Origin of the sequence: Streptomyces sp. NPDC002564, from assembly GCF_042889645.1 — a bacterium.
GTDB lineage: Bacteria > Actinomycetota > Actinomycetes > Streptomycetales > Streptomycetaceae > Streptomyces.
The window spans coordinates 1-57,671 of record NZ_JBIARE010000007.1; the positions used below are offsets into that span (position 1 = coordinate 1).

Consider the following 57,671-nt stretch of genomic DNA (forward strand, 5'->3'; position numbering starts at 1 on the left):
ACATTGCTGATCACGACATCACACGTCTCACGCACCGCCGCCGCCTTCAGATGCAGCCCGTCCCGCGCCGTCTTCCCGAACCCGGCCAAGAACTCATCCCCGAACCGCTGCGCATCCGACTCCACCCGAACCGTCAGACCCGAATCACCGAGCCGGACATGGTCACCGGCGCGGGGGCCGTGCACGGCGGCGTACTCGTGGCCGTCGATGTGCCGACTGGCGGGAGCGCAGTGGTCGCTGTGTCTGGTCGGCCTGCTCATGCGTCGACTCCTTCGGGAACAACTTCGGCGTCGTCGGGAACGGCTTCCGCGTCTTCGGAAATGGCGTCCGCTTCCTCTGAGTTGGCGTCCGGTGTTACGGGGGACGCGCCCAAGTAGCCGCAGGCCGCCGCCTTGCGCAGCGCGGCCCGGCGCGCGCCCGGCGCGTCCAGCGGGCCGTCCACCAGGCCCGCGAAGCCGATCGCGACGCGGGCGCCGCCGATCGGCACGAGCCCGACCTCGACGGCCGCCCCCGGGTCGAAGCGGGTGGACGAACCGGCGGGCGCCGCGAGCCGCATGCCGTAGGCGGCGGCGCGGTCGAAGTCGAGCCGCGGGTTGGCCTCGAAGAAATGGAAGTGGGACGTGACGCTGACCGGCACGGCCGCGGTGTTGCGCACCGTCAGCGTCACGACCGGCTCGGGGCCGTCGGCGACCGGCGAGGCCGGGAGCACGGCGCCGGGGGCGGCCGGGTCGCGGGGCCACGCGCCGAACGGGTCGCTCACGACGGCCAGCCGCGTGCCGTCGTCGAAGACGGCCTCGACCTGGATCTCGGTGATCACGTCGCCGACGCCGGACAGGAGGTCGTCGGACCGCAGGACGGTACGGCCCCGCTCGACGGCCTCGGCGAGCCGGGCGCCGTCCCGGGCCGCCTCGCAGACCGTGTCCGCGATCAGCGCGGTCGCCTCCGGGACATTGAGCTTCAGCCCGCGCGCACGCCGGGACCGTGCGAGCTCGGCGGCGGTGAACAGCAGCAGCCGGTCACGTTCGGTGGGGGTCAGCGGCATGGGACAGTCCTCGCTCCGGGAAGTGCGGCGGGGCCCGGCGCACTCGGCGGCGGGCAGCGGCATCACTGTGGCACTGACTGAATTTTCAGTCAATGGTTGAGGCGTCAAGAGAGCAAGAGACGGGAGATACGGGGTGCCTGGCGGCCCTGGGCGGACGGGGTGCCCGGCGGCCCTGGGCGGACGGGGAGGTGGGCCGACGCTTCCAGGGCCGGGAAGGGCGGGGAGGCGGCGGGGAGGCGGGGCGGACGCTTTTCGGGCCGGGAAAGGGCGGGGGCGCGCGCCGGACCCCGGGCCCCCGGGGATACGGGCCCTACTCCCCCCGCTGCTCCCGCAGCAACGCCAGCTCCGCGTCGATCGCGCCGCGTACCAGGTCACGGGCGTGGTCGAGCTGCAGCCCGCCGCTGAGCCAGCGCATGCTGAGCCCCTCCAGGAGGGCGGTGAGCCGCTCCCCCGCCGCGGCGAGGGCGGGCGCCGGCGTCATCGGCAGCACCTGGCCGAGCAGGGCCGCCACCTCCTGCACCCAGATCAGCGTGGCCCGCGCCAAATCCTCCCGCAGCACCTCGTCGAAGACGGCGCTCGCCCGCAGCTCGCCCCAGGCGGAGCTGTTCTCGCGGACCTCCGGGGTGTCCTGCAGCTCCAGGAGGAGGATCTCCTCCAGCTCAGCGCGCGGCGGAAGCGGCTCGGCGTCCTCGTCACGGCTGGTGGTGTACCGCTCCGCGCGGTTGTTGATGAACTCCAGCGTGTGGCGCAGGATCCCGGTGCGGTCCTTGAAGTGGTAGTAGATCAGCCCGGTCGAGACACCCGCCTCGGCGGCGAGCTCTTCGACGCGCAGGCCGCGGACACCGCGTCGGGCGATGAGCCGTGCGGCCGCTTCGAGGATCTGAGTAGTGCGGGGCGCCATGGACCGGAACCCTACCGGCCCGCCCGCCGCCCGGTGATCTCGGGCGACCGCCGACAGCCCGCGGGGCCTCGGCACCCGACCCGACGACGCAAGCGACAAGGGGCGACGGCAGGCGACCACGGTCCGGGCGACCACCCCCGACAGCACCACCCCGCCCCCGCCTCGCCCCCGCTCCACCCCGTCGCACCACCCTGATTAAAGTTTCAGTCAATGTATGTCCACGAAGACCAACCCAGAAGACACCCGGCACAAGGCGACCGCCGGGCGGTGATCCTCGCGGCCGCCGCCCGTGTCATCGCCCGGCACGGCGTCCGCGGCCTGCGCGTCACGGCCGTCGCCGCCGAGGCGGACGTGTCCACGGCGCTCGTCTACTACCACTTCACGGACCGCGCGGGCGTGCTGCGGCGCACGATGGAGTTCATCAGCGACCGGGCGGAGCGCTACACCACAGGCCGCGGCACGGCCGCCGCACCGCTCCCGCCCCGCGCCGAGCTGGAGAACGCCCTCCTCCTCGAGCTGCAGGACACTCCGGAGGTCCGCGAGAACAGCACGGCCTGGGGCGAGCTGCGCGCCACCGCCGTGTTCGACCCCGGGCTGCGGGAGGCGCTGGCCGACGCCCGCCGGGTCTGGACCGGCGAACTCGTCGAGCTGCTCGGACGCGTCGACCGGACCGCGCCGGCCACCGCCCTCGCCGCCGCCGCGGAGCGCCTGACCGCCACCCTGGAGGGCCTCAGTACGCGCTGGCTCAGCGAGGTCCTGCCGCTGACCCACGCCCGTGAGCTCATGCGTGAGGCCGTCGCGGTGGAGCTGGCGCACCTGCGGCACGCCGCCCGCACCCGGGGCTCCACCCACATTTTTGACTGAATTTTCAGTCCGTGTCAGAGTCGGGGGCAGCGGGCGGGTCCGTCCGCCCCTCTCCCGCCCCCGCGCTCGCCCGCTCGTCGAGCGCCCTCCCGGGGCGCCGGATAGCTTGTCCGCATCACGATGATCGGAGTTCACCGTGTCGTACCTCCTCCCCTCCCGCCGCTCGGCGCTGCGCGCCCTCACCGGAATCGGCGCCGCCGTCCTCGGCGCCTCGGCGTGCGGGCCCGGTGGCCAGCAGACCCGGGCGGCCGGTACCGCCGGCGACCGCGACACGGCACGGGAAGGGCTGCGGATGGGAGCCGAGTGGGAGAGCCACGCGCGCACCTTCATGTCCTGGCCCGCCCTGGAGTCGGTGTGGGCGGAGGACCTCCCCTACGTACGCGAGGACATCGCCCGCATCGCCCGCGCGATCGGCGCGTACGAGTACGTGGTGATGATGGCGAGGCCCGACCAGCAGAAGGCCGCACAGAAGGCGTGCGGGCGCGACGTCGAGGTCATCCCGCTGGCCGTGGACGACCTGTGGGCCCGTGACACGGTGCCGGTGTTCGTGGAGGACGGCGGCAAGGTCACCGGCGTCGACTTCAACTTCAACGGGTGGGGCGACAAGCAGGAGCACCCCAACGACGGCCAGGTGGGCCGCAAGCTCCTGGCCGAGTACGACATCCCCCGCGAGAAGGCGCCGCTGGTCGCCGAGGGCGGCTCGTTCGAGACCGACGGCGAGGGGACGCTGCTCATCACCGAGAGCTCGATCGTCAACGACAACCGCAACCCCGGGAAGAGCCGGGACCGGATCGAGGCCGAGCTCAAGCGGACGCTCGGGATCAAGAAGGTCATCTGGCTGGCCGGGGTGCGCGGGCAGGACATCACCGACGCGCACGTCGACAGCCTCGTGCGGTTCACCGCACCCGGCGTGGTGCTCCTCGACCGGGCGCACCCCGACACGCCCGCCGACTCCTGGTCGCGCGCGGCCGACCAGGCGAAGGCCGTGCTGAGCAGGGCGACGGACGCCGAGGGCAGGCCCTTCGAGGTCATCGACCTGCCGCAGCCCGACCTGTACGAGATCACCGGCGAGGGCGACGACTTCGTGTCGACGTACGCCAACTTCTACGTCGCCAACGACTCGGTGTTCCTGCCGAAGTTCGGCGACCGCAAGGCCGACAAGCGGGCCAAGAGCATCCTGCAGGAGCACTTCCCCAAGCGGGACGTGGTGCAGATCCCGATCGACACCATCGCGTCCGGCGGCGGTGGCATCCACTGCTCCACGCACGACCAGCCGGGCAAGCCGGTCGACTGAGCCGGTCGAGGACCCGACCAGGACCCGACCCACGGAGCGGCAGTGGCCACCTCGCGACATCTCCCCCGCCCGCGCGGCAGGCTGCTGCCCGCGGGGCTCGTCCTGCTCGCCGTGGCGGCGGCCGCCGCCGTCGGGGTGTGGCTCCAGTTCGGCGAACGCCAGGACCTCGACACCCGCTACCGGGCCGGGTCGGCGGCGCCCGACCGGGTGGACATCACTGCGTCGGTCCAGCGGGTCGACGCGGCGGCCGGGGAGCTGGTCCTGCGCGTCCTGGTCACCCCGCGCGGCGGCCTTGCGGAGGCGGGCGGGGTCTCCCCCGCGCGGACGCTGACGCTGCAGACGTCGTCCTCGATCCGCCGCGACCTCACGTATCCGGCGCACGGGCGGATCGCCACCGTGGACGTGCCCGTCACCCTGACGGCGGGGTCGGTCACGGACTATCCGTTCGACGCCTACGACGCGGCCCTGGAGTTCGGTGCCGTGCAGGGGGGCGAGCCGGTGCCGGTACGGATGACGCTGTCGAACAACGACGCGCTGTTCTCGGCCGTGGTCGACGCCTCGGAGGCGGACGGCGTCGCGGTGTTCTCCGTCGACCTGGCGCGCTCGACCAGCGTGCTGATCTTCGCGGTCTTCATGATGGCCGCGATGTGGGCGCTGGCGATCGCCGTGCTCATCGGCGCCTGGTTCCTCGTCAGCCGGCGCAAGGGCCTGACCTGGCCCGCGCTCGGCTGGATGGCGGCCACGCTGTTTGCCCTGGCCGCCTTCCGCAACACCGCCCCGGGCGCGCCGCCCATCGGCTCCCTGCTCGACTACATCGCCTTCCTCTGGGCGGAGACGATCATCGCGTTCTGCCTGGTGACGGTGGCCGTCACGGGCATGCGGGCCGAGGCGCGCGCACCGGAGCCGGAGCCGGATGCGGGGCCCGGACCGGAGGCGCGCACGGTCCCCAGTCCGCCCTAGGTCGCCCGGCGGCTGCGTACCAGCAGATACAGGAAGTACGGCGTGCCGATGACGGCCGTCATGAGGCCCGCGCCGAGCTGGGCCGGGGCGATCACCGTGCGGCCGACCAGGTCGGCCGCGCACACCAGGACGGCGCCGAGGAGCACGGCGACCGGGACCACCCGGACGTGCCTGCGGCCCACCAGGGCACGGGCCGCGTGCGGGGCGACGAGCCCGACGAAGCCGATGGTGCCCGCCGCGGCCACGGCGGTCGCGCTCAGCAGGACGCCGAGGACGAGGAAGCCGAGGCGGGCGCGGCTCAGGTCGAGGCCGAGCAGGCGCGGGGTGTCCTCGTCGAGCGACACCAGGTCGAGGTCGGTGCGCCGGGCGACGGCGCAGACCAGGCCGGCCGCGAGGACGAGGGCGAGGGGGACGACGTCGGGCATCGTCCGCCCGTAGGTGGAGCCTGCGAGCCAGGTCAGCGCCTTCGTCGCGTTGAACGGGTCGGTGAGGATGATCAGCATGCTGATGACGGCCGCCGACCCGGTGGCCACGCCGAATCCGACGAGGACGAGGCGGTTCTGCCGGAAGCCGCCGCGCGCCGCGAGGCCGAAGACGAGGGCCGCGCTGATCGCGGCGCCCGCGAAGGCACCGCCCGCGATCGTCCAGGACCCGGCCGCGGGCACCGTCGTCACGAGCACGACGGCGCCCACCGCGGCACCGTTCGTCACGCCGAGGACGCCCGGTTCGGCCAGCGGGTTGCGCGTGACGGCCTGGATGAGGGTCCCGGACAGGGCGAGGGCCGCGCCCGCGAGCAGCGCGGCGAGCACCCGCGGCACCCGGGTGTCGAGGACGAAGGAGACGGCCTGGCCCGCCCGGCCCTGCGACCAGTTGACGACGTCGCCCAGGAGCAGCTTGGTGTCCCCGATGAGGACGGCGGCGATCGCGAGGCCGATCGCGACGGCCACCAGGGTGACGGTCGTGACGACGAAGACGGTCCTGCTGCGGATGCGCAGCCGGTCGGCCGGGGCGGCGCCCGCGGTGTCCCGGGCCTTGGCGGCCATGCCGATGAGGAAGACGGCGCCGACGAGGCTGGTGACGACGCCGGTCGGCACGGCGACGGCGGTGTCGTCGGGGACGACGGCGCGCAGCAGCACGTCGGAGCCGAGCACCAGGGCCGCGCCGGTGAGGCCCGCGAACGGCAGCCGCGCGCGGGATCTGGTGAACGCGCGGAACCTGCGGGCGAGGGGGCGTACGAGGGCGGGCGCGCACAGGCCGACGAAGCCGACGGGGCCGGCGAGGGTGACGGCGGCCGTGGAGAGCAGCGCCGCGAAGACGACGGCGGTCACGCGGGTGGAGCGGACGGGCACGCCGACGCCGTGCGCGGCGTCGTCGCCGAGTGCCAGGGCGTCGACCCGGCGGGCGACGAGGAGGAGGCCGACGAGGCCGGCGACGGCGATCGGCAGCATCTGCAGCACGCCGTCGAAACCGTTCTGCGCGATGCTGCCCTGGTTCCACTTGTAGAGGCCCTCGGTCTGCTGCGGGAACAGCAGGAGCAGGCCCTCGGTGACGGCGGTGAGGCCGAAGGTGAGGGCGCTGCCGGCGAGGACCAGCCGGACGGTGCCGGCGCCGAGGCCGGAGAGGCCGAGGACGACGGCCGCCGCCGCGAGGCCGCCGAGGAAGGCGATGCCGGACGAGGCGAGGAGCGGCAGCGAGATGCCGGTGGCGGCCGCGAGGCCGAGGGCGAGGTAGGAGCCGGCGTTGACGGCGAGGGTGTCGGGCGAGGCGAGGACGTTGCGGCTGACGGCCTGGAGGGCGGCGCCCGCCATGCCGAGCACCACGCCGACGAGGAGCCCGGCGGTCATGCGCGGCAGCCGGGAGGCGATGACGACGGACGCGTCGCCGGCCTCGGCCCGGCCGGTGAGCGCCTTCGCCACCTCGGCGGGGCCGACGGACGCCGTGCCCTGGGTGATGTCCACGACGGCGAGGACGGCGACGAGGAGGACCAGTGCGGCCGTCACCGCGGCCGCGCCCGTGCGGGAGGCGGCTGCCGACGGACGGGGTGCGGGGGTGGTTGCGGTGACGGCCATGGTGTTACTTCTTCAGCGCCTCGACGACGGAGTCGACGTACTGATTCATCGACTCGGTGCCGCCGAACATCCAGATGCCGTCGGGCAGCCGGTGCACGTTGCCCTTCTCGACGAACGGCAGCGACGTCCAGACCTTGTCCTTCTTCAGGACGCCGGAGAACGGGTTGCTGCCCTTGTCGCCGTCGTTGCCGATGTAGGCGAACTGCACGTCGTCGTCGAGCTCGGTGAGGCCCTCGACGTCGGTGGTGCCGAGGCCGTACGCCTTGTCGCCCTTGACCGACCAGTCGTTCTTCAGGCCGAGCTTCTCGTTGACGGCGCCGATCAGCGAGCCGTCGGTGTACGGCCGGATCGAGGTCTGGTTGCCGGTGACGTAGCCGTCGGCGAAGGCGTACTTGGCGCCGCCGTGCCCGGCGGCGGCGATCTTCTTCTTGCCGTCGGCGAGCTTCGCCTCGAAGTCCTTCTTGAGCTCGGCGGCGCGGTCCGTGGTGCCGGTGGCCTTGGCGAGGAGGTCGAGGTTCTCGGTCATCTGGCCGATGGGGTCCGACGCGTCGGCGGGGCGCAGGTTCAGGACCGGGGCGATGTCCCGCATCTGCTTGACGGCGGCGGCCGGCAGGTCGGTCGTGGCGATGATGAGGTCGGGCTTCAGGGACGCGAGGGCGTCCATGCTCGGCTCGCCGCGGGTGCCGATGTCCTTGGGGTCGTTCTTCAGCGGGGCGGCGGTGTCCCACGTCTTGTAGCCCTTGACGTCGGCGACGCCGGTCGGGTCCACGCCGAGGGATATCAGGCTCTCGACCGCGTTCCACTCGGTGCCGACGACCTTCTTGGCGGGGCCGTTCAGCTTCACCTCGGTGCCGGTGCCGTCGGTGAGGGTGAAGGACTCGGCCTTCTTCTTCGCGTCGTCGGCGGCCGGCTCGGTGGTGCCGCAGGAGGTCAGGGTGAGGGCCGCGGCGGTGGCGGCCGCCGCGGTGAACAGGAGGCGTCTCATGAGGTGGTGCTGAGCCTTTCGCTTCGCGAGTGGTGGCGGCCGATGGCGCGGGTGCGCAGGCGGCCGGTGGTGGGGTCGGAGTCGACTTCGATACGGATGCCGTACGTGTCGGTGAGCCGCTCCGGGGTCAGTACGTCGTCGGGCGCGCCGTCGGCGGCGATCCGGCCCGTGTCCAGCAGGAGGATCCGGTCGGCGACGGCCGCGGCCTGGTCGAGGTCGTGCAGGACGGCTCCGACGGCGATGCCGTGGTCGTCGGCCAGGTCCCGCATGAGGTCGAGGAGTTCGACCTGGTAGCGCAGGTCGAGGTGGTTGGTGGGTTCGTCGAGGAGGAGGACGCCCGTCTCCTGGGCGAGGCAGCCGGCCAGCCACACGCGCTGGAGCTGTCCTCCGGAGAGGTGCTCGGCGCCGCGCTCGGCGAGTTCCCCGACGCCGGTCATGGCGAGCGCGCGGTCCACCGCGGCCCGGCCGCCCGGGTCGGCCTTGCCCCAGCGGCCGCGGTGCGGGTAGCGGCCGAATTCGACCACGTCCCGCACGGTGAGCCCGCTGGGCGTGGGCCGGCCCTGGGTGAGCAGGGCGACGTGCCGGGAGAACTCCCGGGGGCCGAGGGCGAGGCCGTCGGTGTCGCCGTCGATGAGGAGGGTGGCGGTGCGGGCCCGCTGCAGGCGGGCGAGGGTGCGCAGCAGCGTCGACTTGCCGCTGCCGTTCGGACCGACGAGGACCGTCACCTCGCCCGGCTTCAGGGTCATCGAGGCGTCGTGGACGACGTCGACGCCTTCGTACGCCACGGTGACACCCGTGGCCGACAGTTCATGACCTCGGGGGCGCGTGGCCGCGGCGGTCTCTTCACCTTCATGCACGTCGCAGAGGTTAGCCTAACCTTACCGGCGGGCGAAACAGACCCCCAAGTAAGAGACACAAGGGGAATTTCGGCCAGCTTCACCGGGCGGTCGGGACGCCGTGCGCGGACTCCGTCCGGGACGCCTCACGCCAGATACGGCAGCCGGTCGCGGCGGACGGGGTGCGCGAACCCCTCGCCCGCCGCCCAGCGCCGCACCTCGCCCACCGCGCAGTCCGCGAGCCGCCGCCACTCGTTGCCCAGCGACCCCGCCACGTGCGGGGTGAGCAGGGCGCCCTCCGCGTCCCACAAGGGGTGCTCCGGCGGCAGTACGTCGGGGTCGGTGACGTCGAGCACCGCGCGCACCCGGCCCGCGGTGACCGCTTCGGTGAGCGCGGCCTGGTCGACGACGGCGCCGCGCGCGGTGTTGATGAGCACGGCGCCGGGCCGCAGCGCCGCGATCAGCTCGCGGCCGATCAGCCCGCGGGTGGCGGGCAGCAGCGGGGTGTGGACGCTCACGGTGTCGCCGCGCGCGAAGAGTTCGGGCAGCGGGACGAGCTCCGCGCCCAGCGCGGCGGCCTCCTCCGGTGACACGTACGGGTCGTGCAGCAGGACCCGCAGGTCGTAGGGGCGCAGCAGTTCCATGACGCGGCGGCCGGTCATCGACGCCGACACGATGCCCACCGTGCGCCCGTGGTTGCCCACCTCGCGCGGTGTGCGCGGCCAGTCCGCCGCCGCACGGGCGGCCCGGAAGGCACGGGCGCTCTCCAGCACGCGTTTGCCGGTGAGCAGGATCATCGCGACGGTGTACTCGGCGACGGGCAGCGCGTTGGCGGCGGCGGCCGACGAGACGTCGATGCCGCGCTCCCAGCAGGCGTCGGTGACGTGGCCGCGGACGGAGCCCGCCGTGTGGACCACGGCGCGCAGCTGCGGCGCGGCCGCGAGCACCTCGGCGGTGAGGGGCGGGCAGTCCCAGCCCGTGACCAGGAGTTCGGTGTCGGCGAGGACCGCCCGCGCGCGGTCGGTGGTCAGGTCGTCGAGCACGGGCGGCGGCCGGAGCGTCGTCACCTCGGCGAGGGCGGCGAGCGTCTCCGGATCGATGACGGCTTCGGCCGCGCGCCGCGACATGGCGAGTGCGGCCCGGGGCCTGCGGGACGGTGACATCTTCCTCCTCCTGGAGCGGGCGGCGTGCTGGCGTGGTGCTTCCCCGCCGCGGCCGGGCGGAAGCCCGGGGAAGGGGGCGCGGTACGGAACTCGCCCGCCCCAGGGGGATACCGGTCGGCCGGTCAGGGGAGCCGGGCCACTCCCCCGGGCTCCGCGGGCTCCTCACCGACGGCCAGGTCGTCCCAGGTCCAGGGAGCGGCGGGGACGCCGTCGAGCGTCACCCCGTACGGCGGGCGGGGTTCGACGGGCAGCCGCCCGGAGGCCCTTGCCCGCCGGGCGAACTCGTCGACACCCGGGTCCCCGGCCGCGCGCAGGGCGGCGACCAGCGCGGCGTGGCAGGTGTCGGTGGCCTGATCCTCGTCGACCGTCGCGAGCGGGTCGCGGCGCAGGAGCTCGGCGACGGCGTCGGTGTCGCCGGCCGCCAGGAACTCCTCGATCAGCCGGGCGACGCTGTTCATATGGGTCAGGCGCGCGCCCGCCGCGGCCCGCCGTACGAGGAGATCGCGCGGCGCGGACAGGTCGTGGGCCCGCAGGGCCGCCAGCAGGGACCCGATGGCGTACGTGTCGTCGAGCCTCAGCGTGGTGACGACCCGGTGGGCGAAGGCGTGGGCCGCCTCACCGGCTCCCGCCCGGGACAGGGTGTCCACCAGGTAGGACGGCGTTTCCCGCATCTGGTAGCGGGAGATGTCGTCGAGGAGTCCGCGTTCGCACACGATCCGCACGGCGTCGGTCGCGCCCACGTCGACGAACTGCGCGAGGACCACATCCAAGAGGTCCAGGTCCATGTCCGGGGTCTCGATGTGCGAGGCGACATGTTCTGCCACCCGCGCCGCGGCCCGCTCGAGACCGGCTCCGGCCAACTCGCCGGGGACGAACACCACATCGCGCACCGGCCGGTGGGTCAGCGCCCGGTCCACCAGGGGGGCGATGCCGCGCTCGCCGCCCGTCTCCCACAGGACCCGGACCACCTCGCCGACGAACTCCGGCGAAGTGAGCTGCACGTCCGCCGCGATGCTCGCCGCCAGCGCATCGAACGCGGCCTCCTCGTGGGACTTGAGCACGAGGAGCAGCGAGCGCAACTCCTCCGGGTCGTAGTAGTCGAGGCCGGACAGGGGCACCCGTCGCAGCAGCAGCCGCGCGTGGTCCGTCCTGCCGGTGGCATGGAACCAGTCGAGGTACCCGGCCACGCCCTCCGCGCACTCCGCCACGGCCTCCGCCGCCACCCGGTCGGCCAGCACGGCGACCTCCTCGTCCGCCCCCAGGCCCGACAGTTCCACGAGGAGCAGGCACAGGAGCGACGCGATGTCGAACAGGTCCGGCTCACCGCTCACATCGACGTGTCGGGCCGGCGAGCGGGCGAGCAGGGCACGGACGCCGTCGTCGTCCCCGGTGGCCCGCAGGACCCGGAGCAGTTCCAGGACGGCATCGGCCCGGGTCGGCCGGATCCGGGCAGCCGGGTCGAGGGCGAGCAGGGCGCGGACGGTCGGCTCCGCCCCGGTGTCCCACAACGCGGCCATGAGCCAGGGGAGTTCGTCCGGGTCGAGTTCCGCCGCACCGCGCTCGATGCGGGCGGCGAGGACCGCGGCGGCATCCGTCGCACCGACCGTCCGCAGGACGTGGACGAGCCGGGTGACGCACCAGCGGCTGCCGAGATCGACATGCGCGGCCGCCCGGTGCGCCAGCGGACCGACGCACCGCGGCACGCCCGCCTCGAAGAGCCCGGGCAGCGCCCGCACGATGTCCGCGGGGTCGGCCTCCCCGATGCGACCTGCCAGAACGTCGTCGAGGGCGGCGGTCACCCCGGGGGAGACACCCTCGCGGGACAGCCGCACGGCGAGCTCACCGGCGGCCCGGATGTCCGACGGGTCGGCGGCGGCGACGAGGCGGCGGCCGAGCGCGTCCACGGATTCCCGCGTCCCGGACGCGCGCAGCGCGGCGAAGAGCCGGTCCAGGGCGGCGTGGTCGGCCGGGTCCGCGTGCGCCACGGCCCAGGCGGCGGCCCGCGCGGCATCGGGGTGGCGCGCGGTGCGTCCGGCGATGCGCACGCACGCGTCGGTGCTGCCGGCCAGCGCGGCGCGCCGGTCGAGGCGGAGGGCGAGCGCGCACAGGGCATGCTTCCAGGCGGTGTCCTGGAGCCGGTAGAGGTCTTCGACGCCCTCCGTGTGCCGCACCAGCGCCTCCCACAGGGCTACGGCGGCCGTCCCGGTGCCGGGCAGGGGCGCGGCGTGCTGGAGGAGGTAGTCCGACGGGTCGTGGCCGGGAGGCGCACCGGCGGATGCCCGGACCGCCCGCAGCGGTGTGAGGGCGCACAGGGCGTCGGCGCGGGAGCCGTCGGATCGTATGCCGTCGCTCAGCGCCGTCAGCTCGGGACCGGCCCAGTCGGCGCGGGGCGCGCGGTCGTGCGGGGCGAGCGCGCCATCGGCCGCCGCGGCGAGCAAGGGGCCGGGCAGCGGCGCCTGGTGGCCGAGCCTGCGGGCCCCGACGGCCGCGGTGACCAGGGCGTGCTCGCGCGGCGTGAAGTGGCCGCCGGGGCCGCTCAGATAGGCGTCGAGCAGCGCGGGGCCGCCGCTGAGGTGCTGGACCACCTCGCCGTCCGCCGAGCCCGCGCGCCCGGCGGAGCGCAGGCGCGGGTCCTCGTGCTCGGCCGCGAGGTCGCGCCAGCGGCCGAGCTCCGTCGCGGACAGCCGACGCGGCACCCTGAAGCGCTGAACGTGACCGCCGACGAGCAAGGGCCGGGTGTGCCGCGCGGGGTCGCCGGGCAGCCCCTGTGCGGTGAGTTCGCTCCAGTACGGGACTTCCCAGAGCGCGGCGACGGCGACGACGCCGGGCGTCTCCCGCAGGACGGCGGTCAGCTGGACCGCCGCCTCGTCCCCTTCGCTGTCGTGCAGCAGCCGCTGGAGTTCGTTCAGCCACAACACGCTTCCCTCGGCCACCTCGCCGTCCGCGAGCAGGGCCAGCAGGGCGCGGGCGGTCGGCGGGCACAGCAGCCGGTGGTCCGGCGCCACCGCGAGGACCGCCTCGTACAGGGCTCTGGTCTTGCCCGTCGACGAGTCGCCCGTCAGCACCCCGAGGGCGGAAGGTCCGCCCGTGGCCGCGGACTTGAGGTATTCCCGCAGGGCGTGGTCGTGGCTCCGGATCAGATACGGGGTGAGGGCGGGGGCCGTGGCGGGGCCCGGCAGCGCCGCCGCGCGCACCTCCAGCTGCCAGGGGGTGAAGGTGCGGATCGACCGGTGCGCGGCGGGCGTCCGGGCCGGGGTACCGGTCGCACGTTCGCGCGCCTGCTCATCCCGGGCGGCGTCCAGCAGGCCGCGCAACACCCGGCCCCGGGCGGGCTCGCACGCCCACGCGGCCCAGAGCTCGGCGAGCGCGACGACCTGGTCGTCGCTGCGGGCCTGCGGCACCACCACATCCGCGGCCTGCGCGGGCACCCAGTCGCTGATCCGCTGCCCGGAGAACGTCCGCAGGCCCGGCCCGCCCGACTTCCTGAGCTCCCGGGCCGCCGCTGCCTGGGTGGCGGACCGCCCGTGCGCGGCCCTGGCCGCCACGGCACGCTCGCGCAGTCCGTGCAGGTGCTCCCACAGCCGTCGCCGCGCCGCCCCCATCGCCCCTGCCCTCTCCCTCACGTGTGCCGCCGTGCCGCCCGTTTCCCCCGGAGCGGGCGGTGCGGGCGCCTGCCCGCGAGGCAGCTGACCAGCAGGATAGTTCGCCCGGCCGCCCGGTTCGCCCGGGACTGCCGGGACGGGGCGGGACTCGGCCGCAGGGTGGTGTCACGGATCGCACGACGGGTGCGGTCGACGGGCACGGAGCCCTGGAGCAGGGGAGGTTCGCGATGAGTCGTGGCAGCAGCGCGGAGAGCGGCGAGGGCAACGCGGAGGAGGAGCGGGCGGCGAGCCCCCGGCCCTCCCGGTGGCGGGAGGCGGGCCACCGCGCCGCCCTCAGCACGGCCGACGCAGCCGGGCCCCTCCTGCTCGTCCTCATGGGCTGGTGGGTGCGCACGCATTGAGCAGCGGATACGACGACGAGCACGGCGGCACGGGGTGGGGATCCTTCCCCACCGCGACCCGGGAGGCCGCGGCCCCGAACATCCGTGGCGAGGGCACCACCACCACCACCTGAACACGAACCGACCACCACGCGGCACGCCCGTGAACAGTGCGCCGACCGACCGGGAGAGGAGCGGTGGCCGTACCGGCGAACGCCTGCCGGCACGGTCACCGCACCCCCGGCGCACGCGCGTGACCGGCCCACACGGACCGGCGGGCCCGATGTTCGTTCGATATGTACGGCACTCTCCGGGCCCCCGCGACCGGGCCGCGGTGGCCGGATCGCCGTGACGCCACGCGGAGTACCCGCCCCGCTGGACGCCCCTTGCGGACCCGGCGCCGGTGCGCCCCGACCGGGCCCGAGAATTGGCAGGAAACGCCTTGCGCCGACCGGAGAGCGCCGCCGGTGCTGCGCTCTCCGGCATTCTGCCGTGCACATGCCGACGGCATGGTGTCCGAAAAGGGCGGAGCCGATCTGGAACCTGCGGCACCTCCGGTTACGGGTGTGCCGCATGGTGAATGACGAACCATCAGATGGTCCGCGCCGTCTTTCGGACAGACCCCGGAGTTTCGATTTATCGCTGAAACTCGACCGCCTACGGTTGTCGCTGTGGGGGCAGGCACTGACCATGCCGGGAGTTGACTGCTGGGCAAAAGTATTCGAGGGGGAATCCGTGCGGCCTGCGCCGAACGCGCGCCGCCGGTAGGGCGTTGCCGTCCAGTTTGACCAGCCGGGCGGCAGCCCTTTGCTTTGGCGCTCGGACGCGGCCTGCCCCTGTGCGGTTCGGCGCGCGCCGGAACATCCATGTCGGGTTACACGGGGATTTCCAAGGGGGGACCCTAGTGACGCAATCTCGATCGAGCGATCCCGGATCGGAACGGAGCGGCTTACTGCTCGACGCGTTTGATCCGCAGCACTTCCGGGCGAACTCGGAAACAGCTCTCGCGAAGCTGGAGAAACACCTGTCGGACCTCTCCATCAGAGGGCTCGAACTCATCGAACCCGCGACGTTGTCGCAGGCCGCAAGGGCCCTGATGACGACCGAGCGGCAGAGCGTCGCCGCCTTCGACGAGGAGCGGCTCGCGGGCATCATCGACCTGTACGTCAGGACCGGGATCCAGGTGCACTCCCCCGGCTACATGGGCCGGCAGTTCTCCGGTGTCGTACCGCTCGCCGGCGTCATCGACTTCGTCAGCTCCGTGGTCAACCAGCCGTCCTCGTTCTACGAGGCGGGCCAGTTGCCCAGCGCCGTGGAGCGGATCATGGCCGACGAGCTGAACCGCTTCATCGGGTGGGACCCGGACCGCTTCACCATGCTGACCACCTCGGGCGGCTCGCTCGCCAACCTGACCGCGCTGCTCGCCGCCAGGAACGAGAAACTGCCCGGGTACTGGTCACAGGGGGGTTCCGCGGTGCGCGGGCGGCCCCGCCCGGCCATCGCAGTCGGGGCGGACGTGCACTACAGCGTGGCGCGGGCCGCCGGGGTGCTGGGCATCGGCGACGCCCAGCTGGTCCGCCTGCCGCTCAACCGGCAGCAGCAGATCAACGCGAGCGAGGTGCGCGCCACGCTCGCCGCGGCCGAGCGGCAGAACCTGGAGGTGTTCTGCATCGTCGCGTCGGCGGGCAGCACGTCGGTGGGCGCCTTCGACCCGATCGACGAACTCGCCGAGGTGGCCAGGGAGAAGAACCTGTGGCTGCACGTCGACGGCGCGCACGGCGCGAGCCTGCTCGTCTCGGACGCGCTGCGGCACAAGCTGCGCGGCATCGAGAAGGCGGACTCCCTGACCTGGGACGCGCACAAGATGATGTTCGTGCCCGCGCCCTGCACGCTGCTCTTCTACCGGAACAAGGAGAACGCCCTCTCGGCATTCCGGCAGAAGGCCAGCTATGTGTTCGACGAGGAGCAGGACATCTACACCGCATTCGACAGCGGCGGAAAGAACTTCGAGTGCACGAAGCGCCCGATGATCATGACGCTGTGGACCCTGTGGGCCATTTACGGGCGGGCCCTGTTCGCGGAGAAGATCGACTATCTCTGCCAGTTGACCCAGGAGGCCCACGACGCCGTGCGGGCCGATCCCGAATTCGAGACCCTGCACCGCCCGGAAGCCAACATCCTGTGCTTCCGCTACCATCCGGCCGATCTCGCGAAGAAACTCGGAAGGAGGGTCGAGAAGAAGGACGTGCACCAACTGCAGATCGACATCCGGAACCGCATCAAATTCGAGGGCAATTTCTTCATCTCGAAGGTCGACGTCGACGGGGTGGCCGCACTGCGGGTGGTCATGATGAACCACCGGATCACCGGTGAGCACTTCAGGATGCTGCTCTCCGAAATCAGAAGAACGGCGCAGGATCTGCTCAGCAGCGAAGAGGGAACAGCAAAAGCGTAGAGGGGACGGATGTTGAGTACATCTCACGCTCCACAGGCAACGCGTCATGTTCCACCGCCCGCGCCGGCTCCCGGCGGCGCCCGCGAGCTCGCCCACTGGCTCATCCCCGACTGGGAGCTGAAGCCGGAGTCCGTCGAAGCCGTCACCGTGCTCCCCTCGTTCGCGAGCAAGCTGCGCGAGTGCGAGCGGGTCTGCCAGACCCTGTACAGCGAGATCCCGCACGAGATCCAGGACGCGCTGGTGCTGCGCCGACTGCAGCAGATGGTGCACACCGCGCTGCTCAACCCGCTGTGGCGCGAACGCCTGCACGGCGCCGGCTTCACCCAGGCCCCCCGGACGTACGAGGAGTGGCAGCGCATCCCGCTGTCGGACAAGGACGTCCAGCGCGACTTCTTCATGGACTCCCGGCCCGGCATGGTCGTCCCGCTCACCCGCGGCGAGTTCGAGATCGTCGCCAGTGGCGGCACCAGCGGCGGCCGGCCGCTGGAAGTCGTCTACTCCCTGCGGGAGTTGAAGGACACCTACGAGCTCGCGGGCCGCTTCATGGGGACCTACCAGCTCGCCCGCCACCTGGCGGGCAGCGACCCCAAGTGGCTGTTCACCACGCTGGCCGACTACCAGATGTGGAGCAGCGGCACGATGGTCGGCGGTGTGCTGCAGCACGTGCCGGGCGTCAACTACGTCGGTGCGGGCCCGGTCACCGCCCCCGTCCTGGAGCACATGTTCTCCTACCGGGGGCCCAAGGCGCTGATGGGCATCTCGGCGGGCATCGCGATCCTCGCCGACCTCGCCGCGGGCATGCGCCAGGAGTACCGCGACAGCTTCCGCGTCGCGCTGTACGGCAGCGGGGTGCTGCCGCAGCGCAAGCGGGTGGAGCTCCAGGCGCTGTTCCCCAACCTGGCGATCCTCAGCTACTTCGCCGCGACCCAGGCGGAGACGATCGGGCTCCAACTGGACGCGGCGTCGCCGCACTTGTCCGCGGTGCCGGGCCTGCACTTCGTCGAGATCGTCGACGAGGACGGCCGGCAGGTCCCCGAGGGCGAGGAGGGCGAGCTCGTCGTCACCCGGCTGCACGCCCACGAGACGCCGCTGCTGCGCCTGAAGCTGGGCGACCGGATGATCCACCGGCCGCGCACGGACGGGCCCGGCCTCAAGACCCGCCAGTTCGAGTTCGCGGGCCGCACCGGCGACGTACTGCACCTCAACGACAGCCAGTACTCGGCGGCGCGGGCCTACGACGCGCTGCGCGAGGAGCTGAAGGCGGCCGAGGTGGTGGACCTGGACGCGGTGGCGCACGACGTCCAGTTCGTCAACCACCGCGAGGGCCGCACGATCACGCTGTACGCGGCGGTCGACGACGTGCTCGGTCTGACCTACCGCGCCGACACGATGCTCGGCCCGTACGGCCTGCAGCAGGTGTTCGTGAACGCCCTGCCGCGCGCCCTTTCGCTGTTCAACCACGGCGAGGCGAACGCCGCCTCGATCGAGCGGACCGGCTACACCCTCCAGCTCAAGTTCGTGCCCCGGCTGTCCGCGGAGATCGAGCGGACCGCCGTCGGAAAGGTCCCGCTGGTCAGGGACCGCGGCTAGCCACAGGGAGTGGAATGAACAGGAGCGGTATGAAATCCCAGGTGAACATCATCGCCGTCGTGGACGTCATCGGAGCGCTGTCGATCAAGTCGCTGCACGACGGCAACCTCTGCATGGTCGACGACGGGTCCTACGACAGTGCCCACCAGGGCACGCCGAACCTCGTCACGGTCGTCAAGCCGGGCCAGGTCGTGTCCTGGACCGCGCTCGCCGTGGACCTGCAGACGCCCGTCGAGATCAGGAGCATCTCCTTCGTGCCCGCGGGCGGCACCAACGGCGCGACCGCGTCCGGCAACGGCGCGTCCCGCCGGGGCGAGGCGTCCGGCCCGCAGCAGGGCACGGCGCCGCAGGCCGCGTACGGCACGGGCGGGCAGGCCCAGGGCCAGGCCCAGGGCGCCGGTCAGCAGGCGTACGGGCAACAGCAGCCCGGCGCCCGGGGATACGGCCACCAGCAGGCGGGCCAGCAGGCGTACGGGCAACAGCACGACAAGCACGAGGAGGAGGACAAGGACAGCGCGAAGCTCGACCTCGACGTGTGGACCGGTGTGGTGCCGCACTGGATGACGCCGGGCGTCCCCTACCAGTACCGCCTGGAACTCCAGATGTACGAGGGCGACAACAGCGTCATGTCCATCGAATCACCCGCGCTGATGTGTCAGTGACGGCCGGCACGACGACGGCAAAGCCGGGAACGACGACGAAGGCGGAATCATGCCCCAACAGTTGGCGATCATCGTGCTCGTGGACGTCGGCAACGCGCTGGCGTCCAGCACCCTGGAGGGCAACACCTACCTGTTCGACAACATGAAGCTGCACGGCTCCGAGAACCAGGGCACCGGCGAGCTGGTGACCGCGATCCACGGTTCCTACTGGCGCGACGGCTCGCAGGCCAGCGAGCAGGTGCTCAACTGGCTTCCGTACAGCCTGGGTTCCATCCCGCCGACCGTCCCGCGCGGCTACGAGTCCGAGCGGGCCCGGCAGTCCGACGAGCAGGCCCTGACCGAACTGCAGGAGCTGGCGGCCAAGTCCACGGTGCAGAGCGCCGACGCGGCGGCCGAGCTCAACCGCATCCGGCGCAGCGTGGGCACCCGGGTGAAGACCACCCGGCGCACCCGCGGGCGGATGTCCGGGCAGAAGATCGTCGACATCACCGGGCGGATCGTCACCGAGGACGCCACCGCCTCGGCCAGCTACCCGGCCCCGGTGATCACCGACATCTACGGCGAGGCGGTGGATGCGAAGATCATGTACCCGGCGGAGTACGGCTCCCCGGACATGGTGACCGACGGCTGGTACTGGTCGGCGACGATCGACACGTCACGGCCCGGCACGTACTCGTACATGATGCGCATCCAGCTGCACAAGCTGGTGCAGACGGACGGCGAGCTGCGCTGGGACCCGGTGAACCTGACCTGTGCGTCGGCCCTGAAGGTCTCCTCGGAGCCGCGGCGCAACGCCTTCACCAAGGCGGGCGTCGGCCCGTTGCCCATCCCTCCGGCCGCGCGCTCCGGCGCCTGAGCCACCCCGGACGAGGAGGAACAGATGACAGCCAAACCGAGGCGGGAGACCGCCGTGAAGCGGCCGATCTCCATCACCGCCGTCGTGGACTGCGTGGGCGCGCTGGCGGCCGGCAACCTGCAGGGCCACCTGTACATGTACGACACGAACAAGGCCGGCGGGTCCGCGGGGTTCGGCAGCGAGGAGCTGCGGACGAAGGCCATGCGCGGGGACCAGCTCCTCTGGAACTGCCTCGCGCTGGAGTGCGAGGCGTTCGTCAGCATCGAGGACATCGTGATCGACAGCGAGTTCTGCGAGCCGGAGCGGAAGGTGTACCCGGGCACCGACGTCGCGTACTGGACCGCGACGGTCAAGCGGACCAACGGCGAACCCGTCCCGTACCAGATCAAGTTCAAGCTCGGCACGCGGGACGAGCCGATCACCACCACCCTGCAGTCGACCTTCGTCGGCTAGGGACCGGGCAGTCATGACGGCGTACGCGAAGGAGGAACGGGTGAGCACCACTACGCGCAGTGGCGTGGAGAAGCAGAACCCCGGTCAGCTGAACTCGGTCCAGCTCAACATCGTCACGCTCATCAACATGGAGCGGGCGACGGAGACGGGCTCGCTGAGCGACGCGATGTACATGATGGACAACAGCATCGGCGGCAAGGGCCAGGGCACGGCGTCGCTGGAGACGGTGTGCAAGCAGGGTCAGGTCCTGAACTGGATCGTGCGGCCCATCGACATGGAGAAGCGCCTCGACGGCACCTGGCCCCCCATGCCGAAGATCAACAACATCGTGTTCCTCGACACCGAGCTGGGCGACGAGGAGGACGTGGCGGAGCGCCGCATCTTCAACGAGCTGAAGATCTACGGGATGCCGGACCGCATGCGCGACAAGTACACGCCGGTCTACTACTACTGGGCCGGCACGGTCATGAGCACGGCGAAGCCGGGCCTGTACCGCTACCGGCTCGTCCTGGAGCTGGAGCAGGAGAACAAGAAGGAGAAGCTGTACCTGAACACGGCGATCCACCCGTCGATCAGGGTGATCCCGGTCGTCTGACGCACGTCCCGGGCGCACTGAGCCCTCAGCCCTGACAGGCACCTTCCCACCTGGGGTTTCAGTGACGAGCGGCCACTATGCACAGCGTGTATACGCGCTATGTATAGTGGTCGCATGCCCGTCTCGAACATGTTTTCCGTCTGCAAGACGACGTCCTCGGCCGCGAGGTTGCGTCGCACCGTCCCCGTCCTGGCCGCCGGAGCCGCCCTCGCCCTCGCGGTGACGGGCTGCACCCGGCTCGACACCACCTCGCCCAGCTCGGTCCGCAAGGGCGCCGCGGACGCCGGGGCCGCGGACCACGGGACGTTCGGCACCGTCGACTGCCGCACCGCCAAGTGCGTGGCCCTCACCTTCGACGCCGGGCCCAGCGAGAACACGCCGAGACTGCTCGACATCCTCAGACGGGAGAAGGTCCCCGCCACCTTCTTCACGCTCGGCAAGAACCACATCGAGAAGTACCCCCAGCTCGTGCGGCAGATGGACCGCGAGGGGCACGAGGTGGCCAGCCACACCTGGTCGCACAAGATCCTGACGAAGATCGACGCCGACGAGGCGCGCGCGGAGCTGGAGCGCCCCAACAAGGCGATAGAGAAGCTCATAGGCAAGAAGCCGACGCTGATGCGCCCGCCGCAGGGCCGCACCGACGACGACGTCAACGAGCTCTCCAAGGAGCTCGGCCTGGCGGAGGTCCTGTGGACCGTCACCGCCAAGGACTACACGACGAACGACTCCGCGCTGATCACGAAGCGGGTCCTCGACCAGACGAAGCGGGACGGCATCATCCTGCTGCACGACATCTACAAGGGCACCGTGCCCGCCGTTCCCGGCGTCATCGACGGCCTCAAGAAGCGCGGCTACGTCTTCGTGACGGTGTCCCAGCTGCTCGCGCCCGGCAAGGCCGAGCCGGGCAAGGTCTACCGCTGAGGGGTGGCCCACCCCCGGGCGTGGCAGGCTCGGGGCGTGGCCCTCTTCCAGATCACCCGAGACGTCCCCCTGCCCGCCGACGAGGCCTGGCGGCGCCTGACCGCCTGGCGGCGGCACGGCGAGGTCGTCCCCCTCACCCGCATCACCGTCCGCACGCCCCCGCCCACCGGGACGGGCACGGTCTTCGTGGCCCGCAGCGCGCTCGGGCCGCTCGGCTTCGACGACGTGATGGAGGTCGTCGCCTGGTCACCGCCCGACGGCACGGCACCGGGCCGGTGCCGGCTGCGGAAGCGGGGGACGTTCGTGACCGGCTGGGCGGAGATCGAGGTGTTCCCCGGCCGGACCGGCTGTCACCTCGTGTGGCGCGAGGACCTGCGGGTGCGGTGGCTGCCCGCGCTGTGCGACGGCCCGCTGGCGGCCGTGGCCCGGCGGATGTTCGGCCGGGCGGCCGACCTGCTCATCGCGGCGGGACCGGTGCCGGACGAGGACCGTCCGCACTGACCGGCACGCCGGTCAGGCCACCGACCCGATCCGGCCCGCGGGCCGCCGGGATCCGTCGTGGTGGATCGGGGTGTGCGCCCCGGTGAGGGAGACCCCGCTGCCGCCGCGCCGATGGGCGACGATCTCCGCGGCGATCGAGAGGGCCGTCTCCTCGGGCGTGCGCGCGCCGAGGTCCAGGCCGATGGGCGAGCGCAGCCGGGCCAGCTCGAGCTCGGTGACGCCGACCTCGCGCAGCCGGGCGTTGCGGTCGTTGTGGGTGCGGCGCGAACCCATCGCGCCGACGTAGGCGACGGGCAGCCGCAGCGCCAGGTGCAGCAGCGGCACGTCGAACTTGGCGTCGTGGGTCAGGACGCACAGCACGGTGCGGGCGTCGACCTCGGTGCGCTCCAGGTAGCGGTGCGGCCACTCGACGACGATCTCGTCGGCGTCCGGGAAGCGCACGGCCGTGGCGAAGACGGGCCGCGCGTCGCACACCGTGACGTGGTAGCCGAGGAACTTGCCCATCCGCACCAGCGCGGAGGCGAAGTCGATGGCGCCGAACACGATCATGCGGGGCGGCGGGACGCTCGACTCCACGAGGACCTCGATCGGACGGCCGCAGCGCGAGCCGTCCTCGCCGATCTCCGCGGTCGCGGTGCGGCCGGCGTCGAGCAGCGCCCTGGCCTCCCCCGCCACCGTGCGGTCCAGCTCCGGGTGGCCGCCGAGCTCGCCCTCGTACGCGCCCGCCTCGTCCGAGGCACGGACCAGGAGCGCGCGGCCGAGGAGCTCGGCGGGGCCGGAGGTGACCCGGGCGACCGCCGCCGCCTCCCCCTGCGAGGCGGCGGCGAGGGCGGCGGCGAGCACCGGCCGTGCCGCGGCGTCCGCGCGGACCGGGGTGACGAGGATGTCGATGATGCCGCCGCAGGTCAGACCCACGGCGAACGCGTCGTCGTCGCTGTACCCGAAGCGTTCGAGGACGGTCTCGCCGTCCTGGAGCGCCTGCTGGCACAGCTCGTAGACGGCGCCCTCCACACATCCGCCGGAGACCGAGCCGATCGCCGTGCCCTCGCTGTCGACGGCGAGCGCGGCGCCCGGCTGCCGGGGCGCGCTCCCGCCGACCGCCACCACGGTGGCGACGGCGAAGTCACGTCCTTGCTCGACCCACCGGTGCAGCTCGTCGGCGATGTCCAGCATGTCGGCCTCCTGAAAGGTCTCGGGGTGTGCGGAGGGCCCGGGCGTCAGTGGACGCCCAGCCATCCTTCGATGGGGTTGAGGGCGAAGTAGACGATGAAGATCACCGTCAGGCCCCACATGAAGGCCCCGATCTCGCGGGCCTTGCCCTGGGCGATCTTGATGGCGACCCAGGAGATGACACCCGCCGCGACACCGGTGGTGATGGTGTACGTGAAGGGCATGAGCACCACGGTCAGGAAGACCGGGATGGCGGTGGCGCGGTCGGCCCAGTCGACGTGCCGGGCGTTCATCATCATCATGGCGCCGATGACGACGAGCGCGGCGGAGGCGACCTCCTGCGGCACGATCGCGGTGAGCGGGGTGAAGAAGAGGCAGGCCGCGAAGAACAGGCCGGTGACGACCGAGGCGAGACCCGTGCGGGCCCCCTCGCCGACGCCGGTCGCCGACTCGACGAACACGGTCTGGCCGGAGCCGCCCGCGACACCGCCGATGGCGCCGCCGGCACCGTCGATGAACAGCGCCTTGGACAGGCCGGGCATCCGGCCCTTGTCGTCGGCCAGGTTGGCCTCGGTGCCGACGCCGATGATGGTGGCCATCGCGTCGAAGAAGCCGGCGAGCACGAGGGTGAAGACGATCATGCCGACGGTCATCGCGCCGACCTCGCCCCAGCCGCCGAACTCGACGTCGCCGAAGAGCGAGAAGTCCGGGCTGGAGACGGCGCTGCCGTGCAGTTCCGGCGTGCCGTTGGCCCACTGCTTGGGGTCGACGACGTCCAGGGCGTTGAGGACGACGGCGACGATGGTGCCGGTGATGATGCCGATCAGGATCGCGCCGGGGATGTTGCGCGCCTGCAGCATGAAGATGAGGAGCAGGGTGCCCGCGAAGATCAGGACGGGCCAGCCCTGGAGCTCACCGGCCGGGCCGAGGGTGAGCACGGTCGCCTTGCCCTGGTGGACGAAGCCGCCCTTGACCAGGCCGATGATGGCGATGAAGAGGCCGATGCCCATGGTGATGCCGTGCTTGAGGGCGAGCGGGATGGCGTTCATGATCATCTCGCGCAGCCCGGTGACGACCAGGAGCATGATCACCACGCCGTACATCACGCACATGCCCATGGCCTGCGGCCAGGTCATCTCGGGCGCGACCTGCGAGGAGATCACACCGGACACGGAGAGTCCGGCGGCCAGGGCCAGCGGCACCTTGCCGACGAAGCCCATCAGGAGCGTGGTGAAGGCCGCCGCGAACGCCGTCGCGGTGATCACGGCCTTGGTGGCCATGGTGTCCCCCGCCGCGTCCTTGCCGGACAGGATCAGGGGGTTGAGCAGAAGGATGTACGCCATCGCCATGAAGGTGGTGACGCCGCCGCGCACCTCACGCGCGACCGTGGATCCCCGCAGGGATATGTGGAAGTACCGATCGAGCCAAGACCTGCCGGCCGGGGGACGCGAGCCGGGGCCCGCGTCCTCAGCGGTGGTCTTCGGCTCCACAGACGATTGGGTCATGGTGCCTACTCCCAAGGTTCACAGGGGCACCCGCGGAGTTGCGGGATTTGGGATGGTGCGTTGGCTGCACGACCCGGGGGACGGCCCGAGACGAACGACATCTCCCTCGTCGGGAGGGGGAGGTGGGGGGCTCCGAGCGGCGCGCGCGGCGGGAAGTGTGACGTTCCGGTGCGGCGCGCACCGCTCGGAGAGCTGTGCCGGGACCGGGCCCCGAGCGGGGGGACCGGACCCTCGGCGCGGATCACGTACCGGTCAGGTGCTCCGGGCGGACCGGCGTCTTGTCGAGCTGCAGGCCCGTCGCGTTCCGGATGGCCGCGAGGACCGCCGGGGTGGACGACAGGGTGGGGGCCTCACCGATGCCGCGCAGCCCGTACGGGGCGTGCTCGTCGGCGAGTTCGAGCACGTCGACCGGGATGGTCGGGGTGTCGAGGATGGTGGGGATCAGGTAGTCCGTGAAGGAGGGGTTCCTGACCTTCGCGGTCTTCGGGTCGACGATGATCTCCTCCATGACCGCGACGCCCAGGCCCTGGGTGGTGCCACCCTGGATCTGGCCGATCACGGACAGCGGGTTGAGCGCCTTGCCGACGTCCTGGGCGCAGGCCAGTTCGATGACCTTGACCAGGCCGAGCTCGGTGTCGACCTCGACGACCGCGCGGTGCGCGGCGAAGGAGTACTGGACGTGGCCGTTGCCCTGTCCGGTCACCAGGTCGAAGGCGACGGTGGGGCGGTGGCGCCACTCGGCCTCGATCTCGACGGCCTCGTTCTCCAGGACGTCGACCAGGTCACCGAGGACCTCGCCGCCGTCGGTGACGACCTTGCCGCCCTCCAGGAGCAGTTCGGCGGTGGCCCACGCGGGGTGGTAGCTGCCGAACTTGCGGCGGCCGAGCTCCAGCACCTTCTCGCGGACGAGCTCGCAGGAGTTCTTGACGGCGCCGCCGGTGACGTACGTCTGGCGCGACGCCGACGTCGAGCCCGCGCTGCCCACCTGGGTGTCGGCGGGGTGGATGGTCACCTGCGTGACGCCCAGCTCGGTGCGGGCGATCTGCGCGTGCACCGTCACACCGCCCTGGCCGACCTCGGCCATCGCGGTGTGCACGGTCGCGACCGGCTCGCCGTTGATGACCTCCATGCGCACCTTGGCGGTGGAGTAGTCGTCGAAGCCCTCGGAGAAGCCGACGTTCTTGATGCCGACCGCGTAGCCCACACCGCGGACGACGCCCTCGCCGTGCGTGGTGTTGGACAGGCCGCCCGGCAGCTGGCGCACGTCGGCGCCCTCGCTGGACTCCCACTGGCGCTCGGGCGGCAGCGGGCGGGCCTTGATGCGGCGCAGGATCTCGGCGACGGGGGCCGGCGAGTCGACCGGCTGGCCGGTCGGCAGCAGCGTGCCCTGCTCCATCGCGTTGAGCCGGCGGAACTCGACCCGGTCCATGCCCACCTTGTCGGCGAGCTTGTCCATCTGGGCCTCGTAGGCGAAGCAGGCCTGGACGGCGCCGAAGCCGCGCATCGCGCCGCACGGGGGGTTGTTGGTGTAGAGGGCGATCGCCTCGATGTCGACGTCCTCGACCACGTACGGGCCGACCGAGAGGGACGAGGCGTTGCCCACGACCGCCGGGGAGGCCGACGCGTAGGCGCCGCCGTCCAGGACGATCTTGCACTTCATGTGCGTGAGCTTGCCGTCCTTGGTGGCGCCGTGCTCGTAGTAGAGCTTCGCCGGGTGGCGGTGGACGTGGCCGAAGAAGGACTCGAACCGGTTGTAGACGATCTTGACCGGCTTGCCGGTGCGCAGCGCCAGGAGGCAGGCGTGGATCTGCATCGAGATGTCCTCGCGGCCGCCGAAGGCACCGCCGACGCCGGACAGCGTCATGCGCACCTTCTCCTCGGGCAGGCCGAGGACGGGGGCGATCTGGCCGAGGTCCGAGTGCAGCCACTGGGTGGCGACGTACAGCTCGACGCCGCCGTCCTCGGAGGGCACGGCGAGGCCGGACTCCGGGCCGAGGAAGGCCTGGTCCTGCATGCCGAAGGTGTACTCGCCCGTGACGACGAAGTCGGCCTTCTTGGCGGCCTCCTCGGCGTTGCCGCGGATGATCGGCTGGCGGTGCACGATGTTCGGGTGCGGGACGTGACCGATGTGGTGGTCGTCGCGGCCCTCGTGCACGAGTACGGCGTCGGGAGCGGTCGCCGAGGCCTCATCGGTGATGAGGGGCAGCTCCTTGTACTCGATGTGGATCTTGGCGGCGGCGCGCCGGGCGGTCTCCGGGTGGTCGGCGGCCACGATGGCCACCGGCTCGCCGTGGTGGCGGACCTTCTTGTGCGCGAGGACCGGGGTGTCCTGGATCTCCAGGCCGTAGTTCTTCATCGCGGCCGGCAGGTCGTCGTAGGTCAGGACCGCGTAGACGCCGTCCATGGCCAGGGCCTCGGAGGTGTCGATGGACACGATCTCGGCGTGCGCGACGGTGGAGCGCAGCGTCTGGCCCCACAGCATGTCCTCGTGCCACATGTCCGAGGAGTACGCGAACTCGCCGGTGACCTTGAGGGTGCCGTCCGGGCGCAGCGTCGACTCGCCGATGCCGCCCTTGGTCTGCGACCCCTGGGTGATCTTGGTGGGTGCGCCGGTCGTACGGGTGGATCCCATGGTCAGACCGCCCCTTCCTGAAGTCCGTGACGGTCCTGGCGCGCGGCCGCGAGGCGGACCGCGTCCAGGATCTTCTCGTAGCCGGTGCAGCGGCAGAGGTTGCCGGAGAGCGCCTCGCGGATGTCGGCGTCGGTCGGCTGGGGGTTGCGCTCCAGCATCTCGTCGGCCGCGACGAGCAGGCCGGGGGTGCAGAAGCCGCACTGGACGGCGCCTGCGTCGATGAACGCCTGCTGGATCGGGGAGAGCTCGCCGCCCTCACCGGTCTGCGAGTCCGTGGCCGCGCCGGCCGGACGGGCCTGCCACTGCTGGGCGTCCTGGAGGGAGGTGCCGCAGCCGCCGGTGCCGCAGGCGCCGCCCGGGTGGGCCTGCTCGCGGTGCTTGGCGTAGTCGGCCAGGCCCTCGACGGTGGTGACCTCGCGGCCCTCCACCTGACCGGCCGCGACCAGACACGAACAGACCGGCACGCCGTCGAGGCGGACGGTGCAGGAACCGCACTCGCCCTGCTCGCAGGCGTTCTTGGAGCCCGGGAGCCCCATGCGCTCGCGCAGGACGTAGAGCAGGGACTCGCCCTCCCACACGTCGTCCGCTTCCTGCTGACGGCCGTTGACCGTGAAGTTCACGCGCATTATGCGACTCCCTCAGTGCTGCGGCCCTTGCCGCGGTACGACTCCCAGGTCCAGCCGAGCGTGCGGCGGGCCATGATCCCGACGGCGTGGCGGCGGTAGCTCGCCGTGCCGCGCACGTCGTCGATCGGGTTGGCGGCGCCCGAGGCGAGCTCCGCGAACTGCTTGGCGATCGAGGGGGTGATGATCTTCTTGCTGTCCCAGAAGCCGCCCTCGTCGAGCGCCGCGTTCAGGAATTCCTCGGCCGCCTTCGCCCGGATGGGGGTGGGGGCGGCGGAGCCGATGCCGGTCCGCACGGTCCGGGTCCCGGGGTGCAGCGCGATGCCGAAGGCGCAGACCGCGATGACCATGGCGTTGCGGGTGCCGACCTTGGAGTACTGCTGCGGTCCGTCCGCCTTCTTGATGTGCACGGACTTGATCAGCTCGTCCGCCGCGAGGGCGTTGCGCTTCACGCCGGTGTAGAAGTCGTCGATCGGGATGAGGCGGGATCCCCGCACGGACTCCACCTCGACCTCGCAGTCGGCGGCCAGCAGCGCCGGGTGGGCGTCACCCGCCGGGGAGGCCGTGCCGAGGTTGCCGCCGACGCCGCCGCGGTTACGGATCTGCGGGGAGGCGACCGTGTGCGAGGCGAGCGCCAGACCGGGGAGCTCGGTGCGCAGCTCCTCCATGATCTGGGTGTACGGGACGGAGGCACCCAGCCGGACCGTCTCCTCGCCCACCTCCCACTCGCGCAGCTCGACGATGCGGTTGAGGTCAAGCAGGTACTCGGGACGACGGTGGTCGAAGTTGATCTCGACCATCACGTCGGTGCCACCCGCAATCGGCACAGCCGTGGGGTGCTCGGCCTTGGCGGCGAGCGCCTCCTCCCAGCTGGCGGGGCGAAGGAAGTCCATGAGGCTCTCTTCTTCGTATCGAGGGTCGTTCGCTTCGAGGGACCAGGGGATTCCGTTCAGGCCACTCGGGCCTTTGGTCCCTCGACTGCTCGTTCATGTGCTGTTAACGCGGAGTGGGCCAAGTACACCGCCCGGTCGTCCGATGGGGTCAGTCACCGAAACCATGAAGGAGTTGGCTGGCCAAGCCGCGCGTCTTGTAGATTCGTATGAAGAACGGGCCCCAGTAACCTCGCGGATTCCCCCCGGAAACCGGCGCTGCTCTGCGACACAGGGCCCCGGCGCTACAGAGCGCACATGTTTGTACACACCATTCGAGACAGATCGGCGGCGACGACACCATGCGGCTGCGCGCACTCCTTGACACCGACGCGCTGGGCCTGCGGCTGCTCGGCGGCGAGGACGAGCTGGACCGCACCGTGCGCGGTGTGATGACCACGGACCTGCGGGACCCCAGCCGCTACCTGGCGGGCGGCGAGCTGGTCCTGACCGGCCTCGCCTGGCGCCGCGACGCCGCGGACACCGAGCCCTTCGTACGGATCCTCGCCGGCGCCGGGGTGGCGGCCCTGGCGGCCGGCGAGGCCGAGCTCGGCGACATCCCCGACGACATCGTCGAGGCCTGCGCCCGGCACCGGCTGCCGCTCTTCGCGGTCAACGAATCCGTCGCCTTCGCCACGATCACCGAGCACGTCGTGCGCCAGGTCTCCGGCGAGCGCGCGGGGGACCTGGCGGCCGTGGTCGACCGGCACCGGCGCCTGATGACCTCCGGCCCGGCGGGCGGCGGCCCCGACGTCGTCCTCGACCTGCTCGGCACCGACCTGGACCTGCGGGCCTGGGTACTCTCCCCGGCCGGACGGGTGATCGCCGGGTCGGGCGCGGCGGGCACCGCCCTGCCCGCGGCCCTGTGCGCCCGGCTCGCCGGGGAGCACCTGGCGGCCGTCCGCACCGGCCGGCGCGGGCCGCACCGGGTGACGGTGGACTCGCTCACGTACTCGCTGTTCCCCGTTCGGACCAGTGGCCGCGGCACGGCCGGCGCCTCCCGCGACGTGCGCGAGTCGGTGCTGTCCGACTGGGTGCTCGCCGTCGAGGCCGACGCGGGCGACTGGCCCGAGGAGCGGCTGGATCTGCTCCAGGGCGTGACCCAGCTCATCGCCGTCGAGCGGGACCGGCGCGACGCGGCCCGCACGGTGCGGCGCAGGCTGGCCCAGGAGGTCCTCGAACTGGTCCAGACGGGCGCCGCGCCCGCCGAGATCGCGGCCCGGCTGCGCGTCGCCGCCCCGGTGCTGCTCCCGGGGCTCGGCTCGGCCCCGCACTGGCAGGTCGTGGTGGCCCGGGTGGAGTGGGAGGGCGGTGACATCGACGGCGGCCCGGTCGCCCAGTCGCTCCTGGAGGAGATCCTCGTCGACCCGCTGTCGGCGGGCCCCGAGCCGTCCGACCGGATCGCGGTCGCGCACACCGGTGACGAGGCGATCGCGCTGGTCCCGCTGCCCGCGGTCTCCAACGAGCAGGACGGCTCCGAGACGGGCCTGCTCGCCGACTCGCTGCTGGCCTCCGTGCACGACCCGCTGTCGGCGGGCCTCGCCGACGACGGCCGCCTGACGCTGGGCGTCAGCGCGTCCGTGCACTCGGCGGAGGGACTGCGCGGCGCCCTGGAGGAGGCCCGGCACGCCCGCCGGGTCGCCGCAGCCCGCCCGGGCCGGGTCTGCGCCGCCGGACACCAGGAGCTGGCCTCGCACGTCCTGCTGCTGCCATTCGTGCCGGACGACGTGCGCCGGGCGTTCACCGCGCGGCTCCTGGACCCGCTGCGGGAGTACGACCAGCGCCACCGCGCGGAGCTCATCCCGACCCTGGAGGCGTTCCTCGACTGCGACGGCTCGTGGACCCGGTGCGCCTCCCGGCTGCACCTGCACGTCAACACGCTGCGCTACCGGGTGGGCCGGATCGAGCAGTTGACGGGCCGTGACCTCTCGCGCCTGGAGGACAAGCTCGATTTCTTCCTCGCGCTGCGGATGAGCTGAGGGAATCCGCCGGGGGGCCGACCGGCGGCGCGGGGCGCCGGTCGGCTCGAACGGTTTTCCTTGCCCGCCCTTTGTGAATTCTTTCACCCAGCCTCTTGGCCGGACGCCGGGATCCATGCTGAGATTCGCCCACGACTCAACAGCTCAATGGTGTGCTCGGGGAGGGCAACGTGGCGCATACCGCCATGTCTGGTACCGGAACGACTGCAGAGCACGATCCACTCCAGACCGCGGTATGGCGGCTGCGCTCGCGCGGCTGCTGGACCGACGCTGCGGCGCTGCTCGCCTCGCGGGCCGGGGCCGCGGCCGCGCTCCAGCGGACGGCGCTCCTCGTCGAGCGGTGCCTGTTCACCGGGGACGGCTGGGGCGAGGCCGAGGACGGCCTGCGGACCGCGGAGGCGCTCGCCGAGGACGACGACGACCGGGGCGCGGCGGCCTGCGAGCGGGGTCAACTGGCGTACGCCTCCACGGTCCTCGGGGTACGCGACCGGGCCGACGAAGCGCGTACGGCGCTCGGCAGGGCGGCCGCGCTGCTCGCCCCGAACGCACCGGGCCGGCCGCTCCTGGACTTCCGCAGGGGGCTGATAGCCGAGCACATCGCGGACTCCCCGCAGTCCGCGAAGGCGGCCTACCGCAGGGCGCACGCGGGGGCGACGGTGCACTCCGACTCCCTGCTGCTCTCCTTCACCTGGCGCCATCTGGCCGGACTCGCCCTGCGGGACGGCGAGTTGGCGGAGGCCCGGCACGGCTTCGCCGAGTCGCTGCGCATCCGTGAGGAGCTCGGCTACCTGGTCGGCACGGCTCCCGCGCTCGCCGCGCTCGCGGAGGCGGAACCGGAGCCGGAGGCCACCCGGCTGCGCGCCGAGGCCACCCGCCTCTTCCGCCTGCTGGGCGGCGTGCCGTCCTGGCTGGCCCAGCACCTGACGCCGCCGCCCGCGGCCGCGTAACGCACCGGGCACCCCGTCGGGCCCGCGGACCGCACGGTCCGCGGGCCCGACGTCCGTACGGCCGGGGCACTCAGCCCCCGGAGCCGGTGAAGTGCTCCCCCACCAGCGCCGAGACCACCGCCAGGTCCCGGGCGGCCAGCGCGTCGAGCAGGGCCATGTGCTCGGCCGCGTCCGCCACCAGGTCGGCCCTGCGCCCCGCGACGGGGCCGCTCACCAGGGGCCACTGCGAGCGCCGGTGCAGGTCGCCCGCCACCTGGACGAGCTGCTGATTGCCGGACAGGGCGAGCACCGCGCCGTGGAAGGCGCGGTCCGACTCGGCGTAGCGGGCCAGGTCACCGCTCGCCGCCTCCCTCGCGGTCGCCTCGGCCAGCGGCCGCAGCTCGGCCCAGCGCGCCGCCGGCACCGTGCGGGCGAGCCGCAGCATCACCGGCACCTCGATCAGCGCCCGCACCTCGGCGAGCTCGGCCAGCTCGCGGGAGCTCCGCTCGGTGACCCGGAAGCCGCGGTTGGGGACGACCTCGACGGCCCCCTCGACGGCCAGCTGCTGCATCGCCTCGCGCACGGGGGTCGCGGAGACCCCGAAGCGCTCCCCCAGGGCCGGCGCGGAGTACACCTCGCCGGGCGCGAGATCGCCGCCGACGAGGGCGGCCCGCAGCGCGTCGAGGATCTGCCCGCGCACGGAGCTGCGCCGGACGGTCCTGCGCCCGCGCGCGTCGGCCTGCTGCGGCACCCGGACGCGCGGCGCCCCGGCGAGGGGATCCTCCTCGCGCGCTCCGGTCTGCTCCACGACGTACGCCCGCCCTGCCTGTGACTTCTGTGAAAGGTACGAGAGGCACCCTAGGCGGACGCGACAGGAGTTGAAACCTCGATCACGTCGGGTAAGGTAAGGCTAACCTGCTATCGATCGCGATTCGGTGGTCCCCCGCATGTCCGTCCCCACCTTGGCCGCCCCCTCCCAGGGCGCCCCCAGTGCCGTAGCGGACTCCTATGCCCGCCTCCACGAGGTGTACACAGGACTGCGCGTCACCGAGCTCGGTCCCGAGGAGAAGGCCCCACAGGGCGGCGGCTGGGTCACCGCCGCCCGGCTCGCGGAGGGCGGGGCCGACCTCGAAGCATTTCTCGCCTGGGACAACGCGCAGGTCCTGAAGGACTACGGCGTCCAGGCGCGCCCCGACGTCGTGGCCAGCTTCGGCCTGCACCGCTACGCCTGGCCGGCCACGCTGCTGATCACGGTCCCCTGGTTCCTGCACCGCCGCGTCCCGCGCTTCCCGGTCGCCGACGTCTCCTTCCAGCGCACGCTGGGCCGTCTGGCCGTACGGACGGACGGTTTCGCCTGTCTGCCCGGCGACCCGGCGGCGAGCCTGCCCGGCGCCCGCGTCGTCCCGGACGAGGAGGCCCTGCGCGCGGAGGTGCGGGCCTCGGTCGCCCACCACCTCGGCCCGCTCCTGGACGGCTTCGGCCCCCGGATGCGCCGCCGCTCGCGCTTCCTGTGGAGCCTGGCCACGGACGAGATCGTCGAGGGTCTCTGGTACGTGGCACACCTGCTCGGCGAGGAGCAGCGCGCGATGACGGAGCTGGAGCGGCTGCTGCCGGGCGCCACCAAGCCGTACGTGGGCACGGCCGGATTCCGCGAACTGACCGGACCGAACGGCGAGAAGCTGCCGACCCGCGACCGGGCGAGCTGCTGCATGTTCTACACGCTGCGCCCCGACGACCCGTGCGTCACCTGCCCGCGCACCTGCGACGCGGAGCGCGTCGCGCGGCTGACCGAGACGGCCGCGGCGGGCTGACCGCGGGGCCATCCGCACACCCCGCCGTCTGAACCACCCCTTCGCGCACGTTTAATCGAACTCAACAGCCGGTCCCCCGCCGCGAGTTCGAGCAAAACTACGCCGTGCGTGCCCCCTTGCACCTCCTTGGCGTTCTTCTTGCCCCGAATCCCCTTGAGGGCCTTCGGGATTGGGTCAATATGGCGCCCGATACGCCCTACCGCGATGCAAGGGACCCCAGATGAGACTGACCGACATATCGCTGGACTGGCTGCTCCCCGGCGGCGTCCTGCTCCTGGGCATGCTGGTGGCGGTGGCGGTGCTCGCGCGCGGCAAGCGAGGCCACGGCAAGGCCAAGGGAGGCGACGGCGACGACTCCTGGGAACGCAGCGAGGAACGCCGCAGGCGCAAGGAGGCCGTCTACGGCACCGCCTCCTACGTGCTGCTGTTCTGCTGTGCGGCGGTCGCCGCCGCGCTCTCCTTCCACGGCCTGGTCGGCTTCGGGCAGCAGAACCTCAGCCTCTCCGGGGGCTGGGAGTACCTGGTCCCGTTCGGCCTCGACGGCGCCGCGATGTTCTGTTCCGTCCTCGCCGTGCGCGAGGCGAGCCACGGCGACGCGGCCCTCGGTTCGCGCCTGCTCGTGTGGACGTTCGCCGGCGCGGCCGCCTGGTTCAACTGGGTGCACGCGCCCCGGGGGTTGGGCCATGCCGGTGCCCCGCACTTCTTCGCCGGGATGTCGCTCTCGGCGGCGGTGCTGTTCGACCGCGCGCTGAAGCAGACCCGCCGGGCGGCGCTGCGCGAGCAGGGCCTGGTGCCCAGGCCGCTGCCGCAGATCCGCATCGTGCGGTGGCTGCGGGCCCCCCGGGAGACCTTCGGCGCCTGGTCGCTGATGCTCCTGGAGGGCGTCCGCACCCTGGACGAGGCCGTCGAGGAGGTCCGCGAGGACCGCCGGGAGAAGGAGGCCACGCGGCTGCGCAGGCGCGACCAGGAGAAGCTGGAGCGTGCCCAGCTCAAGGCGCTCAGCAGAGGACACAGGAACTGGCAGGGCCGGGGCGGCGGCCGTCAGGTGGATGTGCAGGCCGTCGCTCCGGCCGCCGGGTCCGCGCAAGTCGGCGCGGACCCTGCCATAGCGGCGCAGGAACAGCTGCCGGTACGCTCCCGTCCCTCCCTCCAGGCCGTGAAGAACGGCCCTGACGGCTCCGCGCCCGTCGCTCCCGTCCCGGTCGACCTGACGGCCGAGGACGACACGCAGGCCCTGCCCCGGCTCGACTCGCTGGAGCAGAAGCTCAAGGACCTGGAGCAGCAGTTCGGCTGAGGCCGGACGCGCCGCCGGGCCCGACCCGCAGATGAGGTGATGCGTCGTCAAACGTCGGGCGGCGGCGGCAGGGCACACGCCGTGCCGCCGCCGTCCAGCTCGAACCAGACCGCCTTGCCCACCCCGTGCGCCCGCACGCCCCATGCGTCCGCGAGGGACTGCACGAGGATCAGGCCACGGCCGTTCGTACCGTCGTCGGCGTTCGGTACGCGCGGCTCGGGGTGGTGCCCCACGAAGTCCCGCACCTCGACGCGCAGGCCGTGCGGGCCCAGGGTCGCGGTGACGAACGCCTCGTGATCGGTGTGCACCAGTGCGTTGGTGACCAGTTCGCTGGTGAGCAGCTCCGCCGTCTCGGCCCGTCCGGGCTTCCCCCAGTGCCCCAGGAGCTCCCGCAGGGCCCTCCTGACCTCGGGGACCGCGCGCAGATCCGCTCTGCCCAGCCTGCGCGTGAGCTGACCCCGGTCGGGTCCGCCCCGCGCCTCACCGGCTCTCTTCTCCTGTACGTCCGGTGGAGAGGCCCCGATTCCCCCGGGGCCGCCCCTGCGTGACTGCCTCGTCATGACCCCCGCCCACAGAGCGATGTCTCTGCCTCCCTGCTCGAACAACTTCACGGAATGCATGCCCAGGGCCCATGGCGGCACGCCTGTCGAATCGTCAACCACCGGCGGGGGTGCGCCGCGGGGATGGGGGGAAGTGAAGCGGTGGACCCCACCGCCGAGCGTTTCCGAGGAGCCCGCGTGCACGACGACAGACTGCTGGTGGAAGGCCGCCTGGAACGGGCGCTGCGCCAGTTCATCCGCCCCGCCCAGTACGCGCGGCGCGCGCCGCTCGCCCTCTCCGTCTGGCACGCGCCGGGCGAGCCGGTGCCCGTCGGGACCGCCCTCGACGCGGTGTACGAGCCCTTCGAGGCCGGCACGGAGTGGGGAAACCCCTGGTCCACCAGTTGGTTCCGGATTCAAGGACAGGTGCCCGAGGAGTGGCGCGGCAGCCGGGTCGAGGTGGTGATCGATCCGGGGTTCACCGGCGAGGGTCCCGGTTTCCAGGCGGAGGGCCTGGTGTACGACGCGCACGGCGTGCCGCTCAAGGGCATTCACCCGCGCAATCGGCATATTCCGGTGGCCTCCCCGGCGCGGGGCGGCGAGCCGGTGCACCTACTCCTGGAAGCGGCGGCCAATCCCGCCGTTCTGCACGACTTCGTGCCGACGCCCCTCGGCGACGTCCTGACCGCAGGCTCTACCCCGATCTACCGATTCGCGTCTGCCGATGTCGCCGTACTGGACGAGGACGTGTGGCGGCTGACGCTGGACATCGAGGTCCTCTCCGAGCTGATGAACGAACTGGACGCCGACCGTCCGCGCCGGCACGAGATCCTGCGGGCCCTGGAGGACATGCTCGACGCGCTCGATCTGCACGACGTCTCCGGCACGGCGGCAGCGGCCCGCGCCGCGCTCGCCGAGGTCCTCGCGCGGCCCGCGCACGCCAGCGCCCACCGCGTGTCGGCGACCGGTCACGCGCACATCGACTCGGCGTGGCTGTGGCCCCTGCGCGAGACGGTGCGCAAGGCCTCGCGGACCTTCGCCAACGTGACGGCGCTGGCCGAGGAGTACCCGGAGCTGGTCTTCGCCTGCTCGCAGGCCCAGCAGTACGCCTGGGTCAAGGAGCACCAGCCGCACATCTGGGAGCGCATCAAGAAGGCCGTGGCCGACGGCACCTGGGCCCCGGTGGGCTCGATGTGGGTCGAGTCGGACGCCAACATGCCCGGCGGCGAGGCGCTCGCGCGCCAGATCACGCACGGCATGCGGTTCTTCCGCGAGGAGCTCGGCGTCGAGACCGAGGAGATCTGGCTGCCGGACTCCTTCGGCTACACGGCCGCCTTCCCGCAGCTGGCGAAGCTGGCGGGCGTGCGCTGGTTCCTCACCCAGAAGCTGAGCTGGAACCAGAGCAACAAGATGCCGCACCACACGTTCTGGTGGGAGGGCATCGACGGCACCCGCGTCTTCACCCACTTCCCGCCCGTGGACACCTACAACTCCCAGTTCCACGGCGCCGAACTCGCCCACGCCGAGCGGAACTTCGCGGACAAGGGGCGGGCGTCCCGCTCCCTGGTGCCGTTCGGCTGGGGCGACGGCGGGGGCGGGCCCACCCGCGAGATGATGGAGCGGGCCCGGCGGCTGCGCTCCCTGGAGGGCTCGCCGCGCGTCGAGATCGAGAAGCCCTCGGCGTTCTTCGCTGCGGCCGAGGAGGAGTACGGCGCACAGGCCCCGGTCTGGTCCGGCGAGCTGTACCTGGAGCTGCACCGGGCCACGTACACCACCCAGGCGGCCACCAAGCGCGGCAACCGGCGCGGGGAACACGCGCTGCGCGAGGCGGAGTTGTGGTGCACGGCGGCGGCGGTGCGCGACCCGGCGTACGTCTACCCCTACGACACGCTCGACCGGCTGTGGAAGACGGTGCTGCTGCACCAGTTCCACGACATCCTGCCGGGCTCCTCGATCGCCTGGGTGCACCGGGAGGCCCGCGAGACGTACGAGCGGGTGCTCGCCGAGCTCGACGGGCTCACCGCGGCGGCGGCCCGCTCGCTGGGTCCGGGCGGGCCCGCGGTGCTCAACGCCTCGCCCTACCCGCGCAGCGAGGTCGTCGACCGGGGGGACGGCACCCTGGCGCGCGTCGACGTCCCCGCGCTCGGCACGCAGAGCCTCGACGCCGCCCCCGCCGCCGGCCCCGGCGCGCTCGCGCACACCACCGGCGACACGATCCTGCTGACCAACGAGCACCTGAGCGTGAGCGTCGACGCGGCGGGCCTGCTGACCTCGGTCCGGGACCTGGACGCGGGCCGCGAAGTGCTGGCCGCCCCCGCCAACCTCCTCCAGCTGCACCCCGACCACCCCACGCACTACGACGCCTGGGACCTGGACCGGCACTACCGGCGCCGGCACACCGACCTCACGCAGGCGGAGTCCGTCGAGCTGGTCGAGGACGGGCCGCTGCGGGTCGCGGTGCGGGTGGTGCGGGCCTTCGGCGCCTCCCGGATCACCCAGGAGATCCGGCTCGCGGCGGGCAGCCGGCGCGTGGACGTCGTCACGGACGTCGACTGGCGCGAGTCGGAGAAGGTCCTCAAGGCCGCGTTCCCGCTGGACGTGCACGCCGAACGGTCCGCCGCCGAGATCCAGTTCGGCCACGTGCACCGGCCCACGCACGCCAACACCGGATGGGACGCGGCGCGTTACGAGATCTGCGCGCACCGCTGGCTGCGGGTGGCCGAGGAGGGGTACGGCGTCGCGGTGCTCAACGACGCCACCTACGGCCACGAGGTGACCCGCACCGGGCACGACGGCATCCTGGGCACCACCGTGCGGCTGACGCTGCTGCGGGCCCCGCACAGCCCCGACCCCGAGACGGACCAGGGCACGCACCGGTTCACGTACGCGCTGCTGCCCGGCGCGGGGGTCGGCGACGCGGTGGCGGAGGGGCTCGCCCTCAATCTGCCGCTGCGGGTCGCCGACGCGCCGGTCCTGGCGCCGCTGGTGGGCGTCGACCATCCGGCGGTCACCGTCGAGTCGGTCAAGCTCGCCGACGACCGCAGCGGCGACGTCGTCGTACGACTCTACGAATCGCGGGGCGGCCGGGCCGCGGCGACCCTCGCCACGTCGTTCCCGGTGGCCCGGGCCGAGGTGACGGACCTGCTGGAGCGCCCGCTGCACGAGGCGAGCACCGGCGAGGCCGGACTGGACCTCGCGCTGCGGCCGTTCCAGATCCTCACGCTGCGGCTGCGGCCCGCCTGACCCGGGCGGGTGCGGGTGCCGGGGCCGGTGTCACGGCCTCGGCACGTTCCGCAGGTTGGAGCGGGCCATCTGCAGCATCCGGCCGACGCCGCCGTCCAGGACGATCTTGCTGGCGGAGAGGGCGAAGCCGGTCACCATCTCCGAGCTGATCTTGGGCGGGATGGAGAGGGCGTTCGGGTCGGTCACGATGTCGACGAGGGCCGGGCCCTTGTGCGCGAAGGCGTCCTTGAGGGCGCCCGCGAGCTGCTTGGGCTTCTCCACCCGCACGCCGTAGGCCCCGGCGGCGCGGGCGACCGCGGCGAAGTCCGGGTTGTGGTTCGTGGTGCCGAAGGAGGGCAGGCCCGCCACCAGCATCTCCAGCTCGACCATGCCCAGCGAGGAGTTGTTGAACAGTACGACCTTCACCGGCAGGTCGTGCTGGACGAGGGTGAGGAAGTCGCCCATCAGCATCGAGAAGCCGCCGTCGCCCGACATCGAGACGACCTGCCGCTTGCGGTCGACGAACTGGGCGCCGATCGCCTGCGGCAGCGCGTTCGCCATCGAGCCGTGGCTGAACGAACCGATGATGCGGCGCTTGCCGTTGGGGCTGATGTAGCGGGCCGCCCAGACGTTGCACATGCCGGTGTCGACGGTGAACACCGCGTCGTCGGCGGCGAGCTCGTCCAGGACCGAGGCGACGTACTCGGGGTGGATGGGGACGTGCTTCTCGACCTTGCGGGTGTACGCCTTGACGACGCCCTCCAAGGCGTCCGCGTGCTTCTTGAGCATCTTGTCGAGGAACTTGCGGTTGGACTTCGGCGAGACGCGCGGGGTCAGACAGCGCAGCGTCTCGCGCACGTCGCCCCAGACCGCGAGGTCCAGCTTGGAGCGCCGGCCCAGGTGCTCGGGGCGCACGTCGACCTGGGCGATCTTCACGTCGTCGGGCAGAAAGGCGTTGTAGGGGAAGTCCGTGCCGAGCAGGATGAGCAGGTCGCACTCATGGGTGGCTTCGTAGGCGGCGCCGTAGCCGAGCAGACCGCTCATGCCCACGTCGTACGGGTTGTCGTACTGGATCCACTCCTTGCCGCGCAGCGCGTGGCCCACCGGGGACTTGATCTTCTCGGCGAACTCCATCACCTCGGCGTGCGCGCCCGCCGTGCCGCTGCCGCAGAACAGGGTGACCCGGTCCGCCGCGTCGATCATCTCGGCGAGCTTCTCGATCTCGGCGTCGCCGGGCCGCACCGAGGGCCGCGAGGTGACCAGGGCCGTCTCCGCGGCCTTGTCCGGCGCGGCCTCGGAGGCGACGTCGCCGGGCAGCGAGACGACGGCGACGCCGCTCTGTCCGACGGCGTGCTGGATGGCGGTCTGCAGCAGCCGGGGCATCTGCTTCGGCGTGGAGATCAGCTCGCTGTAGTGACTGCACTCGCGGAACAGCTGGTCGGGGTGCGTCTCCTGGAAGTAGCCGAGGCCGATCTCGCTGGACGGGATCTGCGAGGCCAGGGCCAGCACCGGCGCCATGGAGCGGTGCGCGTCGTAGAGGCCGTTGATCAGGTGCAGGTTGCCGGGGCCGCAGGAGCCCGCGCAGGCGGCCAGGCTGCCGGTGATCTGGGCCTCGGCGCCGGCCGCGAAGGCGGCGGTCTCCTCGTGCCGCACCTGGACCCAGTCGATCTCCTTGGTGCGGCGGATGGCGTCCACGACCGGGTTGAGGCTGTCGCCCACGACTCCGTACAGGCGCTTGACGCCCGCGCGGACGAGGATGTCGACGAACTGTTCGGCGACGTTCTGCTTGGCCATGCTGTACGCACCTCTCGACGCTGGTGAACCGTGGCTCACCCCGTGTGACCCCTGGACCCGGTCTTCACTCGTGCTTTCGTCCGGTCGTTCCTCGGGTCCATGAAGTCACAGGTGCGGCGGTCATGCCTCCCAGACGGCCGCCGCCGTCCGGTCGTCGGCGTACCCCTTGACCCGTACCTGGATGTCGGCCAGGAAGGCGGCGAGCCCGGGCGGAGCGGTCTTCTCCCACCTGCGGGTGAGGTGTTCGGCCAGCTCCGGCTCGCCGCGCAGCGGCTCGGCCAGGCCCCCGCTGCACAGCACGAGCGTGTCACCCGGGCGGGCGACCGAGGCACGGAAACGGAAGGGGTCGCGGGGCGGCTCGGGGGCGGGCTCGTAGGGGCTCGGGGGCGTGGTGATGCCCAGGTCCATGGTGAGCCGGTCGGCGTCCTGGGGCTGCGGCAGCGAGCCGAAGCCGACGACGGCCTCCCCGGTGGTGTCGGCGATGCGGGGCTCGATGTCCTGCCACGCCCCGTCCCGCAGGCGGAAGAGGCCGCCGCCGCCGACGCCGAAGAAGACGCGGGTGCGGCACTGCGGGTCGGCGGGCAGCAGCAGGCAGCGCAGCGACGCGGCGTACTCGTCGGGTTCGAGGCCCAGGTCGGCGGCGCGGGCGCGGAGCTTGCCGAGGCTGCGGTCGGTGAGGCGGTGCAGCCCCGACTTCAGGTCGCCGCGCCGGGCGGCCCTGATGTCCTCGGCGAGCCGCCGGTGGCTGCGGCCCACGGCCCGGCCGATCCACCCGCACGCCTCGGCGGCGGCCCGGTGCGCGCCCGGGGTGGCGCGGGCGCCGGTGGCCATGGCGACGAGCACCAGGGCGTCCTGTCCGGTGCCGAAGCGGGCGGTGAGCAGGGCGTCGCGGCGCGGCTCGCCCCGGTAGCGGGCGGAGTCCCCGCGCACGGAGGCGGCGCGCAGCGTGCTCGCCCCGTACCGGGCGCCGTCGAGGACGGTGTCGGCGACGAGGTCGCCGAGGTCGTCCGGGTCGGCGGGGGGCAGCACGGTGGGCTCGGCCTCGTAGGTCGGCGGGCCGTCGCCCACGAAGGCGGGCGGTGCCTGGCTCCACGGGGCGCGTTCCGGTTCCGGCGGGGGCGGGGCGGCGGGACGGGGGGCGGCGGTCGGGCCGGGGACGTGCGATGCGGGCGCCGCGGGCCGTGGTTCCTCCGTGGAGGGGGGCGAGTAGGCGTCCCGTTTCCCGGCCGGGCCCGCGGCGCCGGGCCCGGTGGCCTCCCCGGCCGGGGAGGTCACCGGGCGGGGTGCGGCGGGGGGCGGTGCCCAGGGCGGCGGGGCGGTGAAGGTGGGCGGGTGAGGGGCGGGGGTGCGGCGTTCCGGCGGGGCGCCGGGCGGTGCCGCGGGGATGTCGGGCGGGTCCGCCGGGGGCCGGTCCGTCGGGTCCGTACCGTCCGCACCCGCAAAGTTCTCCGCCCCGGGGGCCCGTTCGGGCGGGATTTTGCCGTCCGTGGGGGCGGCCGTGGGGGCGGGATCGGGCGCGGCTCGTGGCGGGGGTGGCGCGGGAGGGGTGGCGTCGGGTGGCGCGGGATGCGGCTCGCGTGCCGCGGGGAGTCCTTCCCGCACCGTGACCGACGCCGAGGCGAACCTGTCGTCGAGCGTGTCCGATGCGGGCGCCGGGCCCGTGTCCGGCGCCGCGTCGTCGTACAGCTGTCCCCACCAGTCGTCTTCGCGGCCGGTGGACCTCTCCCCCTGCTGGCTCATGCCCCTATTTTCCACCGCTGGGGCCGTACGAAAACGGTGCATCGGGAAAATCCGGCCCCAGCGGTGACGACAGGGGCCGCCGGGCGGGCCCACCCCCCACAGGAGGACCGCCCGGCGGGGCCGGTGTGGCTAGCGCACGTCGTAGGCGCGGGCCACGGTCTGTGTGACGGAGTTGCCGTGGGCGTCCGTCAGCTGGGTCCTGAGCCAGACCTGCTTGCCGGAAGCACCCGCGTGGTCCACGGTCGCGCTCCAGTCGCCGCCGTGGCGTGCGGTGGTGGCCGCCGTCCACGTCTGGCCCTCGTCGTAGGAGTACGAAAGCTTCGCCTTCGTAATCTTCCCCGGCTGGTAGCCCGCGTGCCCCGTCACACCGAGTTCAATCCGCTGTCCGTTCTTCGCGGCCAGCGTCTTGAGCCCGTCCTCCGGGAGCACGTAGCGCGGGAAGAGCATCGGGATGCCCTGGGAGTAGACGTTCTCGTCGAGGTGGGAGCGGAAGGACCAGGTCGTCTCCGTGCCCGTCGACCGCTCCCACACGCGCGAGCCGATCTTCTGGGTGGCGAGGGTGAGTTCGTACGCGGAGTCCTCGGCCGGGACGTCGAACACCCCGGACGGCCAGCCCGACTCGCCCACGGTCTCACCGTTCCGCTTGAGCCGCACGGAGCCGATGTCGCCGAAGCTGCCCTGGATCCCGCCGTGCTCGCCGTCGGCCCAGAAACCGGGGGCCACCCCGATCAGGTTGCCCTGGCGCTCACCGGCGAGCGCCTCCTCGCCGGCCGCGTCGCGCGGCGCGCCCGGTGTGAGCACCCCGTCGTACCAGGTCTCGGTGCGCCGCTGGCCCTTGGTGTACGTGCGCACCGGGTCGATCATGAATTCGCCGAACGGGAAGCTGCTGGACACCTGGTGGCCCCAGCCGGTGCTGCCCGGCGAGTAGTACTCGGTGCGCCGGCCGGGGGCCGGGACGGACGCGATGTCGGCGAAGTAGACCTCCAGGCCGCTGGGCCGGGCCGCCGACGGCAGGTCCACGTAGTCGGTGGCCCGGCCCATCGCCCGGTAGGTCGCCTCGTTCGCGGCCAGGTCCTTGTCCCGTACCCGGTAGGTGCGGTCGTCCCGGATCTGCCCGGTCCCGGGGAAGGCCAGGTTGTAGACGTAGGGGCTCTTGGCCGTGGCGCGCCATGTCAACTCGGCCTGCCCCTCGTCCAGTCGGGCCAGCAGGGCGCTCGCCTCCTCCGTCGGGATGCCGAGGACCGGCAGCGGGGATCCGGCGAAGCCGGCCGAGGGGTACCAGCGGCCGGGGGCCGCGCGGTGGGCGAGGACCGCGAGGGCGCCGGCCTTGTGTGCGTCGGCGGCGACGGTGGCCGCGTTGCCGCTGTCCGCGACCTCGACCAGGGCGATCCTGCCCTCGACCGCGGCGGCCGCGAGCTCCTGCGGGGTGCCGGTCCCGGCGTCGACGACGGCCGCGCGGCCGGTGCCGTCCAGGTTGGCCGAGCCGGTCGACGCGGTCAGGGGGTGCAGCTTCTTGCCGCCCGCCACGGCGAGTTCGGAGATCTGCGGGGCCGCGGTGCGCCAGTAGCTGCCCGACTCGAAGGTCCCCGCGGAGGCCTTGCCCTCGACGGACTGGTAGTAGCCGCGGATCGTCCGGGGGCCCGCGGCGGTGCCCGCGTGCACCCAGTGGTCCTTGCCCCAGGTGCGGGCGAACGCGAGGGTGGCGCCGCGCACTTCGGAGGGCTTGTCGGTGCGGACCGCGAGCCGGTGGGCGCGGCGGGCGTCGAGGGTGACGGTCATGTCCTTCGTCACCTCGACCTGCGGGCGGGCGAGGTGGGTGAGGGAGTCGGTGAGCCGCCCGTCGCCGGAGGCGTCCGGGGTGGCGACGAAGCCCGTCAGGAAGTAGGCGCCCGGGCGCACTTGGTACGTCTGGTCGTGCGCGCCCTCGTTGAAGCGCCGCTCGCCGCTCGCGGTGTCCGTGCCGATGAGGTCCACGGACGACGCCCCGTCGGCGGGCCTGCCGTTCCGGTCGACGAGCTTGACGCGGAGGCTCACGGTCTCCGGCTGGACGTGGAGGGAGAAGGGGGTGGAGACGCGGGTGCCACCGGCCGCGGTGGCCAGGACGCGTCCGGTGATGTCGCCGTACTGGGCGCGGGTGAGGGCGGCGTCGGGGGTGAGCTTCAGCGGCACCTTGACGGTGGCCCCGGCGGGGACGGTCACGGAGGTCCGGGTGAGGCGGGCGACGCCGGAGCGCACCGCGGAGCCGTCGTTGCCGGTGACGCCCGCCACCGACAGCTTCAACGTGACTTTCTTGCCGGTGGTGTTGGTGTAGGGCACGTCGGCCGTGGTGCGGTCCGAGGCGTCCTGCGGCCAGCCGAAGGCGCCGCCCTGCACGGCGGGCGCGCCGAGCACCCGCTGGTCGATCGCGGCCTTGGCGTCGAGGCGTCCGCCGCCGGTCTCGCGGGCGTCGCCGGGCACGCGGCTGTCGGCGGACGACACGAGGGCCGCCTTGATCTGCCGGGCGCTCCAGTCGGGGTGGCGCTGCTTGACGAGGGCGGCGGCGCCCGCGACGTGCGGGGTCGCCATCGACGTACCGCTCATCGACCGGTAGGCGTACGGGCCGCGGCCGCCGGCCGCCGCCGCGGAGATGGCGACGCCGGGCGCGGCGATCTCCGGCTTGAGGGTGTGCGAGCCGTAGGCGGGGCCGCGGCTGGAGAAGGGTGCGGTGGTGTCGTCGCGGTCGACGGCGCCGACGGTCAGGACGCCCGGCGCGCAGCCGGGCGAGGAGACGGAGTTGAGGGTCGGGCCGGTGTTGCCCGCGGCGACGACGAAGAGGGTGTCCTTCGCGGACCGCGCGAGTTCCTCGGTCGCGGTGCTCATGGGGTCGGTGCAGTCGGTCCGCGCGGGGTTGCCGAGGCTCATGGAGACGACGTCGGCCTTCTGGTCGACGGCCCACTGCATGCCCGCGATGATCCAGGAGGTGGCGCCGGATCCGGTGTCGTCGAGGACCTTGCCGTGCAGCAGTTCGGTGCCGGGCGCGACGCCCTTCTTCCTGCCGCCGCTCGCCGCGCCGGTGCCGCCGACGGTGGAGGTGGTGTGGGTGCCGTGGCCTTGTCGGTCCTCGGTGTCCGGGGACCCGGTGAAGTTCTTCGTCGCGCCGACGCGGCCCTTGAGGTCGGGGTGCTCGGCGTCGACCCCGGTGTCCAGGACGGCGACCTTGGTGCCCTTGCCGTCGTACCCGGCGGCCCACGCCTCGGGGGCGTGCACCTGCTGGGTCGACCGGTCGAGCGTCGCCTCGACCTTGGCGTCGAGCCAGAGCTTCGTCAGGTCGGAGGCGGCGCGGGACCGGGAGTCGGTGATCTGCGCCCAGAAGGCGGCGGCCCGCTTCTTGTCGGCCTTCAGGGCGACGCCGCCGACCGGTTCGAGGACGGGGCCGCGCTCGGCGCCGCGCGGGGTGACGGGCACCGTGCGGGCCACGTCGACGGACCGGTCGTAGACGGCGATGAGCGGCAGCTTCTTGCTGTGCGCGTCGTCGTAGCCCTGCCGGACGAGCCCGGTGACGTTGAACAGTTCCTCGTCGACCAGGCCCCGGGCGAGGGCGTGCTCGGACCCCTCGGGGTAGACGTAGAGGTCCTTGCCCGACTGCCGGGTCTGGACGAGCGGCACGCTGCCGTCCTCGCGGGGCAGCGCGGCGGCGCCCGAGCCGCCCCTGCCGTCGGACGTCACCAGGATCCGGTCGCCGGTGACCAGGGTGACGACGGAGCCGCCCCCGTCCCTCGATGCGCCCGGTGGGGTGCTTCCCGTGATCGGCGGGCGCTCCGTCGACGGGCGTGGTTCCGCCGCGGACGGGACGGCCGCGGTGACGGCGAGGACGGCGGCGGACGCCGCCCCCAGTGCCGTACGCGCTATCGGGCGCATCGCTCTCCCCAGGGTTCGTCGGGCATGCGGGACCGCAGGCCGAGATGGCCCAAAGGCCGCATATCCGGCCGCGGTTGGTGCTGCGGTGGCGTCACCTTGGCAGAGAGCCGGGTGGTGCGGGGATGATGTCCCGGGGCGGGTTTACGCCGTGGCTCTTTCCCGCCACGGCGTCGCCGGAACGGAGCGATTGGGGAGGGGCGTCGCCGCATGCTGGCAGCGATCGGTCTGGACGAGACGCACGAGTCGGCGTACCGGGCGCTGGTGTCGGTGGGCGCGGCCGACGTCGCCGACCTGGCCCGCAGGCTCACCCTGGGCGAGCCGGAGACCGAGCGGACGCTGCGGCGCCTGGAACGGCACGGTCTTGCCGCGCAGGCGTCCGGCCGGGCGGGGCGCTGGGTGGCGGCGCCGCCCGGGGTGGCGCTCGGCGCGCTCCTCACCCAGCAGCGGCACGAGCTGGAGAAGGCCGAGCTCGCGGCGACGCTGCTCGCCGAGGAGTACCGCGCGCAGGCCGCCGAGCCGACCGTGCACGACCTGGTCGAGGTGGTGACCGGGGCGGCGGCCGTCTCGCAGCGCTTCCTGCAGCTGCAGCTGGGCGCGAGCGAGGAGGTGTGCGCGCTGGTCACCGGCAGCCCCGTCGCGATCACCGGCATGGAGAACAGCGCCGAGGAGCAGGCCGCGGACCGGGGCGTGCGCTACCGCGTGGTGGTCGAGCGCACCGTCCTCGACCTGCCGACCGGCCTGGTCGAGCTGGCGGCGGCGATCGGCCGCGACGAGCAGGTGCGGGTGGTGGACCGCGTCCCGACGAAGCTGGTCATCGCCGACGGCTCGCTCGCGATGGTCCCGCTGACCTCGCGCACGGCGGAGCCCGCGGCCCTCGTCGTGCACGCGAGCGGGCTGCTCGAATCGCTGACGGGCCTCTTCGAGGCGGTGTGGCGCGAGGCGCTGCCGCTGCGCCTGGGCGAGGACGGGCGGACGGTCACCGAGGCGGCGCCCGAGGGCCCGGACGGCACCGACCTGGAGATCCTCTCGCTGCTCCTGGCGGGCCTGACGGACGCGAGCGTCGCCAAGCAGCTCGACCTGGGGCTGCGGACGGTGCAGCGGCGGGTGAAGCGGCTGATGGAGCTGACGGGTGTGACGACGCGGCTGCAGCTCGGCTGGCACGCCTACGAGCGGGACTGGGTGGCCCGACGGCGCCTGGACCACGGAGCGTGACAGCCCCTCCAGGGCTAACCTGACCTGCGGTTTCGCCGGGACTCGGGCACGCTGGGCAGATGGGAGCGTGGGAACTCCTGCTGGTCGGCGTCGTCATGCTGCTCGGCCTGTGCGGAGTGCTGGTGCCCGGCGTACCGGGGTCGTGGCTGGTGTGGGCCGCGGTCCTGTGGTGGACGTTGCAGGACCCGAACGGCCTCGCCTGGAGCATCCTCGTCGGCGCGACGGCCGTGCTGCTGGCGGCACAGGCCGTGCGCTGGTGGCTGCCGCCGCGACGGCTGCGCGAGAGCGGTGCCTCGCGCCGGATGGCGGTCTTCGCCGGGGCGGGGGCGCTGGTCGGCTTCTGTGTCGTGCCGGTGATCGGGGCGATCCCCGGCTTCCTCGCCGGGATCTACGCCGAGGAGCGGCTGCGGCTCGGCGGCCACGGCGAGGCGGTGGCGGCGACCCGTGCGGCCATGCGGCTGGGCGGCAGCAGCGTCCTGACGGAACTCTTCGCGTGCCTGCTGATCCTGGGTGCGTGGCTCGGGGCGGTCGTCTGGGGGTAGGGCGGGGGCCGCGACGGGCGGCGCGCCGGACTCCCCGGGGGTGGGGGTTCCCGGCCGCGGGAGCCGTGCGGGTCTAGCCCAACCAGGTCACATCTGTCGCCGGGCCCTCCCCTGCCCGGTGCGTCCGCACGGTCCGGGCCCGGCGGGCGGCCGATGTTGGATCCGGTGCCCCGGTCCTGCGGTCCGTGCCGGCACCCGACAGGCACGAGAGCGAGGGAGAGCGCGATGCCGGAACTGTTCGTCGACGGGGAGTGGACGGCGGCCGTCCACGGCGCCCGGCGGGACGTGGTCAATCCGTTCGACGCGTCCGTCGTCCAGCAGGTCGACGACGCCGACGCGGCCGACGTCGACCTCGCCGTGGGAGCCGCGCGGCGCGCCTTCGACCACGGCGCGTGGCCGTCGCTGCCCACCCGGGAGCGCGCCGACGTGCTGCTCAGGGTGGCCCGGTTCCTGCTGCGCGACCAGGAGGAGATCGCCCACGTCGAGTCCCTGGACACCGGCAAGACCCTCGCCGAGGCCCGGATCGACGTCGAGGACGTCTCGAACGCGTTCCGCTACTTCGGGGAGATCGCCGACAAGGACGGCGGGCGCGTCGTGGACGTCGGCCCCGACGTGCTCAGCCGGGTCACCTACCACCCGGTCGGGGTCTGCGCGCTCATCGCGCCGTGGAACTACCCGCTGCTCCAGGCCTCCTGGAAGGTCGCCCCCGCGCTGGCCGCGGGCAACACCTTCGTACTCAAGCCGAGCGAGACGACCCCGCTCTCCACGATCCACATGATCCGGCTGATCGCCGAGGCGGGCGCGCCGGCCGGTGTCGCGAACCTCCTGCTCGGCCCCGGCACCACGGTCGGCGCGGCGATGTCCGCGCACGCCGACGTCGACCTGGTCTCCTTCACCGGCGGCCTGGCCACCGGCCGCCGGATCATGGCGGCCTGCGCGCCCGGCGTGAAGAACATCGCGCTGGAGCTCGGCGGCAAGAACCCCAACGTGGTCTTCGCGGACTGCGACCTGGAGACCGCCGTCGACCACGCCCTGGAGGCATCGTTCCTGCACTCCGGGCAGGTCTGCTCGGCGGGCTCCCGGCTGCTGGTCGAGGACTCCCTGCACGACCGGTTCGTGGAGCGGCTCGCGGCCCGCGCGAGCGCCATCCGGCTGGGCAGCGGCCTGGACCCGCGCACCGAGAGCGGACCGCTCAGCTCCGCGGAGCACCGGGCGAAGGTCGAGGCCTATCTGGAGATCGCCAAGGAGGACGGCGCGCGCCTGGTCTGCGGCGGCCGCCGCCCGGACGACCCCGAGCTGGCGGGCGGCTTCTTCCTGCTGCCGACCGTGTACGCCGACTGCGACCGCTCCATGCGCATCGTGCGCGAGGAGGTCTTCGGTCCGGTGGTCACGGTGGAGCGGTTCCGCACCGAGGACGAGGCCGTCGAGCTGGCCAACGACACCGAGTACGGCCTGGCGGGCGGCATCTGGACGAACGACGCGAGCCGCGCCCAGCGCGTCGCGGCCCGGCTGCGCCACGGCACCGTCTGGATCAACGACTTCCACCCCTACGTGCCGCAGGCCGAGTGGGGCGGCTTCGGGCTCTCCGGCGTCGGCAGGGAGCTCGGCCCGACCGGGCTGCGCGAGTACCAGGAGGCCAAGCACATCTACCAGAACCTCAGGCCGGGGCCCTCCGGCTGGTTCAAGGGCTGACCGGGCAGCACGAGGCAGGCGAGAGAGAAGGCGACGGCATGCACGACGAGACGACGACTTACGACTACGTGGTCATCGGCGGCGGTACGGCGGGGTCGGTCCTCGCGGCCCGGCTGAGCGAGGACCCGGCCTGCCGGGTCTGCGTGGTGGAGGGCGGGCCCAGTGATGTCGGCGACGACCGCATCCTGCGGCTGCGCAACTGGATCAACCTGCTGGGCTCGGAGTTCGACTACGGCTACACCACCGAGGAGCAGCCGCACGGCAACTCCCACATCCTGCACTCCCGGGCCCGGGTGCTCGGCGGCTGTTCCTCGCACAACACGCTGATCAGCTTCCTGCCGTTCCCCGACGACCTGGACGAGTGGGTGCGGGCGGGCTGCGACGGCTGGGGACCCGAGACGATCCTGCCGTACCGGAGCCGGCTGCAGAACACCATCGTGCCCGTCGGCGCCGCCGACCGGAACGCGATCGCCGAGGACTTCATCACCGCGGCGTCCGCCGGTCTCGGCGTGCCGGTCGTCGACGACTTCAACGCCCGGCCCTTCACCGACGGCACCGGGTTCTTCTCCCTCGCCTACGACCCGGCGACCAACACCCGGTCCTCCGCGTCGGTCGCCTACCTCCACCCGATCCTCGACCGGCCGAACCTGACGCTCCGTCTGGAGACGTGGGCGTACCGCCTTCTGCAGGACAGCGAGGGGCGCTTCACCCGCGTCCAGGTGCGCAACCCCGACGGCTCGCACAGCACCCTGGAGGCCGAGGCCGAGGTGCTGCTGTGCGCGGGCGCGATCGACACGCCGCGCCTGCTGATGCTCTCCGGCATCGGACCCGCGCAGCAGCTGCGCGACCTGGGCATCGAGGTCCGCGAGGACCTGCCGGGGGTCGGCGAGAACCTCCTGGACCACCCCGAGTCGGTGATGGTGTGGGAGACCAAGGGGCCGCTGCCGCCCAACTCGGCGATGGACTCCGACGCCGGTCTCTTCCTGCGCCGTGACGCGGCGGGCGGCCCGCGCCCCGACCTGATGTTCCACTTCTACCAAGTGCCGTTCACCACCAACACGGAGCGGCTCGGCTATCCGGTGCCCGAGCACGGCGTCTGCATGACGCCGAACGTGCCGCGCGCCCGGTCCGTGGGCCGCATGTGGCTGCGCAGCGCCGACCCGACGGTCAAACCCGCCCTGGACTTCCGCTACTTCACCGATCCGGAGGGCTACGACGAGCGCGCCATCGTCGACGGCTTGAAGATCGCGCGCGAGGTGGCGGCCACCGCCCCGTTCAGCGACTGGCTGCTGCGCGAGGTCGCCCCGGGCCCCGGCGTGACGTCGGACGCCGACCTGTCCGAGTACGGACGCCGCGCCGCGCACACCGTCTACCACCCGGCGGGCACCTGCAAGATGGGCGCCGAGGACGACCCGACGGCGGTGGTCGACCCGCAGCTGCGGCTGCGCGGGCACGACGGTCTGCGCATCGTCGACGCGTCCGTCTTCCCGACCATGCCGACGGTCAACCCGATGGTCACCGTGCTGCTCACCGCCGAGCGCGCGGCGGACCTCATCAGCGCCCGCCCGGCCCCCGAGCCGGGTCCGGAAGGGGTGACCCGGTGACCACCGTTCCCGGCACCCCGGACGGCGCCGCGGGCGAGGCCGCGCCCGGCGAGGAGAAGTCCGAGTTCCGCAAGGACATGAGCCCCTGGGCGAACTTCGCCCTCGGCTTCACCTACCTCTCCCCCGTGGTCAGTACGTACACCCTCTTCGGCACGGCGCTCGCCGACGGCGGCCCGCCGATGATCTGGGCCTTCGTCATGGCGGGCTGCGGGCAGTTCCTGGTCGCCCTGGTCTTCGGCGAGGTCGTCGCGCAGTACCCGGTCGCGGGCGGGGTCTACCCGTGGGCGCGGCGGCTGTGGGGCGTGCGCTGGGCGTGGATGACCGGCTGGGTCTACATGTGGGCGCTGCTCGTCACGATCACCAGCGTCGCGTACGGCGCGGGCCCCTACATCGCGATCCTGTTCGGCTTCCGGCCCACCGTGCACACCACGGTGCTGTGCACGGTCGCGCTGATCGTCATCGCCGTACTCATCAACTACGCGGGCACGAAGGCCCTTTCGTGGGCGGCGCTCATCGGCTTCGGCGCGGAGCTGCTCGGCGCGCTCGTGGTCGGCATCATCCTGCTGACCACGCACCGCTTCCACGGCCTCGGCGTCCTCTTCGACGACTACGGCGCGTCCGGTGACGGCTCCTACCTGCCCGTCTTCCTGGGCGCGGCGATCATCGGCTTCTACCAGTACTACGGCTTCGAGGCGTGCGGGGACGTCGCCGAGGAGGTCAAGCACCCCGGCAAGGTGATCCCCAAGGCGATGCGCAGGACCATCTACGTCGGCGGGGCCGCGGCGACGTTCACCTGTCTGACGCTGCTCCTCGCCGTCGTCGACTACCGCGCGGTGATCTCGGGGAAGGACACCGACCCGGTGGTCAGGGTGCTCTTCGACGCCCTCGGCGAGGCGGGCGCGCGGACCGTGATGGCCGTCGTCCTCATCTCCTTCCTGTCCTGCACGATCAGCCTGCAGGCCGCCGCGGGCCGGCTGATCTACTCGTACGCCAGGGACGAGATGATCGTCGGGCACCGGGTGCTGCGGAAGTTCTCGGAGGCGCGCGCGGTGCCGCCGTACGCACTGCTGGTCGCCGCGGTCGTCCCGACGCTGATCGCCTTCGGCTCGCTGATCTCCGCGGACGCCCTCACCAAGATCGTGTCCTTCGCGATCCTCGGCATCTACGCCGCCTTCCAGATGGTCGTCCTGGCGGCGCTGCGGGCCCGGCTCAAGGGCTGGAGGCCGAGCGGCGAGTACCGGCTCGGCCGCTGGGGCCTGGCGGTGAACGTGGGGGCGCTGGCCTACGGGATCTTCGCCATCGTCAACATCGCCTGGCCACGCACCCCGGAGGACCCCTGGTACGACAACTGGATCGTGCTGCTCAGCGGCGGTGTCGTGGTGGCGGCGGGGCTGGTGTACATGGTCACGACGCGGCACTACGGGCGCAGCGACGCGCCCGCGGACAGCGCGGTGCCGGACTAGGACCGGGACCAGGATCGGGGCCGGTACCGGGGCCTGTGGCGGACGGCGGGACGTCCCCCGCGGGCCCTAGGCGTCGCGCCCCTCACCGGCGGCGTCCGGGTGCTCGCCCGCCAGATGACGCACGGCGTACGAGCGCCAGGGGCGCCAGGCGTCCGGCACCGGTCCCGGGCCGCCGGGCGGCGCCACGTCGGGGTCGCCGAGCGCCCGCATCCGCACGAGCGCGGCGGTCCGGGCGTCCAGGCCGGGCAGCGCGCGGAGCGCGGCCTCGGCGTCGTCGCGGTCGGCGCCCGCGTCCAGCCGCAGCGAACCGTCGGCCAGGGCCGTGGCGAGGGCGCCCGGCGCGCCGGGCTCGGCGGTCAGGTCGGCCGGGGCGGGAAAGAGGTGGGTGAGGCCGCCGCAGGCCGCGTCGAGCGGCGTGCCGTAGCGGGCCACGAGCCGTTCGGCACCCCGACGTCCGACCAGCGCGCGCACCGCGAACTCCTCGGGGTCGGCGGCGCCGGGCGAGCGCAGTCCCGGCCGGGCGGCGACGAGCGGGGCGAGCCGGGGGTCGGCGCCGAGCCGCTCGTCGACGGCGTACGGGTCGGCGTCCAGGTCGAAGAGGCGGCGCAGGCGCTGCACGGCCGTGGTGAGGTCGCGCAGGTCGCCCAGGTGCAGCCGGGCGTCGAGCCAGCCGCCGCGGTGCAGGGCCTCGCCGGCGGACCCGGTGCCGACGCCGGTGTCGTGGTGCGTCTCCGCGACCGCGACGATGCCCGTGCCGTACGGCAGGCGCAGGGTGCGCCGGAAGGTGCGGGCGCCGCGTTCCCCGGTGACCTCCTCGACGCCGGTGACCGCCTCGGCGGCGAGCAGGTCGAAGACGGCGTCGGCGCGGTACGGGCCGCGGTGGGCCAGGCGCAGCGGGATGCCCGCGGCGGGGGTGGCGCGGGCGGTGCCACGGCGTGGGGCGGCGGCGCGCAGGGCGGTCGGGGTGAGGGCGTACACCGCCCTGATGGTGTCGTTGAACTGCCGGACGCTGGCGAACCCGGCGGCGAAGGCGATCTCGGTGACCGGCAGGTCGGTGGTCTGCAGCAGGACCCGGGCGGTGTGCGCGCGCTGGGCCCGCGCCAGGGCGACGGGACCCGCCCCGAGCTCGGCGGTGAGCTGGCGCTGCACCTGCCGGGCGCTGTAGCCGAGGCGCACGGCGAGCCCCGGGACGCCCTCGCGGTCGACGACGCCGTCGCCGATCATGCGCATGGCGCGGCCCACCACGTCGGCGCGCACGTTCCAGTCGGCGGAGCCGGGGACGGCGTCGGGCCGGCAGCGGCGGCAGGCCCGGAAGCCGGAGGTCTGGGCGGCGGCCGCGGTGGTGTAGTAGCGGACGTTCTTCCGTTTGGGGGTGACGGCGGGGCAGCTGGGCCGGCAGTAGATGCCGGTCGTCTCGACGGCGAAGAAGAACTCCCCGTCGAAGCGGGCGTCCCTGCTGCGCACGGCCTCGTACCTGGTCTCTTCATCGATCACATAGGCCATTGTGTGGCCGCGCGGGGCTCCGGGCTGGCGGAATTCGGACGCGGTGCTGGGGCGGGGGTGCGGTGTGCCGCCGCGGGGGCGCGGGGAACCGTGGGCCCGGTCTCCGGCGGCCCGCCCGCGGCGACCCACTCCCGACTCCCCACCCCCGGCACCCCCGGCACCCGCGCCCCCGCGGCGGCGCACCGCACCGCACCGGCTCAGCGCATGCGGCCCCGCTTGATCTCGACGGCCGTGCGGGCCTCCCCGCTCCGCAGCCGCCACTCGCGCCGCATCTCGGCCCGCGCGCGGGCGTCCGTCTTGGCGACGATGCGCTGGTTCTCGCGGATCAGCTTGCGGTAGCTGTCGAGCCGGCGCTCGGGCAGCGTGCCGTCCTCGACGGCGGCGAGCACCGCGCAGCCGGGCTCCGCCGCATGGGCGCAGTCGTGGAAGCGGCACCGCTCGGCCAGTTCCGAGATCTCGGCGAAGACCTGGCCGACGCCGGTCCCGGCGTCCCACAGGCCCACCCCGCGCAGCCCGGGGGTGTCGATGAGGACGCCGCCGCCGGGCAGCGGGATGAGGTTGCGGGTCGTCGTGGTGTGCCGGCCCTTGCCGTCGACGTCACGGATGGTCTGCACCGCCATGATGTCGGCACCGGCCAGCGCGTTGGCGAGGGTCGACTTGCCCGCGCCGGACTGGCCGAGCAGCACCGACGTACCGCCGGAGACGACCGCGGCCAGGACGTCGACGCCGTCCCCGGCGGCGGAGCTGACGGGGAGCACCGTGACGCCGGGCGCCGCGGTCTCGACGTCCTCGACGAGGTGGCCGAGCGTGGTGGCGTCCGGGACGAGGTCGGACTTGGTGAGCACGACGACGGGCTGCCCGCCCGACTCCCAGCCGAGCGCGAGGAACCGCTCGATGCGCGCGAGGTCGAGCTCGGCGGCGAGGGACACGGCGATGATCGAGTGGTCGACGTTGGCCGCGAGGATCTGCCCCTCGGACCGCTTGGACGAGGTGGACCGTACGAAGGACGTGCGGCGCGGCAGGTACGCCTGCACGTAGCGGGGATCGGCACTGGGCGGGTCGACCGCCACCCAGTCGCCGGTGCACACGACCTTCAGCGGGTCGCGCGGGGTGACGAACTCGGTGTCGGCGCGCACCGTCCCCTCGGGGGTGACGACGTCGCACTGACCGCGGTCGACACGGACGACGCGTCCGGGCACCAGGCCCCGGGCGGCGAACGGCGCGAACTCGTCCTCCCAGCCGGTGTCCCAGCCGTACGCGGCGAGGGGGTGCGGGAGGGCGGAGGATGACGAGGAAGAGAACGAAGACGACGAGGAAGACAAGGGGGACCCTTCACAGGGGTGGCCCCGGCACGGCGCGCAGGTCCGCGCGCGGTGAGATGTGTCAGCCGGAGGCCACGGAGGTGGACTTGATGCACTTCCGGGTGCGGGCAGCGGCAGCGCCCGTGGCGGGGAGAGCCATCGGTCAACACCTCCAGAGAACCTTGCGCGATCATCGGGACAGGGACCGGACGGCCACCTGCCAACTCCGCCGAGCGTAACGAGCGCCGGGAACCGGGCGCCACGGGTTTTTCCGGGGGTGGGGTGCGGGGGGCGGGCCGGCGCCGGGGTGCGCCGCGCCTCAGGAGCGGTGGGCGGCACTCGCGCCCGCCCGGCCGCTCACCGCTCCCACGGGCCCCGCCGCCGCGCCACGAACACCAGCTCGCGGCCGGGTCGGTCCGGGGCGTCGCGCAGGGGTTCCACGACGTATCCCTGGGCGGCCAGGTCCGCCTCGACTTCCTCACGGCCGCGGAAGCGCAGGGTCGAGTCGGAGGTCAGGACCCGGCCGTCCGCGGTGAAGGCGTAGGTCCAGCGGAACGTGACCAGGGGCCCTTCGACCTCCGTGACCTCGACCCAGCTCTCCACCGGTCCCGTGCCGGGGACGTCCGTCACCGTGTGCGTGGCCGCGCGGTTCCACTCCTGCCAGGCGCGCCGGGCCGGGTCCCGCGTCTCGAAGACCAGGCGCCCGCCGGTACGCAGGGCCGTGTGCGCCCCGCGCAAGGTGTTCCGCCACGCGTCGGGCTCGGTGATCTGCTGGGCGACGTTGGCCGTCATGGTCGCGAGGTCGACGGCCAGGGGCGGCAGCCGTGTCGCGTCGCCGTGCAGCCAGCGGACCCGTCCGGCGCCCGGTTTGGCGCGGGCCACGTCGAGGGACGCGGCGGCAGGGTCGACACCGACGACGTCGCAGCCCCGGGCGGCGAGCAGCAGGGCGAACACCCCGGTGCCGCAGCCGATGTCGAGAACCCGGCGCGCGCCGAACTCCTCCGCCATGGCGAGGTAGGCGTCCAGGTCACCGCGGTCGGGGTCCAGGACGTCGTAGAGGACGGCGAGGCGGGGATTGCCGAAGGCCTCGTCGACGACGGAGGCGCAGTCGCCGGACGCCACCTCACCGGCGTGGTCTCCCGTAGCCCCTTCGGTGCCGTGGGGGACGGAAGCGGGGTTCGTCGGGGGGTGGGTGTTGTGTGGGGGTGGGCCGGGGGTGGCGTCCGTGGGGTCAGTGGGGGGCATGGGGCGCGCGCCAGTCGGGGGCGAGGATCGACCAGACCTCGGTGTCCTGCCGTACGCCCCGGTAGGGGTCGTCCTCGCGCAGGAGGCCTTCGCGGGTCATGCCGAGCCGCTTGGCCACGTTGACGCTCGGCGTGTTCTCGGGGGCCACCAGCCACTCCACCCGGTGGATGCCGCGCGTCTCCACCGCCCAGTCGACGACGACACGGACCGCCCGGGTCACCAGGCCGCGCCCGGAGGCGTCCGGTTCCAGCCAGCAGCCCGCCTCGCAGGTGCCGGCCGCCGCGTCGAAGGCCCGCAGGAGGACGCCGCCGACCAGGCGTCCGTCGAGCCGGATGGCGTACAGGCGGCCGGTGTCGGCCGCGGTCTTGTCCGCGTACACCTGGAGCCAGGCGCGGGCGGAGTCGAGGTCGGCGGTGATGTCGGGGAGCCCGACGTAGCGGCCGATGTAGTCGCGGCCCCGGTCCATGTGGGCGAGGAACTCCTCGGCGTGGGACGGCTCCAGGGGGCACAGTGCGGCTCCGTCACCCAGGGGTATCGCGAACATTCTCATCCTCCACAGTGGCCACGCCGTTCGCTGGATCCTCGCACGGCGCGACGCCGGGCGGTCCGCTGCGGCGCCCCACGGCGCGCACGCCGACCGCTCTTCGCCACTCTCCGTGGTCGGCCGGATTCCGCTCCGTCACGGGCCTCAACGGCGCCCCGTCGTGGGCGAAATGACGGAACGACACCCTCCGCGGTGCCGCCGCCCGGAGCCCGCGCCGGGCCCGTCCCCGCTGCCCGCGCGGGCCCCCGCACGTCCCGCCGGGCCATCGACGCAGGCAGGTTGAGCGGAGGGCACTGTTCCGGACAGTTCCGCGACGCGGACGATCTGGCCGGTCTTGTCGCTGACGAATTAGTTGCCTCAGCCATCCAATGG

General features: G+C 73.1%; 43 protein-coding genes and 1 pseudogene. 22 read left to right on the forward strand and 22 right to left on the reverse strand.

Translation table 11 applies throughout. The features are described 5' to 3' along the window. From ACFYXE_RS24280 to ACFYXE_RS24290, 3 genes and pseudogenes are all read right to left on the reverse strand, one after another. Positions 1-260 (reverse strand): annotated as a pseudogene (locus ACFYXE_RS24280) (urease subunit alpha); the annotation flags it as partial. Continuing rightward, the gene (ureA, locus tag ACFYXE_RS24285; RefSeq protein ID WP_389315585.1) at positions 257-1,042 is read right to left on the reverse strand and encodes an urease subunit gamma; all 786 of its coding nucleotides are present in this window, start codon (positions 1,040-1,042) and stop codon (positions 257-259) included. The gene ureA and the pseudogene ACFYXE_RS24280, both read right to left, overlap by 4 nt. Before the next feature lie 310 nt (positions 1,043-1,352). Beyond that, positions 1,353-1,943, reverse strand: a complete 591-nt coding sequence (locus ACFYXE_RS24290) for a TetR/AcrR family transcriptional regulator (protein ID WP_389315587.1) — start codon at positions 1,941-1,943, stop codon at positions 1,353-1,355. 210 nt (positions 1,944-2,153) lie between these two features. Here ACFYXE_RS24290 and ACFYXE_RS24295 point away from each other — a divergent pair, with 210 nt between their 5' ends. From ACFYXE_RS24295 to ACFYXE_RS24305, 3 genes are all read left to right on the forward strand, one after another. Then, positions 2,154-2,807: a TetR/AcrR family transcriptional regulator gene (locus tag ACFYXE_RS24295; protein WP_389315589.1), complete on the forward strand. Its 654-nt coding sequence runs from the start codon at positions 2,154-2,156 to the stop codon at positions 2,805-2,807. A 136-nt stretch (positions 2,808-2,943) separates the two neighbouring features. Beyond that, complete coding sequence (locus ACFYXE_RS24300) at positions 2,944-4,101, forward strand: agmatine/peptidylarginine deiminase (protein ID WP_389315591.1); 1,158 nt, start codon at positions 2,944-2,946, stop codon at positions 4,099-4,101. Positions 4,102-4,143: 42 nt separating this feature from the next. Then, positions 4,144-5,061 (forward strand): DUF4436 family protein, encoded by a 918-nt coding sequence (locus ACFYXE_RS24305; RefSeq protein WP_389315593.1) that lies wholly within the window; start codon positions 4,144-4,146, stop codon positions 5,059-5,061. Here the strand turns inward: ACFYXE_RS24305 and ACFYXE_RS24310 are convergent. The 5 genes from ACFYXE_RS24310 to ACFYXE_RS24330 form a co-directional block, all read right to left on the reverse strand. After that, positions 5,058-7,130: an iron ABC transporter permease gene (locus ACFYXE_RS24310; protein ID WP_389315595.1), complete on the reverse strand. Its 2,073-nt coding sequence runs from the start codon at positions 7,128-7,130 to the stop codon at positions 5,058-5,060. The two genes, ACFYXE_RS24305 and ACFYXE_RS24310, sit on opposite strands and share 4 nt — an antisense overlap. 4 nt (positions 7,131-7,134) lie before the next feature. Next, on the reverse strand, positions 7,135-8,115 hold the full coding sequence (locus ACFYXE_RS24315; protein ID WP_361175259.1) for an iron-siderophore ABC transporter substrate-binding protein: 981 nt from the start codon (positions 8,113-8,115) through the stop codon (positions 7,135-7,137). Beyond that, positions 8,112-8,972, reverse strand: coding sequence for an ABC transporter ATP-binding protein (locus ACFYXE_RS24320; protein WP_389315597.1), 861 nt, complete (start codon positions 8,970-8,972; stop codon positions 8,112-8,114). Before ACFYXE_RS24320 ends, ACFYXE_RS24315 begins: the two co-directional genes overlap by 4 nt. 125 nt (positions 8,973-9,097) lie before the next feature. Then, positions 9,098-10,114: a hydroxyacid dehydrogenase gene (locus ACFYXE_RS24325; RefSeq protein ID WP_389315599.1), complete on the reverse strand. Its 1,017-nt coding sequence runs from the start codon at positions 10,112-10,114 to the stop codon at positions 9,098-9,100. A gap of 122 nt (positions 10,115-10,236) precedes the next feature. Beyond that, positions 10,237-13,737 carry a hypothetical protein gene (locus ACFYXE_RS24330; RefSeq protein ID WP_389315601.1) on the reverse strand — a complete coding sequence of 1,167 codons (3,501 nt, stop codon included), beginning with the start codon at positions 13,735-13,737 and terminating at the stop codon, positions 10,237-10,239. A gap of 206 nt (positions 13,738-13,943) precedes the next feature. On the opposite strand from ACFYXE_RS24330, the gene ACFYXE_RS24335 reads away from it, so the two are divergent. The 9 genes from ACFYXE_RS24335 (at position 13,944) to ACFYXE_RS24375 (ending at position 22,132) form a co-directional block, all read left to right on the forward strand. After that, positions 13,944-14,117, forward strand: coding sequence for a hypothetical protein (locus tag ACFYXE_RS24335; RefSeq protein WP_389315603.1), 174 nt, complete (start codon positions 13,944-13,946; stop codon positions 14,115-14,117). 1,075 nt (positions 14,118-15,192) lie between these two features. Beyond that, positions 15,193-16,551: a pyridoxal phosphate-dependent decarboxylase family protein gene (locus tag ACFYXE_RS24340; protein WP_389315605.1), complete on the forward strand. Its 1,359-nt coding sequence runs from the start codon at positions 15,193-15,195 to the stop codon at positions 16,549-16,551. 9 nt (positions 16,552-16,560) lie between these two features. Further along, positions 16,561-18,141, forward strand: coding sequence for a hypothetical protein (locus tag ACFYXE_RS24345; protein ID WP_389315607.1), 1,581 nt, complete (start codon positions 16,561-16,563; stop codon positions 18,139-18,141). Positions 18,142-18,170: 29 nt separating this feature from the next. Further along, positions 18,171-18,803 carry a hypothetical protein gene (locus ACFYXE_RS24350; protein ID WP_389315609.1) on the forward strand — a complete coding sequence of 211 codons (633 nt, stop codon included), beginning with the start codon at positions 18,171-18,173 and terminating at the stop codon, positions 18,801-18,803. A 49-nt stretch (positions 18,804-18,852) separates the two neighbouring features. Beyond that, positions 18,853-19,659, forward strand: a complete 807-nt coding sequence (locus ACFYXE_RS24355) for a hypothetical protein (protein WP_361175236.1) — start codon at positions 18,853-18,855, stop codon at positions 19,657-19,659. A gap of 24 nt (positions 19,660-19,683) precedes the next feature. Further along, positions 19,684-20,112 carry a hypothetical protein gene (locus ACFYXE_RS24360; protein WP_361175234.1) on the forward strand — a complete coding sequence of 143 codons (429 nt, stop codon included), beginning with the start codon at positions 19,684-19,686 and terminating at the stop codon, positions 20,110-20,112. 40 nt (positions 20,113-20,152) lie between these two features. Further along, positions 20,153-20,707 carry a hypothetical protein gene (locus ACFYXE_RS24365; protein WP_389315612.1) on the forward strand — a complete coding sequence of 185 codons (555 nt, stop codon included), beginning with the start codon at positions 20,153-20,155 and terminating at the stop codon, positions 20,705-20,707. A 114-nt stretch (positions 20,708-20,821) separates the two neighbouring features. Next, the gene (locus tag ACFYXE_RS24370) at positions 20,822-21,631 is read left to right on the forward strand and encodes a polysaccharide deacetylase family protein (RefSeq protein WP_389315614.1); all 810 of its coding nucleotides are present in this window, start codon (positions 20,822-20,824) and stop codon (positions 21,629-21,631) included. A 36-nt stretch (positions 21,632-21,667) separates the two neighbouring features. After that, positions 21,668-22,132: an SRPBCC family protein gene (locus tag ACFYXE_RS24375; RefSeq protein ID WP_389315616.1), complete on the forward strand. Its 465-nt coding sequence runs from the start codon at positions 21,668-21,670 to the stop codon at positions 22,130-22,132. Positions 22,133-22,144: 12 nt separating this feature from the next. Here the strand turns inward: ACFYXE_RS24375 and ACFYXE_RS24380 are convergent, their stop codons facing one another. The 5 genes from ACFYXE_RS24380 to ACFYXE_RS24400 all read right to left on the reverse strand — a co-directional run bounded on the left by ACFYXE_RS24380 (position 22,145) and on the right by ACFYXE_RS24400 (position 28,955). Further along, complete coding sequence (locus ACFYXE_RS24380) at positions 22,145-23,305, reverse strand: XdhC family protein (protein WP_389315618.1); 1,161 nt, start codon at positions 23,303-23,305, stop codon at positions 22,145-22,147. A gap of 44 nt (positions 23,306-23,349) precedes the next feature. Then, on the reverse strand, positions 23,350-24,807 hold the full coding sequence (locus ACFYXE_RS24385) for an NCS2 family permease (protein WP_361175222.1): 1,458 nt from the start codon (positions 24,805-24,807) through the stop codon (positions 23,350-23,352). 241 nt (positions 24,808-25,048) lie between these two features. Continuing rightward, positions 25,049-27,439, reverse strand: coding sequence for a molybdopterin cofactor-binding domain-containing protein (locus ACFYXE_RS24390; protein ID WP_361175219.1), 2,391 nt, complete (start codon positions 27,437-27,439; stop codon positions 25,049-25,051). Positions 27,440-27,441: 2 nt separating this feature from the next. Continuing rightward, positions 27,442-28,065: a (2Fe-2S)-binding protein gene (locus tag ACFYXE_RS24395; RefSeq protein ID WP_389315621.1), complete on the reverse strand. Its 624-nt coding sequence runs from the start codon at positions 28,063-28,065 to the stop codon at positions 27,442-27,444. Then, positions 28,065-28,955, reverse strand: a complete 891-nt coding sequence (locus ACFYXE_RS24400; protein WP_389315623.1) for an FAD binding domain-containing protein — start codon at positions 28,953-28,955, stop codon at positions 28,065-28,067. Before ACFYXE_RS24400 ends, ACFYXE_RS24395 begins: the two co-directional genes overlap by 1 nt. A gap of 338 nt (positions 28,956-29,293) precedes the next feature. Here ACFYXE_RS24400 and ACFYXE_RS24405 point away from each other — a divergent pair, with 338 nt between their 5' ends. Both ACFYXE_RS24405 and ACFYXE_RS24410 read left to right on the forward strand, forming a co-directional pair. Next, positions 29,294-30,970: a PucR family transcriptional regulator ligand-binding domain-containing protein gene (locus tag ACFYXE_RS24405; protein ID WP_361175211.1), complete on the forward strand. Its 1,677-nt coding sequence runs from the start codon at positions 29,294-29,296 to the stop codon at positions 30,968-30,970. Positions 30,971-31,140: 170 nt separating this feature from the next. Beyond that, positions 31,141-31,917 (forward strand): hypothetical protein, encoded by a 777-nt coding sequence (locus ACFYXE_RS24410; protein WP_361175208.1) that lies wholly within the window; start codon positions 31,141-31,143, stop codon positions 31,915-31,917. A 70-nt stretch (positions 31,918-31,987) separates the two neighbouring features. On the opposite strand, the gene ACFYXE_RS24415 is transcribed toward ACFYXE_RS24410, so the two are convergent. Next, entirely contained in the window at positions 31,988-32,704 is a 717-nt protein-coding gene (locus tag ACFYXE_RS24415) for a GntR family transcriptional regulator (protein WP_389315626.1), read from the reverse strand. Between the two features lie 139 nt (positions 32,705-32,843). Here ACFYXE_RS24415 and ACFYXE_RS24420 point away from each other — a divergent pair, with 139 nt between their 5' ends. Together ACFYXE_RS24420 and ACFYXE_RS24425 are read left to right on the forward strand one after the other, a co-directional pair. Next, a complete protein-coding gene (locus ACFYXE_RS24420) occupies positions 32,844-33,707 on the forward strand; it encodes a (2Fe-2S)-binding protein (protein ID WP_389315628.1) in 864 nt (287 codons plus the stop codon). A gap of 220 nt (positions 33,708-33,927) precedes the next feature. Beyond that, positions 33,928-35,001: a DUF2637 domain-containing protein gene (locus ACFYXE_RS24425; protein WP_389315630.1), complete on the forward strand. Its 1,074-nt coding sequence runs from the start codon at positions 33,928-33,930 to the stop codon at positions 34,999-35,001. Between the two features lie 47 nt (positions 35,002-35,048). Here ACFYXE_RS24425 and ACFYXE_RS24430 read toward each other — a convergent pair whose 3' ends face one another. Further along, on the reverse strand, positions 35,049-35,561 hold the full coding sequence (locus ACFYXE_RS24430) for an ATP-binding protein (protein WP_389315632.1): 513 nt from the start codon (positions 35,559-35,561) through the stop codon (positions 35,049-35,051). A gap of 177 nt (positions 35,562-35,738) precedes the next feature. Between ACFYXE_RS24430 and ACFYXE_RS24435 the strand changes: the two genes are divergently transcribed. Continuing rightward, positions 35,739-38,783 carry an alpha-mannosidase gene (locus ACFYXE_RS24435; RefSeq protein WP_389315634.1) on the forward strand — a complete coding sequence of 1,015 codons (3,045 nt, stop codon included), beginning with the start codon at positions 35,739-35,741 and terminating at the stop codon, positions 38,781-38,783. Between the two features lie 30 nt (positions 38,784-38,813). Here ACFYXE_RS24435 and ACFYXE_RS24440 read toward each other — a convergent pair whose 3' ends face one another. From ACFYXE_RS24440 to ACFYXE_RS24450, 3 genes are all read right to left on the reverse strand, one after another. Further along, on the reverse strand, positions 38,814-40,556 hold the full coding sequence (locus tag ACFYXE_RS24440; protein ID WP_389315636.1) for a pyruvate dehydrogenase: 1,743 nt from the start codon (positions 40,554-40,556) through the stop codon (positions 38,814-38,816). Between the two features lie 120 nt (positions 40,557-40,676). Next, positions 40,677-42,296 carry a protein phosphatase 2C domain-containing protein gene (locus ACFYXE_RS24445; RefSeq protein ID WP_389315638.1) on the reverse strand — a complete coding sequence of 540 codons (1,620 nt, stop codon included), beginning with the start codon at positions 42,294-42,296 and terminating at the stop codon, positions 40,677-40,679. 129 nt (positions 42,297-42,425) lie between these two features. Further along, a complete protein-coding gene (locus ACFYXE_RS24450) occupies positions 42,426-46,193 on the reverse strand; it encodes a S8 family serine peptidase (protein WP_389315640.1) in 3,768 nt (1,255 codons plus the stop codon). A 207-nt stretch (positions 46,194-46,400) separates the two neighbouring features. Here ACFYXE_RS24450 and ACFYXE_RS24455 point away from each other — a divergent pair, with 207 nt between their 5' ends. The 5 genes from ACFYXE_RS24455 to ACFYXE_RS24475 all read left to right on the forward strand — a co-directional run bounded on the left by ACFYXE_RS24455 (position 46,401) and on the right by ACFYXE_RS24475 (position 52,706). Beyond that, positions 46,401-47,405 carry a helix-turn-helix domain-containing protein gene (locus tag ACFYXE_RS24455; RefSeq protein ID WP_389315642.1) on the forward strand — a complete coding sequence of 335 codons (1,005 nt, stop codon included), beginning with the start codon at positions 46,401-46,403 and terminating at the stop codon, positions 47,403-47,405. A gap of 59 nt (positions 47,406-47,464) precedes the next feature. After that, complete coding sequence (locus ACFYXE_RS24460) at positions 47,465-47,947, forward strand: DUF456 domain-containing protein (RefSeq protein ID WP_389315644.1); 483 nt, start codon at positions 47,465-47,467, stop codon at positions 47,945-47,947. 225 nt (positions 47,948-48,172) lie between these two features. Next, positions 48,173-49,639 carry an aldehyde dehydrogenase family protein gene (locus ACFYXE_RS24465; RefSeq protein WP_361175774.1) on the forward strand — a complete coding sequence of 489 codons (1,467 nt, stop codon included), beginning with the start codon at positions 48,173-48,175 and terminating at the stop codon, positions 49,637-49,639. A gap of 38 nt (positions 49,640-49,677) precedes the next feature. After that, positions 49,678-51,243 carry a GMC family oxidoreductase gene (locus ACFYXE_RS24470; protein ID WP_389315647.1) on the forward strand — a complete coding sequence of 522 codons (1,566 nt, stop codon included), beginning with the start codon at positions 49,678-49,680 and terminating at the stop codon, positions 51,241-51,243. Then, positions 51,240-52,706, forward strand: a complete 1,467-nt coding sequence (locus tag ACFYXE_RS24475) for an APC family permease (RefSeq protein ID WP_389315649.1) — start codon at positions 51,240-51,242, stop codon at positions 52,704-52,706. Before ACFYXE_RS24470 ends, ACFYXE_RS24475 begins: the two co-directional genes overlap by 4 nt. A gap of 66 nt (positions 52,707-52,772) precedes the next feature. On the opposite strand, the gene ACFYXE_RS24480 is transcribed toward ACFYXE_RS24475, so the two are convergent. The 4 genes from ACFYXE_RS24480 to ACFYXE_RS24495 form a co-directional block, all read right to left on the reverse strand. Then, a complete protein-coding gene (locus ACFYXE_RS24480; RefSeq protein ID WP_389315651.1) occupies positions 52,773-54,209 on the reverse strand; it encodes a DNA-3-methyladenine glycosylase 2 family protein in 1,437 nt (478 codons plus the stop codon). Between the two features lie 197 nt (positions 54,210-54,406). After that, positions 54,407-55,531, reverse strand: coding sequence for a ribosome small subunit-dependent GTPase A (gene rsgA, locus ACFYXE_RS24485; RefSeq protein ID WP_389315653.1), 1,125 nt, complete (start codon positions 55,529-55,531; stop codon positions 54,407-54,409). A 336-nt stretch (positions 55,532-55,867) separates the two neighbouring features. Further along, positions 55,868-56,632 carry a class I SAM-dependent methyltransferase gene (locus ACFYXE_RS24490; RefSeq protein WP_389315656.1) on the reverse strand — a complete coding sequence of 255 codons (765 nt, stop codon included), beginning with the start codon at positions 56,630-56,632 and terminating at the stop codon, positions 55,868-55,870. Positions 56,633-56,741: 109 nt separating this feature from the next. Further along, positions 56,742-57,299 carry a GNAT family N-acetyltransferase gene (locus ACFYXE_RS24495; protein ID WP_389315658.1) on the reverse strand — a complete coding sequence of 186 codons (558 nt, stop codon included), beginning with the start codon at positions 57,297-57,299 and terminating at the stop codon, positions 56,742-56,744. Between the last annotated feature and the right edge of the window lie 372 nt (positions 57,300-57,671).

What these genes read in the sequence shown, in the direction of transcription:
- ACFYXE_RS24400 (WP_389315623.1), bottom strand. Translation starts at nt 28,955, where the DNA reads ATGGACTTCCTTCGCCCCGCCAGCTGGGAGGAGGCGCTCGCCGCCAAG.
- ACFYXE_RS24425 (WP_389315630.1), top strand. Translation starts at nt 33,928, where the DNA reads ATGAGACTGACCGACATATCGCTGGACTGGCTGCTCCCCGGCGGCGTC.
- ACFYXE_RS24355 (WP_361175236.1), top strand. Translation starts at nt 18,853, where the DNA reads ATGCCCCAACAGTTGGCGATCATCGTGCTCGTGGACGTCGGCAACGCG.
- ACFYXE_RS24290 (WP_389315587.1), bottom strand. Translation starts at nt 1,943, where the DNA reads ATGGCGCCCCGCACTACTCAGATCCTCGAAGCGGCCGCACGGCTCATC.
- ACFYXE_RS24315 (WP_361175259.1), bottom strand. Translation starts at nt 8,115, where the DNA reads ATGAGACGCCTCCTGTTCACCGCGGCGGCCGCCACCGCCGCGGCCCTC.
- ACFYXE_RS24390 (WP_361175219.1), bottom strand. Translation starts at nt 27,439, where the DNA reads ATGGGATCCACCCGTACGACCGGCGCACCCACCAAGATCACCCAGGGG.
- ACFYXE_RS24370 (WP_389315614.1), top strand. Translation starts at nt 20,822, where the DNA reads ATGCCCGTCTCGAACATGTTTTCCGTCTGCAAGACGACGTCCTCGGCC.
- ACFYXE_RS24345 (WP_389315607.1), top strand. Translation starts at nt 16,561, where the DNA reads ATGTTGAGTACATCTCACGCTCCACAGGCAACGCGTCATGTTCCACCG.
- ACFYXE_RS24450 (WP_389315640.1), bottom strand. Translation starts at nt 46,193, where the DNA reads ATGCGCCCGATAGCGCGTACGGCACTGGGGGCGGCGTCCGCCGCCGTC.
- ACFYXE_RS24335 (WP_389315603.1), top strand. Translation starts at nt 13,944, where the DNA reads ATGAGTCGTGGCAGCAGCGCGGAGAGCGGCGAGGGCAACGCGGAGGAG.
- ACFYXE_RS24310 (WP_389315595.1), bottom strand. Translation starts at nt 7,130, where the DNA reads ATGGCCGTCACCGCAACCACCCCCGCACCCCGTCCGTCGGCAGCCGCC.
- ACFYXE_RS24380 (WP_389315618.1), bottom strand. Translation starts at nt 23,305, where the DNA reads ATGCTGGACATCGCCGACGAGCTGCACCGGTGGGTCGAGCAAGGACGT.
- ACFYXE_RS24430 (WP_389315632.1), bottom strand. Translation starts at nt 35,561, where the DNA reads ATGACGAGGCAGTCACGCAGGGGCGGCCCCGGGGGAATCGGGGCCTCT.
- ACFYXE_RS24360 (WP_361175234.1), top strand. Translation starts at nt 19,684, where the DNA reads ATGACAGCCAAACCGAGGCGGGAGACCGCCGTGAAGCGGCCGATCTCC.
- ACFYXE_RS24340 (WP_389315605.1), top strand. Translation starts at nt 15,193, where the DNA reads ATGACGACCGAGCGGCAGAGCGTCGCCGCCTTCGACGAGGAGCGGCTC.
- ACFYXE_RS24440 (WP_389315636.1), bottom strand. Translation starts at nt 40,556, where the DNA reads ATGGCCAAGCAGAACGTCGCCGAACAGTTCGTCGACATCCTCGTCCGC.
- ureA (WP_389315585.1), bottom strand. Translation starts at nt 1,042, where the DNA reads ATGCCGCTGACCCCCACCGAACGTGACCGGCTGCTGCTGTTCACCGCC.
- ACFYXE_RS24480 (WP_389315651.1), bottom strand. Translation starts at nt 54,209, where the DNA reads ATGGCCTATGTGATCGATGAAGAGACCAGGTACGAGGCCGTGCGCAGC.
- ACFYXE_RS24460 (WP_389315644.1), top strand. Translation starts at nt 47,465, where the DNA reads ATGGGAGCGTGGGAACTCCTGCTGGTCGGCGTCGTCATGCTGCTCGGC.
- ACFYXE_RS24495 (WP_389315658.1), bottom strand. Translation starts at nt 57,299, where the DNA reads ATGTTCGCGATACCCCTGGGTGACGGAGCCGCACTGTGCCCCCTGGAG.
- ACFYXE_RS24325 (WP_389315599.1), bottom strand. Translation starts at nt 10,114, where the DNA reads ATGTCACCGTCCCGCAGGCCCCGGGCCGCACTCGCCATGTCGCGGCGC.
- ACFYXE_RS24295 (WP_389315589.1), top strand. Translation starts at nt 2,154, where the DNA reads ATGTATGTCCACGAAGACCAACCCAGAAGACACCCGGCACAAGGCGAC.
- ACFYXE_RS24420 (WP_389315628.1), top strand. Translation starts at nt 32,844, where the DNA reads ATGTCCGTCCCCACCTTGGCCGCCCCCTCCCAGGGCGCCCCCAGTGCC.
- ACFYXE_RS24470 (WP_389315647.1), top strand. Translation starts at nt 49,678, where the DNA reads ATGCACGACGAGACGACGACTTACGACTACGTGGTCATCGGCGGCGGT.
- ACFYXE_RS24465 (WP_361175774.1), top strand. Translation starts at nt 48,173, where the DNA reads ATGCCGGAACTGTTCGTCGACGGGGAGTGGACGGCGGCCGTCCACGGC.
- ACFYXE_RS24350 (WP_389315609.1), top strand. Translation starts at nt 18,171, where the DNA reads ATGAAATCCCAGGTGAACATCATCGCCGTCGTGGACGTCATCGGAGCG.
- ACFYXE_RS24395 (WP_389315621.1), bottom strand. Translation starts at nt 28,065, where the DNA reads ATGCGCGTGAACTTCACGGTCAACGGCCGTCAGCAGGAAGCGGACGAC.
- ACFYXE_RS24385 (WP_361175222.1), bottom strand. Translation starts at nt 24,807, where the DNA reads ATGACCCAATCGTCTGTGGAGCCGAAGACCACCGCTGAGGACGCGGGC.
- ACFYXE_RS24445 (WP_389315638.1), bottom strand. Translation starts at nt 42,296, where the DNA reads ATGAGCCAGCAGGGGGAGAGGTCCACCGGCCGCGAAGACGACTGGTGG.
- ACFYXE_RS24405 (WP_361175211.1), top strand. Translation starts at nt 29,294, where the DNA reads ATGCGGCTGCGCGCACTCCTTGACACCGACGCGCTGGGCCTGCGGCTG.
- ACFYXE_RS24455 (WP_389315642.1), top strand. Translation starts at nt 46,401, where the DNA reads ATGCTGGCAGCGATCGGTCTGGACGAGACGCACGAGTCGGCGTACCGG.